Below are 56977 nucleotides of genomic sequence, written 5' to 3'. Positions count from 1 at the left end.
AACTACTGGATATGCGTAAACATACGCTTATCTGCACTATGCACGGAAGTGGTCTTGTCCACTCTTTCTTCAGATTTCAGTGCTTTAACAGCTATTCCAGGTTCTATTTCCATTATATATTCTTTATTCAATATAGCAAACTTTCTTGAATTCGCATCCTCTTTCGCTTATTATTAAGCATAGCACACAAAACATTTACTGTTGAACTGTCGCCTTTTCAGCAGAGTATCTCTTTTACCTCCTGCTCGTACACATGCACCTCTGTTCCAGGAGCGAAATCAGCCACATAAGCACATAAACAACCATAAATTCAGAGCCATCTCAGTCCAATACCACCAGTACGGGCTAACCGTAGATATCCGCTTATATCTGAATAACTACGGCTGCAGATTATTCAGAGCAACATCTGTAGCACCTACATTGGGAATCAGTAATGTCATAAGACGTTGGTTTAAGTTTCTTACCTATATAAAATGAGTGCAAAAGAGCAGCAAAAAATCAAGTGGAGTGGAATTATAACTCAGCACCCAAGAATTTTATATATTAAAAATTATTAATATATTTATAAAACTATACAGCAAAAGGCTTCTCCAACTATTCTATCAACATCAACCTTCTAATCTAAGAATGCAGCAATACCTCTACATCATCATCCTGTTGATACTGCCGTACCTTCACCAGCAATCCGCAACTGAAATCATGAAATGGTCAGCGGAAGAGGTAGCAGCCGCCAACACTGGAAAAGATGCAATCTATCTCAATGATGTGGAGAAGGAAACACTTCTATACCTGAACCTGGCACGGCTCTACCCAAAAAAGTACGTAAGATTGGAGGTGCCCAAGGATATTTTTATGGTAAGGAATGAAAAGGCTAAGTGGTTTTCCTACAGAAACTCACTTGTAAAAGAGCTGAACAGCATACAGCCATTAGAACCGTATTATCCAAATGAATACATGACACTGAACGCCAAATGCTTTGCCAAGGAGTCAGCCGAGTTGGGCATTGTAGGACATCAAAGGGTGAAATGCGAGAAGGAAAATTACGCTGAGTGCTGTGCCTACGGCAAGAAAACAGGAAGGGAGATAGCATTACAGTTGTTGATCGATTACGATGTGCCTTCCCTGGGTCATAGGAATGACTGCCTTGCGCATGTGTATTCTAAGGTTGGTCTGGGCTATGAGGAAGCCCATCCAAGATATGGTTCAACGCTGGTAATGGTGCTGGATTAAATTCAGAGGAAGAACATATGGGTAACATCATAAAAGCTATATGCCAGTGCGGACTGGAAGCAGACGAAACCGACCAGGGCATCGGTTTACACAAGCGGCTAATGGTGGAGCATTACAATTACGCCACCTTGCATGACAGCTTCGTTTGTGCTTCGCTTGATGTGCCAATATTTAGTTTTATCTCTTGGTCTGCCAGTGCCAATCGTTGAGGAAAGGAAGAACCTGTCTTACTACACTAATATTGATGGCTGAAGACCTGCTGTGTTCTGGCACCTTTTTTTGCTTCTACTTCCACGCTTCTATACAACATCAATTGCGCAACTTAAAGCTTCACCTCATATTTATCTGATATAGCACGATTGCCTTGATCTATTTTCTTGTTATGAAAACGGCTTATGTAAGACTGTGTCGTCTTAACATCGCTGTGCCCTAATGATTTTGATATCATGTAAATGTCAGCACCCTCTGTATTTAATAGTTGCGATGTATATGAATGCCTTGCCAAATGACTTTTCAAGTCAGTGGAAAGTCCTGCGAGCTTCTGGATTTTCTTTAAACCTCTATCTATAACGATATTATTGTTCCTTATTGTTTTGTATTGCTTCTCTGTCATTTTCGAGAAGTCATTATCTTCTCCTATGTTTTTAAAATCTGAATCAGCTAAAAACTGGAAGATAAATCTACGTTTATAATTTTCATCAACTGAGAAAAATCTGGCAAACGCATTTACATAAAAGTTGTTTGTGTTGAATCTAAGATGTTCGATCTCCGTTTTCAGTTTTAGTGTCTGCGTGTCATTTTCATCTAACGGGACTAAACCATCCAAATAAAGGTGATAGCCATTGTCCACTCTATAAATTTCCTCAATACGCTTCTTAAATTTATACAGGGTGGCTACTAATTGCTCTTCAAATCCAAAAAGCTGAGCAAATAGGGGATCTCCATCATTGATATGGTATTTTCGTACCACCACTTTAAGTATTTCTATCAGGTTCTTATTCATGTGAACCAACATCGGTGATGCAGTTTTGCGCATGTTATACACTATATACTCTGTTTTGAGCATATTAAATCGTAGCTGCTGCACATCACTTATTCGCATTCCTTGTGCGAAAAACTGGAATAGAAAAGTCAGTTTATATTTATACAGAAAGTGGTCTGATGATATTGGAGTGCTTATAATCTTTTCGATATCTTCCTGTGTTAGCGAATCAGGCACCACCTCTTCCTTTTTGTATGTTACAGATGCGAAAGGATGCCTGAAAAAGACATACACATCCTCTTTGATAGCAGCACTGATAAATGAGTTGATGATCTTTAAGTAGCTGTTGATTGTGTTGTTAGACATTCCGCTGTCATGCATATACTTTCTGATGTCAGCGACCACATCTGAGTTCAGCTCAGCAAATAACAAATCATCTTTCCCTCTTTTAAGAAGGTATTTTCGAAGCTTGTTCATCACGGTTTCATACTTGATTCGGGTGCCGTGACTGATAATTCTCTTTATATACCTGTTGCTAAACTCTATGAAGGAGGCAGAGTTGCTCCTTACCGCCTTTACGCTATTATTGGAGATACCTAAAAGTTCTAACTTCTCAACTATCTCATTATTTATTTTATCTGAATCAACTTCCTCTGACTTGCGTACCCTACACGTGTTATTATTCCAAAGCTTTTCAGGAATTATGTAGCCTAAATTTATATAAGTGCTTTTTTTGTAAGGGTATCTGTGATCCTTATTTTTACTGTGCCTCTTTTTTCTGTAGATTTGCGTTTGAATAGAACAGGTTTAACAGATTTCATGCGCTAATATGTATCGAGTCGATTACAGGCGTAAATATACAAATGTTAAAACTTGTTAAAACTTTTTTGCTTTTTTCACTGAAATAAAGCATCATATAATACACCTAACAGGTTGATTGCCAGCCTGAAAGGCTGGCCTTGTAGTTCAACGGATAGAATAGAAGTTTCCTAAACTTTAGATCCCAGTTCGATTCTGGGCAAGGCCACACAAAAGCCCCCATACATAGCGTATAGGGGCTTTTTTAATTAATTTGGACATATATCGGAAGGTAGCGGACAATTATCTACGTTCCCAAACACACTGAAAGTATGACTATAAAAAAAACAGGTGAAGCCTTATAATAGCTTCACCTGTTTAAGAAGATTCTTTGGTGATGCTTAATCACGCACCATGATAGGGAATGAAACTTGCTGGGTTTGCCCATTCTGCCTCAGTTCCACATGAACTGTCCCAGCTGAACCAGACGTTGCAGTCGTGGTCTCCACCTGAATTTCCTGTCCGTTCTTGCTGAAGGTCACGCTAGCGTTTGTCACGTGGAAAGACGCATCGTATTCTGTTGTCACGTTACTCACCGGAGTTTGATTTGCATCCTCTAGAATTAGCGTACCGGTGTAACTAGTGTTAGCGTCTAAGGTGATGGTGTTAGGCGACGTCTTGCCACTCAGGCCGTTCAGGTCGCTGAACTCCACGCTCACATCCTGCCTGCCCTTCTGGGCGGAGGTCAGCGCTATGCTGATGCCGGTCACCTTGGCCTGCTCTGCGGGAGAAGCCTTGTCATCCTTTTTGCAGGCGGCGTTCAGGAGTGTCATGCTGCACACTAGGCAAAGGGACAGGAACTGCTGTAATCTGTTTTTCATGCTTCAAGTTTTTTGATGTTCATATGTCGAGGCAGGGGAAGTTGTTCAGTACATGCACCGCACCTTAACGGCCTTGGCACACATTCCAGCATTTGACATTCCCCAACCTGCTTATTTTATAATAACAATTCTTCTAGTGTATATCTTTCCTTTAGAGGAAACCACGGCAATGTATACTCCCGGTGTAAGAGCCTCCGTATTGAGTTCGACCTGCTTAAAAAGCCCCTGCTTATTTAGTAAAATGCTGCCGGTGCCGTTCACCAGCTTGACAGATTCCATCATTCTGTCGAAGCTGATCACCAGAAAGCGGTTAGCCGGGTTAGGGTACATCTTCAGCATCATGTTCTCCTTCTCGGCTATGCCCGTTACTGCCTCCTGCACATCGTTGATGGCAATGGTGAAGGCTTTTTCATAAATGCCGTTGGCCTTCCCGTCATTGGTCGCTACCCGGATACTGTAAGTGTTGCCGGCCTCAAAATCTGGAGATTCCTTAATCACTAATGTGTTGCCGTTAATGATGAACCTGCTGTTATCAGCGTCCCCATCGCCAGCCACTAAGGTGTAAGAATGTGTATCGGAAGCATCGGCATCTGTTGTGGTAAAAGTGCCAACTACTGAATTAGCGGCAACATTCTCTTCAACTGTAGTGCTTGAAAGGGTGATGTCAGTCGGTCTCGCATTGAATCTGATGGTGAGCTTCACTGCCCAGTAGTCCGAACCTCCCTTTGAGGGTTCCGTTTTATTGCCGCTGACTCCTGACTCAGAGGTTCCTGCTAAGAGATAGCTGCCGTCTGGCATCGCGACCAATGAAGCTAAGTCATCATTATTATTTCCTCCGATAGTTGCGTCCCAGACCTTGCCGCCGTCCGAATCGAGATGCATAAGCCAATAATCAAAGCCACCCTTAGGTGCTGCTGTCTTGTCCCCGCCAGACTCTGAATCAGAAGGACCTCCTAGCAGATAGCCGCCGTCAGGTGTCATGGCCAAGGAATACACATTGTCATTGCCGCTTCCTCCGAGTGTTTTGTCCCAGGCTTTGGTGCCATCGGAGTTAAGTTTCACAACCCAACAGTCCAAGCCGCCTCTCATGGTTTCGGTCTTATCGCCGCCTATTCCTGATTGGGAGCTCCCGCCAAGTAAGTAGCCCCCGTCAGATGTTACTACAACGGATAACAAATAATCATTAATAGTTCCTCCAAGGGTTTTGTCCCAAGCCTTGCTGCCGTCGGCGTTGAGTTTCACAACCCAATAGTCCATATGGCCCTGAGAAGCTTCTGTTTTGTCACCTCCCGCTCCTGAAGAAGACCATCCGCCCAATATGTAACCTCCGTCAGGAGTATTGGCCAATGAAACTATCTCATCATGTTCACTTCCCCCAAATGTCTTGTCCCAGGCCTTGGTGCCATCGGCGTTGAGTTTCACAAGCCAGAAGTCTTGACGCCCTCTGGATGCCTCTGTCTTGTCGCCATCTGCCCATGAATCAGAACTTCCCCCTAAAAGATAGCCCCCATCTGAAGTCACAGTTACGGCCATTAATTTCTCAGCAAGACTTCCTCCAAGAGTCTTGTCCCAAGCCTTGGTGCCGTCAGAATTGAGCTTTACCACCCAAAAATCATAGATTCCCTTACGAGCTTCTGACTTATCTCCTCCAGCCTCTGAAATTGAGTGGCCTCCCAGAAGATAACCCCCGTCTGGGGCCAAGACTATAGATCTTAAATCATCATGTCCACCACCTCCAATTGTCTTGTCCCAGGCTTTGGTGCCATCGGCATGTAACTTCACTACCCAATAGTCAGTGGCTCCTTTAGAGTCTTCAGTTTTGTCACCACCGATACCAGCACCTGAAGTGCCACCTAATAAGTATCCACCATCAGGTGTTGGTATAGCGATATCCAACTGCTCACTACCACTACTCCCGAGCGTCTTGTCCCACACTTTAGTTATAGGTGCCTGCGCCCGTAAGGGCAGAGTAATTATGTAGAACAGCAATGTTAACAGGAGGAAATGTTTTAATTGCATTACTCCCATTCGATTTGTGAGATGTTTGATCATACCCATGGCTTAAGTTTGCTTAATTATTCGTTTGCTATTATGTCGTAGTCATTCCTGCATTCGTCCAGTTTAATCTGCTGCGGCAGGTATTTAAGAAATCAAATAGCTGCTCCGGCAACCTTTCGTTCAGATAAAAATCTCAAGCATGAGATTGCACCGGAGAGCTCAATGGATTTGATGTGAATATAGGGGCAATAAACATATAGCAATATGGTTATATGCTATTATATTTTGATATCCGGATTGTCGTTTCTTAGCTTCTGGTCTGCCAGGTCATACAAGTACTTCACGCCTTTCGCGCTGAGGTAACCCACCGCGGAACCTTTCATTACATCGGTAGCCCAATGCACATTGTCATTTACCCTGGACATGCCTTTAAGGGTGGCCAGCCCAAACACACCTGGTAGAATTCCTCATTTCCCTGATATAACCTTTCTGCATCTTCTATGTGCATGTCAGCGTAGTTTTGGTTAATAGCTGCTGTGACAGCATCCGGTAAGTTTTCAGCATTTGCAATCAGTCCGGGCAGAAGCTAAATAACAGAAGCTTGAGCTATGTACTTTTTCTTCTGATTCGCTTGATAACATACAACTTTATACTGGCTGTAAAGTATACATTAGTATAGTACTATATTCCACACGCACCTACATGGCATACCAACCAATAGAGAACTATGGGGTTATCGGAGACCTGAACACGGTGGCATTGGTGGGCCTGAACGGCTCCATCGACTTTATGTGTTTCCCGGACTTCGACTCTCCCTCTATCTTTGCCTCCTTGCTGGACGAACACAAAGGAGGAAGTTTCTCTATACAACCCACGGAAAATGGTGTAAAAAACCGGCAGCTTTACCTACCAGACACCAACGTGCTGCTCACCAGGTTTCTGTCAGATAGAGGAATTGGTGAAGTAACTGACTTTATGCCTGTGGAGGAACTGTACCAGGGCAAAGAACTGATAAGGCGAGTGACGTGTGTGCATGGGGACCTGGATTTCAGAATGCACTGTGGCCCGCGCTTCAACTACGCCCGCTCTCCGCATGTTACAGAGCAGCTGAACCCGAACGAAGTCATATTCCTGAGCGAAGGCCCGGATAGTACCTTAATCAGGCTCAAGAGCACCGTGCCTTTACACATGGAGGAGGGAGATGCTGTGGCAACCTTCTGCCTAAAGACAGGAGAAAAGGCTGACTTTATACTTGAATTTATTGACCACAGCACCCCGCCAGGCATCGACCTGGAGGAGTTTGTGACACAAAGCCTGTACGACACCATTAATTATTGGAAAGACTGGGTAGCACAGTCCAGTTACAAAGGCCGTTGGCTGGAAGTAGTAAACCGTTCTGCCCTGGTTTTAAAGCTCCTAACCTCGCACAGGTACGGCTCCATTGTAGCGGCTCCTACCTTTGGCTTACCGGAGGAGATAAGCGGCGTGCGCAACTGGGACTACCGCTATACCTGGATCAGGGATGCCTCCTTCACCGTTTATGCGCTGCTCAGGCTGGGCCACACAAAAGAAGCCAAAGCCTTTGTGGATTGGGTGGACAGGCAGTGCGACGATGTGGGAAGTGCCGGTTACCTCAGGCTCATGTACTCCCTTGATGGCAAGAAGGACCTGCAGGAAATAGAGTTAAACCACCTAGAAGGCTACCTGGGATCCAGGCCTGTCCGCATCGGGAACGGAGCGTATGACCAGATACAACTTGATATTTATGGAGAACTCCTGGACTCGGTTTACCTGTATGATAAATATGTAGATCGTATTTCTTTTGCTCTTTGGAATGACTTGAGGCAGCAGGTGGAGTGGGTTTGCGATAACTGGCACCGCGAAGATGAAGGCATATGGGAGGTGCGAGGTGGTAAAAAGCATTTCCTGTACTCCCGCATGATGTGCTGGGTAGCCATCGACAGGGCAATGAAAATAGCTGCCAACCACTCCTATCCTCTCCCACCCCGGTGGCAGGAAGAGCGGGACAAGATCTTCTTCTCTATACACAATGAGTTTTGGGATGAGCGGCTACAGTCTTTTGTGCAGTACAAAGGAGCTGACACCGTGGATGCCTCTATCCTGCTGATGCCCATTATCAGGTTTATCGGGCCCAAAGATCCGCGCTGGCTTTCTACGCTAAAGCGCATAGAAGACGAGCTGGTATCTGACGCGCTCGTGTTCCGCTATCGCATTGATGAGGCTTTTGATGGCTTATCCGGAGGGGAAGGGACTTTTTCGATGTGTACGTTCTGGTACGTGGAGTGCCTGGCAAAATCTGGCCAGGTCGACAAAGCGCGGCTGTACTTTGAGAAAATGCTGGGTTATGCTAACCACCTGGGGCTGTACGCGGAGCAGTTGGGCCTGAAAGGGGAGCACTTAGGGAATTTCCCACAGGCTTTTACTCACCTGGGCCTTATAAGTGCCGCACTGAGTATAAACGACATGCTGAACGAGGAGCCAAATAAACGCAACTTTTAATAGCGCAGCACCTCCTTCATGCAAATCAGAAACCTCCCACACCTGTCTCATACCGAGGCATAATAAAAGAACATGCTGCCATTAAAAAATAACGCGCTTAAAGAAACATTATCTCCTGAGATGCATATATAACAGGTTGTATACCTTCTCCCGATGAAATTAACTTTGCCGTTTATCTTTTTAGCCACTGTGCTTCTCGCCTGCAACGACAGTAACCGCCATGACCCGCAGGGTGGTGCTGAGGCTACAATTGCCAGTGAAGCAGGAGCGCCTGCACCTCTTCCCAGGGATGTCATATACGCCTCCAGTCCCCTTATCAGCGGAAATCTCTATGCCCGGCCTAGTTTCGGAGGCACCATTATCGCACACTTTGACACCTCACAGCGCCTGCACATTATTGATACCACAGACAATGTTTTCGTAAAGGTCCGTATGCAGCAGGATACATCCACACACACAGGATATATCTCTAAAATAATACTCCCGCAACAGAAGTAAATAGCATACCTACTCATTTGTGCCTCTATGGCAACAAAAAAGCAGCCCCCTTTACAGAGACTGCCGCCCAAAATTTAGGAACATACAAAGATTACTTCACCACTACCCGCCGCACTGTGCTATAGTTATCCGCTTCTATCTTTACATAATAAAGCCCTTTGGAAAAGCTGCTTAGATCCACTGTTCTTTTAAACTGGACATCATCGCTGGTCAACGTTTCGCGCAGGATTTCGTTACCGATAACGTTCATAATGCGGAGCTCCACCTTGCGGGTGTCGAGGTTGCTTAATTCTACAGTAAAAACACCGGTACTTGGGTTTGGATAAATAGCAACGTCCTCATTGCCCGATGCTAAATTAAGTGGGTTCTCTTTCTCTGCCTGCTGCGCTGCCTGCACCTGAGCAGGAGTGCGAACCTGGGCCTGCACCATAAGTACGGACATGCAAGTGAAGAGAGAAAGTATAAGTTGCTTCATATAGGTTATATTTTAAATCTTTATTCAATATTATCAAAAGTTGTTCCACTTATTTAGAACGGCAGGCACAATAATTTGTTCTTGTATTATACACCAAATAAACATGCTGTTCACTAAATTTTGACTTTTATTTTAGGATTAAACCCATACATGTAAATTAGGCACTTTGGAGGAGGATGTAATTATTATTGGCGGAGGCCTGGCCGGACTGGTTAGCGCGCTGAATTTGGCAAAGGCCGGACTGCAGGTAACACTCGTTGAGAAAAAGGCCTATCCCTTTCACAGGGTTTGCGGTGAGTATGTCTCCAACGAGGTGCTACCTTACCTGCGCATGCTGGGTGTGCAGCTCAGCTCCTTAAACCCTGCCCGCATCAGCCGCTTTATGCTCTCCTCCCCCACTGGCAAAACGCTAGAGGCAAAGCTGGACTTAGGCGGGTTTGGCCTTAGCCGGTTTACGTTCGACAATTACCTTTACCAACTGGCACAAGAGCAGGGGGCAACGTTCAGGCTGCATCAAACGGTGCAGGAGGTTACTTTTGCTGACGATGCTTTTACTGTCGCGCTCTCTAATGGCGAAAGTCTGCGCGCAAAGGTGGTACTGGGAGCATACGGCAAGCGAGCAAACCTCGACCGCCAGTTGAACCGCTCTTTCTTCCGGAAACACTCCCCCTACATCGGAATAAAATACCACCTCCGCTACGATTTCCCTAAAGACCTGATTGCGCTGCACAACTTCAGGAATGGCTATGCCGGCATCTCGGCCATAGAAGATAACCGCTACTGCTTCTGCTACCTGACTACCCGCCAGAACCTGAAGCAGCACGGCAGCATTCCTGCCATGGAACAGACCGTTCTTTACCGTAACCCGCACCTGCACCGGATTTTTGAAGAAGCAGAGTTTCTGTATGAGCAACCGGAGGTCATCAACGAAATCTCCTTTGCCACCAAAACCTGCATCGAAAACCACATGCTCATGTGCGGCGACGCGGCAGGCATGATTACGCCACTCTGCGGCAACGGCATGGCCATGGCCATCCATTCCGGCAAAATAGCGACAGAGCAGGTGCTGCATTTTTTCAACAATGGCCACGACAGGAAACAACTGGAGGAAGGCTACAGCCACTCCTGGAAAAAGAGGTTCGCCAATCGCCTGACGGTGGGGCGCACCGTACAGCAGCTTTTCGGAAGCCCTGTGTTATCAGAAGTGGCAGTGGGCATGCTAAAGCATTTGCCTCCTGCCATTAGGCTTGTCATGCGCCAGACACACGGGCAACCTTTTTAACACTGCCTTTTCTTCTATTTACATCTTATCTGCAGGCGCTTGCGTAGTTAAGAGCGTTACTCGTAATGCGTATAGCATAGTTGGGATTCCGGCAGATGCTATAACTATCCCTCGAGTTTTCTGTTCAGTAGTAGCCAATCTCATGGCGCAGCTAACGATTAACAGTAAACGAACGAAAAATACATGAAGAGCTACATATGCGCCATTGGTACCGCTAACCCACCCAACAAAATACCGCAGATGCAAATTGCGGATTTCATGGCGACAGCGCTGCAGTTTGATGAGCAAAACACGCGAAAACTGAAGGCTCTTTACCGTGTGTCGGGCATTGGGCAGCGCTATAGTGTGCTGGAAGATTACACTCGCCAAAATGGAGACTTTACCTTTTACCCCAACACCCCAACGCTGGAGCCATTCCCGACGGTGCAGCAACGCATGGATGAATACCGCAAGTATGCCGTTGACTTGTCAGAAGAGGCTATCCGCAACTGCCTGAGCCATACTTCAGCGGCATCTCTACCAGAAATTACCCATCTCATCACGGTCAGCTGCACCGGCATGTATGCGCCGGGCCTGGATATTGAACTGGTAGAGCGATTGAAGCTGTCGCCCTGCGTGCAGCGTACCGCCGTGAATTTTATGGGTTGCTACGCCGCCTTCAACGCCATTAAACTGGCAGACGCTATCTGCAAAGCCGACCCAAAGGCCAGAGTTATTCTGGTCTGCACGGAGATATGCACAATACATTTTCAAAAACACGCTGAGCAGGACCACCTGGTATCTAACGCTTTGTTCGGGGATGGCGCCGCAGCCGTACTCATGCAGGGCCAGCCGAACGGAGAGGTTAGCCTGGAGTTACAATCCTTCCACTGCGACATAGCTCCGGCGGGTAAAAGTGATATGGCCTGGCACATCGGCGACACGGGTTTTGAGATGACCCTCTCCTCCTATGTGCCCGACCTCATCAAGAAGGGAATAAAGGAGCTAACAGACCGACTGCTGCAAGGCCTGAAAACAAAAGCATCAGAAATAAAGCTGTTTGCCATTCACCCGGGTGGCAGGCGGATACTGGAGGTAATTGAGCAGGAACTGGGTATGACGCGCGACGAGAATCGTTTTGCTTACCAGGTGTTGCGCGATTTTGGCAATATGTCGTCGGCCACCGTGCTGTTTGTGCTGAAGGCCCTGATGGATACCCTGACGACGGAAGAGCAGGACGAGCCGGTGCTGAGTTTCGCCTTCGGGCCGGGCCTTACCCTGGAGTCCATGTTACTGAAAGTACACTATGCGGATGCTAAAACAGCGGTCTAACGAACAGGAACTGATGGATGACCTGACGCTGTCCAGTGAGGATTTGCGCAGGAACCTGGATGAACTGGAGGTAATCAACCATTGGCTGGGAGGCCACAAAGTAGTGCTGGACGCGCTGGGCAAACTCGCGGCAAAACATAAAAGCCAGCCGCTGCGGATTGCAGACATTGGCTGCGGCGGTGGCGATACCCTGAAGAACATAGCCCGCTGGGCCAGGCGCAAAAACATACTCGTAGAACTTATCGGGATAGATGCGAACAACTTTATGGTGCAGTACGCCCGCCAACGCTGCGCAGAGTTTCAAGAGATTCGGGTAGAGCAGCACGATGTTTTCTCAGAAACATTCGCACAGCAACCGTATGATATCATTGTCTGCAGCCTCTTCTGCCATCACTTTACCAATACACAACTGGTGCAGATGTTCCGGCAGCTTTACCAGCAGGCACAGTTAGGCGTTATCATCAACGACCTGCACCGGCACTGGCTGGCTTACTACTCTATCAAGTATATTACAACCGCCTTCTCCCGGTCTTACCTCGTAAAGAACGACGCACCGCTTTCGGTATGGCGGGCGTTTAAGCGTGACGAACTACAACAACTGGTAGAGCAGGCAGGTGTACGAACTTATAAACTGCGTTGGATGTGGGCCTTCAGGTGGCAGCTCCTTTTGCAAAAGAGCTAAACCCTTTCTCCTGCAGGAGCACCCACTCATACTGAAATTTGTAACTTATGGATAAGAAAACCCTATACTTCTGGTTACTCTTCGTAGCCGCCATTATTATATCCGGGGTCATCATCTCTATTTTTGTAAAGGCACTGAAGGTGGTGCTGATGGTTATACTGACCCTTGCTCTTGCTCCCGTTATCTTCTTCATCCTAAAAAGGCTTCTGATGCCGGGGGGGCAAAGATAAAACTGATAAGCTGAAGAAAAGAGACTGAGATTAGACAAAGGACTCTTTGACAAAAGAAAAAAGACAATAAGCTCTCATTCTTCCGGACTTCCCAGTTCGGCAGCTAGCTGAAGGGGAGTTCCTAATCCCCGTTCTCAGGACCGCCAGTACGGGGATTAGAAAATCCCCTTCATGTTTTGTTCTGGATTAAGAAATCCAGAACAGCGCTATAGCAAGGCCCTTAACACATCTTGCGGAAACCCTGCATCTAAAAAAAGATATGCTGCGCCAGCCTGAAGGTGTTGGCGTGCGCCTCTACAATATGAGCAATCTGCTTTGAATAGCCGCCACCCATGCTTACCGTTACCGGCAGGTGGTGCCGGTAGCACAGCTCCAGCACCGTACGGTCGCGCTCCTTACAGCCTGCAATGCTCATCCCCAATTTGCCCAACTTATCCGTCGCCAGCACATCCACCCCCGACTGAAAAAAGACGAACTCCGGCTGCTCCTCATCCAGCAGGCGCGGCAAATGATGTTGTAATAGCTGCAGATACGTTTTATCGTCTGTGCCTTCCTCCAGCGGAACATCCAGGTCTGACTGCTCTTTATGGAACGGATAGTTATGGCCACAGTGCATGCTGAAGGTAAAAACGCGCGGCTCATGCTGGAAAATCTGTGCCGTTCCGTTTCCCTGGTGCACATCCAAGTCCACTACCAGAATCTTTTTAAAGCCCTTGTACCTGAGCAGGTAGTTCGCGGCAATGGCAATATCGTTGAGCAGGCAAAAGCCCTCGCCCCGGTCGGTAAAGGCGTGGTGGGTGCCCCCAGCAATGTTCATCCCAATGCCAAACTCCAGCGCAAACAGGGTTGCCTGCAGCGTGCCGTTCATAATCACCACCTCCCGCTGTATCAGTTCCTCCGACAGCGGAAAACCTGTTTTACGTATCTCTGATGGGCTAAGCTGCAGGTTACTGAGCCGCTTCCAGTAGGCGGCATCATGCGTATCGAGCACATACTGCTCCGGCAGTGGCTCTGGTGCAAAGAGGTTGCTTTCAGTTATAGTCCCCTCATATAGCAATTGCTCCGGCAGCAGGTCATACTTGGCCATCGGGAAGCGATGGCCCTCCGGTAAACTATGGGCGAAGATTTCTGTCCAGGCAATTTTTAACATAACACAAAGGAAACAATAATACCACACCACATGTTCACCGCTTCCCTTGTCATTCCCGGAAAGCGTGCTAAAGAAAGGTATCGCGAAACAGTCCAATAACTAAGGGCTTTAGCAGTGCAAAACGGGCGGTGGATAAGTGTGCATATTCTTCAAAAAGCAACCAGTTATACCCATTTTTGATGTGGATAATTGTGGATAACTTTGTTGATAGGCTATAGTTGTCCACCATTTGATGTTAGCTTAATGTAAAATCTGGTGTCCAATCTTTACAATTTCATATTATTGGCAGTAAAGTTAAATATTTAGCGAAGCATAAGAACCTTTACGGGAAGAGCTGCATCAGAAATTTAGCATTATTAGAATTATCCTATCACAAATAAAGACAAGCTACTGATGTACAATCACTTTCATAATTCTGAACCTCCCCTACACCTTACTATATATATACATTTTATAATATACCGGCAGTGCGCAGCATCGAGGCATACCATTGATTTTAATCGGAGGCATATGCGCTGTAGCAGTGCAACATTATACTCCCAAACAACAGTATAAAAGACCTCAGGAGGCTAACTCCTAAGGCTGCATAACGCAGACAACGTTTACGAAAATGCATTAACACAGCACTATTAACACAGCATACTATGAGAAAAATACTTTTACTTCCAATGTTCTTATTTTTCAGCTTTACCGGCTTTGCCCAGATAGAGGGCCCTACCACCGTACAGCAAAACCACAACCTGCTCAGCGGGCTCGATGCGCCCAATGAGGGTGTTGGTATAAAAGGAGGTGTAAACTTCTCCCGCGTGCATGGCAGCGACAAAGACAACCTCGGCGATGTAAGCGGCCATACCAATTTTCATGCAGGGGTGTTTGCTCAATTTGCCCTCACTGAGTTCTTCTCCATACAGCCTGAGGTGCTCTACTCCCGCACAGGCTATGAGCGCAATGACTCCACTTTCCGCTTTAACTATTTTGATGTTCCGGTACTGGCCGTGTTCAACATCTCCGACAACTTCAGTGTGCACCTGGGCCCACAGGTGGGACTCATGATAGCGTCAAAGGAAGACGGCAGCGAAATTGATCTCGGGCCTTATAACACCTTCAGCTATGGTGCTGCAGCCGGACTTGAAGGCCGTATCAACCGCTTTAGACTGGGTGCGCGTTACGTGCATGGCCTCGCAGACCTGCGCAAAGAGGACGATGCAGGCAATAGCATTGACCAGGACATCAAGAATGGTGTGATTCAGGTTTACATCGGCATCGGCTTCTAATTTTATTCCGGTAGAAGTAAACTGACTTCAGGAGCCAGGTCAAAAGCATGGCTCCTGTCTTTTTGGGGCTAGCAGAAAACAGTCCTATATCGTTTTCTTCTTCTGCAGCGTATTTTACAGATAGGCTAACTTTTATAGCTGCTGTTTCACTATTCACAAAGACTATGGCCAAACTTCACCTACCCCCACTCTACCTGCTTTTAACGGGGGTTTTGCTGCTCGCTATTTCCGCCTGCGATACAACTATCAAAACAGATGAGGCCGTTATTTCAGAGGCCGTGGAGAAGAAAAGCAATACAAGGCCGGCAAATATATTTGTGGTTGATACTGCCAAAAGTGAGGTAACCTGGATAGGAGCTAAAATGACAGGGCGCCACAATGGTATATTCCGGATACAAAATGGAGAACTGCACATGCAGGAGGGGCTCCTGGTTGGTGGCGACATTGTGATGGACGTGGCTAACAGCCGCTCCGAAGATAAGACAATAGACGAGGCGAGTAATAAAAAGCTGACGACACACCTGCGTTCCGCCGACTTTTTTGACGTGAAGAAACATCCAACGGCAGCATTTGAAGTAACAAGTGTTTCCCGTATCGACAGCACCCGGGAAAAAAAAGAGGCACCAGATTCCAAAATCACCTACAGCGAACTGCGCATTAAAGACCCCACACACCACATAACCGGTAACCTGACCATCAAAGGAGAGACAAAAAGTGTTACCTTTCCTGCCCGGGTAACGCTGGATAGTTTACTTCGCGCGAAAGCCAACTTCAATATAGACCGCACCGAATGGGGACTGGTCTACCGCTCGGATAAATCGTTGGGAGACAAAACTATTTACCCGGAAGTTAATATCGGGATTGACCTTGTTGCGAAGCCTGTAAAAAACTAAGCGCTACCGCCTTACACTTAAAAACCTGATAAGACCTATACCGGGCACTAATATAGCCGGAAATCCGCTGTATGCTAAGCGCCGGTTTTATGCGTTCCTACTCAAACACATGAAGTATAGTATGAGAAAATTATGGTGCCTGCTACCGCTGCTACTCATAGGCTTTACCGCCAATGCCCAGTCTGACACCCTTCAGGCTTTTAATCAGCAGCAGGCAGATACACTAAAAACGGGGATGTTAATTTTGGGTGGCTGGGCTATCCTCAACATACTGGTAGGAGGTTTTAAACTAACTAAGGCTACACGCAGCAGAAAGTTTTTTTTCCAGATGAACCTGTACTGGAACATCGTGAACCTGATTATTGCCGGCGCAGCGCTCTATCACATTATCTCCGGCGACCCGGCGACACAACCGCTGCTGGAAAGCCTGAAGCAGCATATTTGGTACAAAAAGGTTCTGTACCTGAATGTGGGCCTTGATGTAGCCTATCTAGCGATGGGTGCTTACCTGCAGGAGCGGTCCCGCAACTCGCCTAAAACAGAGCAAATGCAGGGCTGGGGACAGGCCGTAGTGCTGCAGGGGCTCTTCCTGTTCCTACTAGACCTGGTACTGGTCGTGCTACTGGAGTTTTCCGCCGACAGGCTGTTCAGCCTCATCCCACAAACCTAAGCCACAAGCTCAGACATCAGACGTAAAAAAGCCGCAGCCGGAAAATCCGGCTGCGGCTTTTTACTTTTCAGGTAATTATTATGAGCGGTCGTGCTTGCCTTCAGCAAACTCCTCAATCATCTTTTTGTTGAATGCCGGAATATCATCCGGGTTACGGCTGGTTACCAGTCCCTGGTCTACCACTACTTCCTGATCTACCCACTCCGCTCCTGCATTTTTAAGGTCAGTTTTCAGGGTATGGTAGCTGGTCATTTTCTTGCCTTTTAATTTACCTGTTTCAATCAGCGTCCAGGGGGCATGGCAGATGGCTGCCACCGGCTTGCCTGATTCCATAAACTTGTTCACAAAGCTTACTGCCTCTTTGTTGGCACGCAGGTTGTCAGGGTTCATCACACCACCTGGCAGCAGCAGGCCATTGTAGTCTTCGGCCTTCACATCACTCAGCTTTTTATCAACAGTAAATTTGTCGCCCCACTCGGTATGGTTCCAGGCTTTAATCTCGCTGTTTTTGTTTGGCGAGATGATGTGTGCTTCGGCACCTTCGTCTTTAAGTGCCTGCAGTGGCTTTGTAAGTTCCACTTGCTCAAATCCTTCTTCTACTAAAATTGCTATCTTTTTTCCTTCTAATTTATTCGCCATTATTAAATTCGTTTTCGTGTTATATAAATAGTTCGCGTTAAAGCATGTGTATAAAATGTAAACATGCTCTTATTAGTAACGACGGAGCAGACAAATTGTTAATGCAGGCAGATACAACACACAGCCAAATTTAACGTTCTATTGCCATGACGAAAACCATTTATAAATGCTTCGCTGCTGCCTTTGCCTTCATGCTGTTTACTGTAACATCTGCCGCTGCCCAGGACGTGAAGGTGGTAAAGTTCGATGAACTGCAACAGCTGCGCCAATCGCCGGGTGACACCCTGTATGTGGTGAACTTCTGGGCCACCTGGTGCAAGCCCTGCATCAAAGAACTGCCTTATTTCGAAGCGGCCAGCGCGGCCTACAAAGACCAGCCGGTGAAAGTAGTTTTAGTGAGTATGGATGCAGCCGAAGACCTGGAGAAACGCGTAAAACCATTCGTGCAAAAGCGTGACTTAAAGGCAAATTTGTTGCTGCTGGATGAGGCAGACGGAAACACCTGGATAGATAAATTGGAGCCGAAATGGTCTGGTGCCATACCGGCCACTTTCCTGTTTAATAACAAGCGCGGGCATTATGAATTTGTAGAGCGCGAAATGACACAGGAAGAGCTTCAGGGACTGATTGAAAAGTATAAACCATAATTCATATTCCTATGAAAAATTTAAAACTTCCTTTCGTGTACATGGTATGCCTGCTGTTTGCAGGGCTGTTGCTATCGGCTGTGCCTGCCGCCGATAACGGCTACCAGGTGGGTGATACTGCCCGCGATTTTAAACTGAAGAATGTGGATGGCAGCATGCACTCCATGGCTGATTACAAAGATGCCAAAGGCTTCATCGTCACCTTTACGTGCAACACCTGCCCTTACGCCATTGCCTACGAAGATCGCCTAATTGAGCTGCATCAGAAGTATGCCCCCAAAGGATACCCTGTTGTTGCCATTAATCCGAACGATGCGAAAGTTTCTCCGGATGACTCTTATGAGCAGATGCAGCAGCGTGCCAAAGAGAAAAACTTTCCGTTCGCTTACCTGCACGACGAAACGCAGGAGATTACAAAAGCCTACGGCGCCACCCGCACACCACACCTTTACATTGTGCAGAAGCAAGCGGATGGCAGCATGAAAGTAGCCTACATCGGCACGATAGACGACAATTCCCGGGACGCCAGCAAAGTGCAGAAAAAGTATGCCGAAGCCGCTTTAGATGAACTGGTGGAAAATAAGCAGGTAAGCCAGCCCAACACCAAAGCCATCGGCTGCACCATCAAGTGGCGCGCAGCTTAAGCAAAGCTTCGACATTTGGACAAAGGACTTCTGGACATAGGACGTTCGGACAAAAGAGAAGAGACTCCCAGAGGTCTTTCTCTTTTGTCCTTTGTCTTTCATCTATCAGTCCTTCGTCCTTTGTCCAGAAGTCCTTTGTCCAAATGTTTTTCGTCAGAGCTCCGCTTTGTATCTGCAGGCAGAGGCACATCTTTGGGCTCAATAGCACTGGCGGCACGCAAAGCAGGGCTCATGTGCCGCCGGTGTTTCATGCCCTCCAGGCGGGCCTCCACTTCATACTTGTTGTTATAGTATCCTACCCGCATCGACTCGAGCAGGTACAGCCACAGAAACCGCAGGTAGCCATGCTCCCGGAACTGCCGGATATGACATAGTTCGTGCGCCACCCAACCCTCATCCTGCAGGAAGACGTCGCGGGACACACCGCTCAGGTGTATGCTTTTCCCGAGCACCATGGCCACATTTTTACTTTTGAGCACGATGCGTGCAATCCTGGCGAAAGGAGAACGTTCTACAACATTAAAGTCCATTGGTCAAATGCTTAAGATTGTACACTTGCTTATACGCAGGCAAGACTTAAATTATACTTTGCAGGCAAACACACAGCAACAATCAGCAGAAGCATCACATTTACAGACACATAACTAAATTTTTATTTTGGTGCTTTGAGCAGTAGTACTTACATTTGCCAGCTATAAAAGGTGCAATAGCATCTGATACAGTGCAGGTTGGCCTAAATTAAACTGTTTTACTCCGCCAGTCTGTTCGCCAAAAGGTGAAACTGTTTAGCCGCTCCGGTGGCTGCAAACGAGCCAAACCCTATGACAAAACCTATTATCCTGAGCGTTCTGGCGGCTTTTTCGCTGGCACTCTCTTACTTCTACGAAATCACTCCGGCCAGCCCGGCCACAGCAGAAGCAGCCTCCGTCGCACCTCTTATAACTCCTTATGCAATAAATTCCGGGGAAGACATGGTGCGGGTCCTTGAGATAAATGTGCTGGAAGAACTGAAGGAAAAAGAAGTCGTTACAGAAGAATACTACATTAAAAAGCTAGGCCTCCGCTTTAAAAATCCCGACTATAAGCTATTAGTAGAAACAGCCTCTAAATGGATCGGCACCCCCTACCGCTACGGCAGCAGTTCCCGTAAAGGAACCGACTGCTCTGGCTTCGTCTCCAGTGTTTACAGCGAAGTATACAATATCGACCTCAGCCGCAGTTCCCGCTCCATGTTTCAGGACGTGAAGCGTGTTAAGAAAGACAATCTGCGCACCGGCGACCTTGTCTTTTTCCGCCGCAGCGCGAAAGGACCTATCTTCCATGTAGGCATCTACCTTAAAAATAACAAGTTTATACACTCTGCCAGCAGTGGTGGCGTTATGGTCAGCTCTCTTCAGGAGTCATACTATCGCAACTATTTTTATGCAGCTGGTCGTGTAAATTAAATTCCGCGCCAGGCGCACAAAGCTATCAGCGCCCTGCAGCTTTTTGCTGCAGGGCCTTTTTATTTCATAACTAAACAAATTTAGAGAGAGCAAGTATAGAAAGGTTATTGTATGTTTAAGCAAATTGCACTCAAATACAGGCGTGGCAGGTGCATACGGCCCCGGCCACAGTTAAAACATGCAGCACAAACACAGAAATTCTAAGCACATACACAATTATGGAGAATCAGAGACCGGAAGGTAAAAAAATAGCACAAAGCCCCTTCTTCAAAAAGATGCTTGAAAAAGCAGAAGCTTACCTGGAGCACCCGTCCAAAGTAGCGCAACTCGTATCAGACGCTTTAAAGAAAGCATCTGCCAACAAGGGAGTCAGTGCTTTGGCAGGGGAAGTGTGGGAAAATCTACAACTGCTGACGCGCATGATAAAGGCGGCCATGGCAGGTGAATACAAAGGCATTCCGTCCTCTACAGTGGTTGCCGGCATTGCTGTTCTTATTTATTTCATTTCGCCAATTGACCTTATCCCGGATATGATTCCGGTGATTGGTTTATTAGACGATGCCACGCTGCTAGCCTGGTTCATCGCCAGTATCAAAACAGAGCTGGACAAGTATAAAGAATGGGAAGCAAGCAGACCTGTAAAAGTAGAGCCTGCAGCGCCCATAGCGCCGCAACGTGCTGATGAGCCGCACAATGCAGATACATCCTGGGGCACGCCTAAGTACAGCGACAGAACAGGCGGCGATGTTGAGACACAAGCAACCCGAACAGACATTTAAATAAACCGATACAACTATGGAAACAAACGACAAAGAGCAGGAGCAAAACAAGCCCGACAGCAATCATTCGTCGCAGGGGCACAAGACTGACGCAAAGGGCACTGTTACTAATACACGGGAATCAACTTTGCGCTCTGCCACGACAGATAGCACCCGTGCACCTAAAAAAAGTACCGACGAAGGTCCTACTGGTGGCAATGTGAGATAGCATTATATAATTATTCAATTACGGCGGCGGCAGGTTTTAATCGAACCTGCCGCCGCTTTTTTGTACTTCTTAATTGCACCCTTACCCTCATCAGACAGGCTATGATATACTTACAGAATATCAAGCGTATTTAGATATAGCACAATACAAATACATTAATTTAATTAAAAAGATACAAATCATTTACTCTCAGACTTTTTTTAAGGAAATTATTCTATATATTTGGTCGTAAGATTTTGTACTTTAACTCTTAGCCTAGTGTCATCATCATTCCTTCGTCTTAGTTCAGTAAATTTGCACATTGATGGAATCGGGAAAGTCCTGTTTGAACGGAGCGACAAAGCGAAACGCCTGAGCATTAGTGTGCGCCCCCTGAAGGGAGTACGGGTTGCCGTGCCGCCGCACATCAGTTTCGAGAAAGCGGAGCAGCTTATCTACACCAAAGCCGACTGGATTAAGGAGCACCAGTCCCGCATGCAGCAACAGGAGGAAAAGGTAACGGTATATACACAGGACTCTGATTTCAGAACAAGGTTTCACGCTCTGCGCCTGCTCACCCACGCCCGCTACGACATGCGCTGTGTAGTAGAGCAAGACTACGTTAACGTGTTTTACCCAGCCTTCAAGGATGTACGCGACCCGGATGTGCAGAAATTTATCCGCAAGTCGATTGAAGAGGCTTACCGCAAAGAAGCGAAACAATACCTGCCACAGCGGGTGGCTTATTTTGCTGAAAAGTTCGGGTTTCAGTACCAGAGCGTTTTCATAAAGAACGCAAAATCAAGGTGGGGCAGTTGCTCGCACAACAACAACATTAACCTGAACCTGCACCTGATGCGCCTCCCCGATGCACTCTGCGATTACGTGATTCTGCACGAGTTGGCGCACACGGTAGAGAAAAACCACGGTCCGCATTTCTGGGCACTGCTGGACCGTGTTTGTGGTGACTCCAAAAAACTAGACAACAAGTTAAAAGCCTACCGTATCTCCATTTTCTAAACAATACCTTATCGATTAAACTCTACTAAACCCCTCCCAGGCAAGCAGCTTCTGCTACCTGAGCACCATATAAGCAAGGCATTACAGGTAATAAGACAATAACTTTATATGTCTTTTGGCGGCTGATGCACCGGTAACTGCATTTAAACTGTTTCTATTCTTTCAGGAGAAAGTATGGGCCAGCGTATTTCTGCTATCCTGAAAACAACCGCTCCACAAGCTATGTCTGTGGCACAAAATACTTACGCTCCCAATACACGAGAGCAATAAAAAAGCGGGGAACGTTAATTCCCCGCTTTCTCTTATACATCAAAAAAGTGCTTCCGCTGTTTAGCTGGCCTGCCGCATGGCATGCGCCGACACATAATCAACAAAATCGCCTACTGTGTTAATGGGCACCTCATCTGGTATCACAATATGGAAGTTCTTCTCCACCTCCAGGATAATGTCCACCAGGTCTACTGTGTCAAATCCAAAGTCCTGAGACAAGCGCTTGTCTACCTGCAAGCGTTCAGGTTTTATTTTTTTTGTCTTGCTAATGATACGGAATACCTCCTTCTCAATAGCGCTGTTTGTTACTAACATAGCAAAGTTGGTTAAACTGTATATTCTCTAACTCTTCCATTCACTGGCACTCCATCTTCTGCCTGTTTTAGAGCACCGGCAGCTGCTCTTTTATTTTTACCTACTATTTTGTCTTTCAGTCGCTCGTTGAGCAGGTACATGACCGGCACCACCAGCAAGGTGACCAGCGTCGCGAATCCAAGGCCAAAGATGATAGTCCAAGCCAATGGGCCCCAGAAAGCAACACTGTCGCCACCCAGGAAAAAGCCTGCTTCAAACTCTGTGAACAGGGTATAAAAGTTGAGGTTCAGGCCAATTGCCAGCGGAATCAGGCCCAGTATGGTGGCCGTGGCCGTGAGCAACACCGGGTTCAGGCGCGTTTTACCCGCTTCTACAATTGCCTCTTTCAACTCCTTGCCCTCGTCCAGCAGGATATCTGTGAATTCCACAATAAGGATGCCGTTTTTCACCACAATACCTGCCAGCGCTACGATACCCACACCCGTCATCACAACAGACATGTCCATACCGAAAATTGTAAAGCCTAACAACACGCCGATGATACTGAAAAGCACCTCCGACAGAATGATAAACGGCTTCGACACCGAGTTAAACTGCGTCACCAGAATCAGGAAGATGATACAGAAGGCGGCTACCAGCGCAAGCATCAGGAACTCCATGGTCTCCTGCTGCTCCTCCTGCTGCCCCCCCATACCGATTTCATAGCCTTCCGGCGCTTCAAAATCCTGCAGCGACTCTTCTATCTGCTGCACCACCTCGTTGGCATTGTACCCGGCCAGCACGTTAGACTCCAGCGTTACCACACGCTTCAGGTCCTTGCGCTTCACGCCTCCGTACGTGGTCGTATAATCTATCGTAGCCACCGACGACAATGGAATCTGGCGGATTAAGCCTGAGTTCATGTCACGGTACGTGATGCGCATGTCCATCAGCGCATCAATGTTATCACGGTATGGCGCTGCATAACGAACCTGAATCGGATACTCCTCCTCGTCCAGTTTGAACTTAGATGCCTCTGTTCCGAAAATGGCTGTACGCACCTCCTGCCCAATCTGCGCCGTAGAGATACCCTCCCGGTTTGCCCGCTCACGGTTGATGTTAATCACAATCTCCGGCTTGCTGTCTTCCAGGTCGGAGCGCAACTCCTCTATACCTTCAATGTTCTGCTGATCGATGTACTGCTCCACCTGCTTCGACAGGGCAATCAGGCCCTGGAAATCCTCTCCGGCTATTTCCACCGAAACAGGCTTGCCCACCGGCGGGCCGCTTTGCTCTTTGTCCACGGTAATATCTGCTCCGGGTATACCTTTTACAGATTCCCGTATTCCGGTCAGGTATTCGCTGGTCGATTGCTCGCCCTCACGGTCTTTATACTCTACAAAGGCAACGGTAACCTTCCCCTTATGAGATTGCGGTGTAGTAGAGCGATCATTCACGTCTCCGGCACCGATGGCTACATTGGAGATAACGGATTCTACATCCGGATTATTCTCTCCGATCACGTTGTAAATGCGCCGCTCCACCACCTTCGTCACGGAGTCCGTCACGGCCTGGTCCGTACCAATCGGCATGTTGATGTAGGTATAAACAAAGTTAGGCTGGCCCTGCGGGAAAAACTCCACCTTAGGCGGAAACAGGTAAGCTACTCCAAAAGAAACTAGCAGCAAGGCTATTGTACCGGCAAGAACACCAATCGGGCGCCAGCCCACCAGCATCCAGCGCAGCAGCCTTTCGTAGCCGGACATAAAGCGCGGTAGCACACGGTTCTGGAATTTATCGATCAGCCCTGTGAGCACATACCTGTTCAGCAGCACGAGGAACACGACAAGCAGGGCCAGGTTAGCTACACCGTACCAACCTGTCAGGTAACCTATTACTGTAATGGCAAAGCCTATTCCCATCAGAATCCAGAAAGTTCTGCTAGCGCGTGGTGATGCCGGGTGCTCGCTGTGCTTTTTCATAAAAGAAGCCGCAAACACCGGGTTGATAATAAAGGCCACCAACAGCGATGACACCAGCGTTACAATTAAAGTAATCGGCAGGAACTGCATGAACTTACCTACCACGCCCGGCCAGAAAAGCAGCGGAAAGAACGGCGCGATGGTGGTAAGAGTACCAGCCAACACAGGCACGAACACCTCTCCTGCAGCTACCTTCGCCGCTTTTACAATGCTTAAGTTGGAGGTTTGGTAAATACGGTGCGTGTTCTCGATAACCACAATCGCATCGTCTACCACAATACCCAGGGCCAGCAGGAAAGCAAACAGCACAATCATGTTCAGCGAGATACCGAAGAAGTAGAAGGTGAGGAATGCCACGAACATAGAGATTGGCACCGACAGACCGACAAAGAGCGCGTTGGTAGTACCCATAAAGAACATCAGCACCAGCGTTACCAGCACAAACCCAATGATAATGGTGTTTATCAGGTCATTCAGCGTATGGCGCGTCATTTTTGACTGGTCACCGGTAACGGTGATGACCAGGTCGTCAGGCAGGGAAGCACCCTCCATCTCATCAATCGTTTCGCGGATCTTGTTTGAGGCCTCAATCAGGTTCTCGCCGCTGCGCTTGATCACGTTCAAGGTGATAACCGGCTGGTTGCCCAGGCGCGCATAACTCTCCTGCTCCTCAAAACCTTCTCTCACCTCTGCAATATCCCCGAGTCTAATGTTGGCTCCGGCCACAGACCTGAGCACAATGTCACCTATCCTGTTCGGATCTGTATACTGGCCTACCACGCGCACTGAGCGCTTGGCTTCGCCAACCGTTACGTTACCGCCTGAGATGGTCATGTTCTCTCTTGCGATGGCGTTCGAGATATCCGTGAACGTTACCTGCGCAGCCTGCATTTTGTATAGGTCCACGTTTACCTGCACCTCCTTATCCAGTGCACCCACCATGTCTACACGCGTAATCTCCGGAAAGCCCTCAAAGCGGTCCTGCAAGTCCTCGGCATACTGCTTCAACTGGTCCAGGCTGTAGTTACCTGCCACGTTCACATACATAATCGGAATCTCGGAGAAGTTCACCTCCTGCACGTTTGGCTCCTGGTCCAGGTCAGTCGGCAGATCGGTACGGGCTTTGTCCACGGCGTCTTTCACCTGCTGCTTTGCCACCGGCACATCCACATCCGTTTCAAACTCCACCGTAATAATAGAGAAGTCCTGCAGGGAATTAGAAGTCACTGCTTTTACCCCGTTTATTGCCTTTATCTCTTTCTCGATGGGGCGTGTTACCAAGTTCTCCATATCGGAAGGGGAGGTACCCGGGTATACTGTCGCCACCATCACAGTCGGTATCACAACGTCAGGGAAATTCTCTTTTTGCAGGTTAATGTAAGAGAATATACCTACCAGCGTAATGATGATGGTAACAATATAGACACTGGTTCTATTATCGATGGACCAACTGGTTGGTTTGAACTGTTTCATAGTTTTTACTTTAAAGTCTTATTTCCGGGTCAGGCTGTTTTCTGTAAACACAACCGGCTGCCCTTCGTTTACATTCTGGTAACCTGCCGTAATCACTCTGTCGTTAGCAGAAAGGCCACTCAGCACCTCCACGTTTCCGCCATAGTTCATACCCGTCGTAATTTCTTTGCGCGTGGCTACGTATTGGTCGCCTTCCTGCTGGGCCACGTACACATATTCGGCCCTTTCGTCTCTCTGCACCAGGTTTACCGGCAGCACAATCGTGTCTTCATTCTTATAATCCTGGATGCGCACCACGGCCACCATGTTCGGGCGCAGCGTAATGTCCTGCGTGCTTTTCGGACGTAGCTCCACTGTAAAGGTGCGGCTGGTCGGGTTAATAAACTGGCTCACCACATCTACCATCGTCTCTACCTCCTTCTCCAGGTCCGGGAAGTAAACGACCGCCTGATCACCTTTATTAATTTTGGCCTGGTAGGCCTCTGACACCTCTGCCACTATTTTACTACCCTGCAGGTTCACCACCCGGATAATGCCTATGCCTGGCGCTACAGCTTCTCCGGCATTTGGTATTACCTCATCCACTACCCCACTTACCGGGGCTTTTATGTTGAACTGGTCGCGCTGCTGTTGCAGTGTTGCCAGGCTGCGCTCTAAGGCTTCCTTGTTGTTTTTGGCCGTGAGGTACTGCATTTCTGTGCCGATCTGCTGGTCCCAAAGGTTCTTCTGCTTCTCATAAGCTATATCGGCCAGCTCCTTGCGCGTTCTTACCTCTGCTATGTTCTGTTCCAGCACCTGCGCATCAATCGTAGCCATCGTCTGCCCTTTCGACACACGGTCGCCGGTCTGTACCCGCACGCTTGTCAGCACGCCCGGCACTTTTGCGCTCACCAGCACATTCTGGTCAAAATCAACTCTGCCCTGCACCTCCAGGTAGTGGCGGAAAGTATCCTGCTCCAGCGAAGAAACCGATACCGGCACTGTTTTCTTCTGTGCTGCCACGGTTGTACCCTCTGTTCTAAGTTCGGCCTCCAGTGCCGCAATCTGTTCCTGCAGGGTTGCCTCCTGGGCTTTCAGTTCCTTCAGTTGCGCCTCTTTATCGTTGCCACTGTTGCATGCCGCCAGGCCAAGCGCAAGGGCCATGGCATATATTCCTATGATTCGTTTCATGTTCTTTTTAAGCAAGTGATTTTTCAGTTGTTTTATTTTGTAAACAAGGTGCCTGTGGCTCTGTCCAAGTTTACTTTTGCAATTAGGGCATCATACATGGCGGCATAATAATTTGTCTGCGCCTCCCGCAGGTCCGTTTCAGCATTCACTACCTCCAGGTTGGTGCCTACTCCTTCCTGGAACTTGATTTTGGCCACGCGGGCAATCTCCTCCGCCAAGGCCATGTTCTCCCGCTGCGACTCCAGCACATCCAGCGAATTGGTGAGTTCTACAGAAGCCTGCTCCAGTTCCAGGTCAATGCTCTGTGCGAGTGTCTGGAAGCCCAGCTTCGTGTTCTCCAGCGCTATTTTGCCTTGCTGAATCTGGTAGTGCTTGCGCAGGCCATCGAAGATGGGCAGCTGTAATTGCCCTCCTACATAGCCAAACTCCAGCCAGTTGCGGGTTTTGGTAATATTGCTGAACTCGTTGCTGGCAGTTATGTACCCGTAGCGGGCATTCAGGTACAGCTTTGGCAGGTAGCCTGATTTACGGTTGCGCAGATCCAGCTCTGCCAGGTCGCGCTGTGTTTCCAGTATAGAATATTCAATGCGGTTGGTGTAGTCAAAGTTTTGCGGCCTGACCTTGCTCACATCCACCTCCACTTCCGCCAATTCGTCTGTCAGCAGGATAACTTGCTTCTGGTCAATGCCCATCTGGAACTTCAACAGGTTTTCGCTGATGGCCATCAGGCGCTCTGTCTTCTGCTGCTCTACCTTCAGATTGTTCAGTTGTACCCGCAGGCGGTCCACATCCAGCTTCTCGGCCACTCCATTCTCAAACATAATCCTGGTCTGATATAGCAGTGTGTCGAGCCGCACCAGGTTCTGATTCAGTAATTCAAAGCGTTCGCGGTTTACCAGCACGCCATAGTAGGCTTTTGATACCTGCTCGGCCACGTCAATCTCACTCTGTATCGTGGTTTTGCGCGACAGCTCTGTATAGGTTTTCGCCGCTTTCAGGCCAATCAGGTAAGTACCATCAAATAGCAACTGGCTGCCTGTTACGGTTGCATTACCGGTGTAGGCAGGCGTAAAAGTCACGGGAACGAATGTACCCGGCTCAGGCGCGTTAGGGTTGTCAGGATCCTGGAAGAACTCTGCAGGCAGGAAGCTCTGCTGCTGAACAAAGTTATCTCCGACATCCAGGGAGCCGTTTATCTGTGGCAGGCCCATCGCCCGGATCTCTCCGACCTGGGCTTTTGCGATCCGCTGCTCATTTCGGGTAGCCTGCAGGCTTGGGCGGTTCTGCAGTGCATAGTTGATGCTTTGCTGCAGGCTAAAAGACGGTGGTGTTCCCTGCCCGCTGGCACAGAATGTTCCCCAAAACAACAGAAAGGTTGCCAGCAGGCTTATTTTGTTTTTCATGGTCTGTTTTGCTAGTAGGTAATGTTATTCTTCTTCAATGATGTGCTTGTACTGGTTGATTAACTTATGCCCTTTCAGGGTAGCTATTCCCAACATATAATGCTCCAGGCTATCCTTCTGCACTTTTGCTATGTTAAATTCATAAGGGGGGAAAAGCTTCGCATCAAACGGCATCTCGATCATCACCAGCCGCAGGCGCGCAATTGTTTCCACATCCAGATCCTGCCGGAACAACCCCTCTTGCATGCCACGATGAAGGTTCTCCTTTATCATCTCTAGTATAAAGTTTACCTTGTGCTGTTGCCATAAAACCCAGCTGTCGCGGTGATACTTCTGCAGGTCATGAAAAATGGAAGGATGTATACTGGTGAAGATTTTCTTCGTCATCTCCATAGCATGGAATAGTTCTTCAATCGCGTTGCCGGCGTTTTCAACATCCGATTGGCAGTCCTGCTGCACAAAGGAGAGAAAGTTGGCCAGCGCCTCATACACCACCTGGTCCTTGTTCTTAAACCATTTGTATAGCGTCTTCTTCGACATGGCCAGGTGCTGGGCAATGTCATCCATCGACACACTCTTAATGCCCCGCTGGCAGAACATACCAAAGGCGGCGTCTAAAATTTTACTTCTGATATCGGTGTTTTCTACTGTCTCCATATACTAAATCAGCGCAATACTATGGAAACGTTTTTAATACCCAAAGTTTCCTGCGTTAATTTTTCATTAACAACCCAATTCACAGAATGTTTATTTCCCCTTAAAACACAGCTATTTACTAAACAGAACAGGTGTGCCGGCTGCTTAGAAACAGAGGCAAAAAAAAGACTAGCGACCGATAACATCAGGCGAGCAGCCCAATTCTTTAGAGAAACCAAAGCCAATCTGACAGGTAGGTTGATTCAAAAAAATCAGAAGATTTACATAAAAAAAAATTTCGTCAGATGCCCAGCACTGTACGCAATTTACTGTAGCCGCTCCGGCTCAGGGGTACACGCACGCCGTTTTTCAGCAGCGCCACGTGGCTGTCTTTTTCCAGGGGTTCTATGCGGGTGAGTTGGGTGAGGGGAATGATGTATGAGCGGTGCACGCGCACGAACTGCTTCGTGTCCAGCACACGCTCATAGTAGTTCATGGTTTTCTTCTTCAGGAAGAGGCCGTCCGGCGTGTGTACTTTCACGTAATCGTCGTAGGCTTCTAAATACAGCACATCCTTCACTGGTATAATGCGGATGTCGTTGGCAGCTTTTACCACAATGCGCAGCTGCTCCTCCGGCTGCTTGGCAGGTACTTCGTTCAGGTCCGGAGCCTTGCTTTCGGCGGCGTTTATGCCTTTCTGTTCCTGCCACTTCTTCAGGGCAGCATCAAAGCGCTCCTGGCTGAAGGGCTTGAGCAGGTAATCGACGGCACTGGCCTCAAAGGCTTTCAGGGCATACTCATCAAAAGCCGTGGTAAAGATAACGCCTGGGGCCTGCTCTACCAGTTCCAGCATCTCGAACCCGTTGATTTTAGGCATCTGGATGTCCAGGAAAATCAGGTCGGGCTGGTGTTGCATGATGGCTTTCACGCCTGCAAAGCCGTCGCCACACTCCTGCACCACCTCTATACCTGCGTGGTGCTGCAGGTACTCTACTACAATGCTGCGTGCGAGCGGCTCATCATCTATTACTAAACATTTGATCATAGCTTTTGCGGAATTTTAATGCTGGTGATAAACTGGTTCTCCTGCTGCTGGGTCTGGAGCAGGTCGTGGCGGGCATAGAGCAGGTACAGGCGGCGCTGCACGGAACTCAGGCCGAAGCCGGTGCCCTGTGGTGGCCGTGCGGTGGCAGGGTCATAAGGGTTTTGTATCTGTAGTTGCAGGTGGTGGTCCTGGGCGGTGGCTTTTACTTGTATCACGGTGTCGCCGATGGTATCGTACAGGCCGAACTTGATGGCGTTCTCTACCACGGGCTGCAGTAAAAGGGCCGGCAGGCGCATGTCCATGGTTTCATTTTGTACTTCAATGGCCGTTTGCAGGCGGTGCCCGAAGCGCACTTTTTCAATTTCCAGGTACAGCTCCAGGTGCTTCAGCTCGTCGGCCAGGCTTACCTGTTGCTGGTTGTCTTTGCGCAGGGTGCCACGCATGAAGTCGGAGAGCTGTTGTATCATTGTACGCGCCTGCTCCGGCCTAGCCCCAATCAGGGCACTAATAGAATTGAGGCTGTTGAACAGGAAGTGTGGCTGTAGCTGCTGCCGCAGTGTGTGCAGCTCTGCCTCACGGGCCAGCTTTTCGGCAGTGGTTTTCCTCTCCTCGCCCTGCTGCCGCTCCCGGGTATAGAACCACATCCAGTTTAACAGCAGCATGAGCAGTATTATTAACCAACCGAATACTATCCGCACCGGCAGCGTGACCTCCACAAAGGCAAGGTAGCTAGCATCTCCATTGAAAGCCTTGCCTGCTATAAAGTTAAACAGCAGCATGCTTATACCCGCTAAACCCAAACTCCACCCCAGCAGGTAGGCGCCTTGTTTTACGCTTGGCTGGTAAAACTGCAGACCTGTACCCATGGCATACCCCCCACATACCAGCAGCGTGTTTGTGAGCAGGGCATCAGCAATAGCTGTGTTTATGGGCAACCCCACCGACCATAGCAGCGTTGTCTGCACCACAATCCAGAGCAAAGCCCAGCCCAGGTAAACCAATATAACGCGTAATGGATACATGTGCCAGACAGGTTAAAAACTCTTAATCTGAAGCCCGCCAAAAAGCGTGGTGCCTTTCAGAATGAGGACCTTGTTTGGGTCATAGCCGCCGGGCATTACCGGCCGTTTGTCGTCTATGCCACCCAGTATGGCTACCATCTCCGACTTTATCTGCCAGTGCGGCGGGATAATAAGTGTGGTGCCGCCAAAAATCTGCGTGGCCTCCAGCATGACCGGGTGCTGTATATCGGCCTGGCTGAGGTTTAGCTCAGTGCCACCGAACACGCTCACGACCTCGCCCCCCAGAAAATTTTTGGAGATGATGTTCTTTTTAATGCCTCCAAATATGGCGGTGGCATCTACGATGTCTTCAGTAGAGTAGGTACTGTTTGTAGCGTATTCTGCGTTGAAGCGGTGATGCTGCGCCTGGTCTGGATCCGCCTCTCCCTCTCTTACATCTCTTTTCCGATCGAATTGCCTGGGGTAGTCCCGACGGGGCTTTAATATCATCCATACCCCGAGACCTATAAGCATAATGGGCCAGAAATAGATGTGCAGGTCGAATCCATCTACCACATCCTCTATCAGAAAAACAGTACCAATGAGCACCAGAATGAGCCAGCCCGGCTTCTGGAAATTGTGACGGAAGCCAAGGAACAGGCCCACCACAATCAGAATCATTTCCCATTTAAACAGCCAGTAAGGCAAAAAGAACAGATCAAGCTTGGCCACCAGCACCACAACGCCTACTGTCACTAAAAGCAAGCCTGCCAGCACCTTTCCGCCGCCAGCCTGCTGCGGCTTTCCCCAGTTACCGCCGTAGTTGCTCTCCGGGTTTTGTTCTTTATTTTCCATAGTCCTTTTGATTAAGTTGATGCTCAAATGTACTCTAAACATACCCGTTGGTCTATAACAGATAGGCGGGCCGGGGGGAGAAGTCGGTAAGCTGTAGGTTTGCGTCGGTAAACTACGAAGTATAACACGCTTCTGCAATCGCTATCGCCTCCAATCACCTCTTACCTAAGCGGTTCTGCTTCAACTGCCGTACGTCCGGAATTACCTGCTTTTGCCCTACTCCGGGCGCTGGCATGCGTACCAACTGAGCAGAACCTAAGTAGAATCAGAAGCGCCAAATTATTACCTTTGCATACTATGGTGGAGAACATACAACAAATAGCACAAGAGATAGAGGCAGCGCCGCTGACGAACCCTGCCGAGCTGGAGCAATTCCGCATTGCCTACATTGGTCGCAAGGGCCGCATTGCAGCCCTTTTTGATAACCTGAAGCAGGTGGCACCGGAGCTGCGCCGTGAGGTGGGCCAGCACCTGAACAGCCTGAAGAACCGCGCCCAGGAGCGTTTCGACCAGGCGCAGGAGCAACTGGCCAGTGCCGCAGACCAAAACGCGGATACCGGCTTTGACTTTAGTTTGCCAACCGTACCAAACACGCTCGGCACGCGCCATCCGCTCTCGCTGGTGCGCCAGGAGATTGTGCGCATTTTTGAGCGCATTGGCTTTAATGTGGCTGAGGGCCCGGAGATGGAGGATGACTGGCATAACTTCTCTGCGCTGAACTTCCCAGAGAACCACCCGGCGCGCGAGATGCAGGACACCTTCTTTTTAAGTGAGAACAAAGAAAAGTTACTCCGTACCCATACCTCTACTGTGCAGGTGCGCCTGATGGAAAACAACCAGCCGCCGCTTCGCAGCATCATGCCGGGCCGAGTGTACCGCAACGAAGCTATTTCTGCGCGTGCGCACATGGTGTTCCACCAGGTAGAGGGCCTGTACGTGAACAAAGGCGTGAGTTTTAAAGACCTGAAAGAGACTTTGTATTACTTCGCTAAGGAGATGTTCGGGCAAGACACACAGATTCGTTTCCGCCCGTCGTTCTTCCCGTTCACCGAGCCAAGTGCTGAGATTGACATTACGTGCTTCATCTGCAAGGGCGAAGGTTGTAACATCTGCAAAGGCAGCGGCTGGGTAGAAATCGGTGGCTCTGGTATGGTAGACCCTGCCGTGCTCCACAGCTCCGGCATTGACCCGGAAGTGTACTCCGGCTTTGCCTTCGGCATGGGCATCGAGCGAATAACGATGCTCCGCTACCAGATAAAAGACCTTCGCCTCTTCACTGAAAACGATGTGCGCTTCCTGCGCCAGTTTGAAGGGGTTGTTTAATTGTTAAATGGCTGGATTATTAAATTGTTGGGTTCGCAGGTAAAGGACGGCATGCATATTCAGCCTTATTTGTCGTTTATCAGACTGAAGGGTTTTGGTGGCAGGGAAATGAACTGTTGATTTGCACGCAAATCTTATGCGGGAGAATTTATTTTCAACCATTCAACAGTTAAACAATTTAACCATTTAAAAGATGAAACTGGAGGAAATTAAAACGATAGGTGTGGTGGGTGCCGGCACAATGGGCCAGGGCATTGCGCAGATTTGTGCACAGGCTGGTTTTAAGACCATTCTGTTTGACATCAATGCGCAGGTACTGGAAAAAGCAAAGTCTACGACCACCCAAAACATTGATAAAGGCATTGAACGCGGGAAGCTGACAGAAGAGGACAAGACAATAGCCCTGGACAATCTCTCCTTTACAGGCGACACACTGCAGCTTAGCTGCCACCTTATTATCGAAGCGGTAGTAGAGCGCCTGGAAGTGAAGCAAAGTATATTCAAGGAGCTGGCGAGCATGAACCCCGCAGAGACAATCCTTGCTTCCAACACCTCGTCTATTCCCATCACACAAATAGCAGCCGCTATACCACACCCGGAGCGGGTGGTGGGCATGCACTTCTTTAACCCGGCCCACATCATGAAGCTGGTAGAGGTGATATCCGGCGCCGCTACTGCCCCGGAAACAGCCGAAACTATAAAAGCACTGGCGCTGAAGCTGGGCAAAACACCCGTGATGGCCAAAGACTCCCCGGGCTTTATCGTGAACCGCGTGGCACGCCATTTTTATGTAGAAGCGCTGAAGCTGCTGGAAGAAGGCGTAGCCGACGTAGAAACGATTGACAAACTCATGCAGGCCAGTGGCTTTAAGATGGGTCCGTTTGAACTAATGGATTTGATAGGTGTTGATACTAATTATTCAGTAACTACCTCCATGTTCGAGGCTTTTCATTATGATTCGAAGTTCAGACCAAGCCGCATCCAGCAGCAGAAAGTGGATGCCGGGCACCACGGCCGCAAGTCGGGCAAAGGCTTTTATACCTATGCGTAAACTTTGGGCGCTGTGTGCGCTCCTGCTTCTGTTCACCACCGCCTGCAACAACAACAATGTTGTAGGGCCAAGGATACCGGAAGTGTTCGTGGACGAGCAGATAAACGTTAACAGCCAGCTACACCCGGGTTTGCGCCGGGACGGCGGCTACTCCTACATAAACGGCGGCTACAAAGGGATACTAATCGTGCGTCAGAACGCTAGCCAGTACTTAGCCTTCGAACGTGCATGCCCTTACGACCCAACAGCCTCCTGCTCCCAGGTAGAGGTAGACCCTTCTAACCTGTTTATTGTAGATGACTGCTGCGGTTCTCAGTTTAACATGCAGGGCAATGTAACAGGCGGGCCATCCGTATATGGCCTCCAACAGTACCGAACAGCCCTTTCCGGCTCCCTGCTGTATATTTCGAACTAATTTTTTTCTGTTGATTTACAGGGAATTACCCAAGTTCGAAAAAGTTTTTTTCGGCGTGCACTTGCGTGCTAAGTAAAACCACCGTAATATTGCACCATCAATCAGCGGGAAAGCTGCTGAAAACAAATAAGATTCCTCCTTAGCTCAGTTGGTTAGAGCACATGACTGTTAATCATGGGGTCCCTGGTTCGAGCCCAGGAGGGGGAGCTTGAAAATTAGCCACTTACAGGTAAAACTGCTAAGTGGCTTTTTTTATGTGCACAAAATAGTTATTAGCGTGTCTTATAAGTTTTTTGTTCTTTTTGCGGCCAAACTTCCCTGCCATAGATAGTTTACGACAAGACAGTGACAGAACCTGACATTAAGATGATGTCGGCATCACCTTCTTCTTGCCAAGTTTCCCTTCACGCTTGATTGCTCATCCCGTAGCGATGCATCAGGATTCCTATAACGGCTCTACGACACTCTGCCGACACTCCCTCATGCTCCTGCCCTGCTTGCAGCCTCTCTTCCTGTTCACCTCATAAATGGCCTGCAATGCATGAGATGAATAAATTTACCAACAATCAGTATATTGCTGCTATAACCTCTAATCCGCTTTTATAATGATAGACTTCCGTCGGCTGTTTTCTGTTTTATTTTTGGCGTTTATTTCTACCAATATTTTTGCCCAGAGTACCGTCACCACAAAGTTAAAACCGCAGCAATACCAGGATAGCCTTTACTTGGCACAGAATTATGAGCATCGCAAAGTAATGGTTCCGATGCGCGACGGGGTAAAGCTATACACCGAAGTTTTTGTGCCCAAAGATGCTTCCAGTTCAAAAAAGTATCCTTTCCTGATGACTCGCACACCTTACAATGCTACCCGAGTTCATGGTCGGTTGTATAGTAGCGGCTCTTTTGCCAAACTAGCCCGGGAAGGGTGCATTTTTATAGAACAGGATGTGCGTGGACGCTGGCGTTCGGAAGGCGAGTTCTCCCATGAAAGGCCGCTGGTAAACAACTCCAACAAGAAAAAACAAAGACAACCAGACGAAGCCACAGATACCTACGACGCCATTGACTGGTTATTGAAAAACGTAAAAGGCAACAATGGCAATGTTGGGGTGCATGGTGTATCGTACCCGGGCTTCTATAGCACTGCTGCTGCTATTAGCAACCATCCGGCTTTGAAAGCAGTTTCGCCGCAAGCCCCTGTTACCGATTGGTTTATAGGCGATGATGTGCACCACAAAGGCGCTTTTTTCTGGATGGACTTTTTCGATTTTCTACCCCGTTTTGATCAGGACGAGCCCGATAAACCTGCCACGCGTACATTTGGTGTAACTGATAGTAAGAACCGCGATAACTACGATTATTTTCTGAATACAGTAATAACTCCTAAGCGCGCAAACACCGAGTTCTTTAAAGACAGTATTCCGTTTTGGAATGATATATTGACCCATCCCGACAACGATTCCTACTGGAGCAGCCGTAACCCTCTGTCGCATGCAAACAAGCTAAAGCCAGCTATCTTAACAGTTGGTGGTTGGTATGATGCCGAAGATCTATTCGGTGCCCTGGAGACCTACCAGAAAATTGAAGAGCAAAATCCGAAAGCCACAAACAAGCTGGTGATGGGTCCCTGGTGCCATGGGTGCTGGTGGTCTGATGCAAAATCGTTGGGCGATATCAGTTTTGAACAATCCACCGGCCAGTATTACCTCGACAGCCTGTTCCTTCCTTTCATGAATTATCACCTGAAAGGCCAGGGCAACGCTCCCAAACTAGCCGAAGCTACTGTATTTGAAACTGGCTCCAACGAGTGGCGCTCGTTCGCAACCTGGCCACCAAAAGCGGTTGAGGACAGAAATTTGTACCTGCTTCCGAATGGTAAACTTGGGTTCTCAGCGCCAACTGTAACTGGTTCTTTTGATGAGTACCTTTCCGATCCGGCCAACCCGGTTCCGTACCAGGGGCAAGTCCACCGCAAGCGTACACGTGAATACATGCTCGACGACCAGCGCTTCGCCTCCCGAAGGCCGGATGTACTAACGTATACAACCGACCTTTTAATCGAAGACTTAACCCTGGCTGGCCCGGTTATAGCTGACCTGATTGCCAGCATCAGCACTACTGATGCCGACTTTGTAGTAAAACTGATTGATGTATACCCGGAAGACACACCAGACACTGTAGCCGCCGAAGGTAGTGACGCGGTGATGGGCGGTTACCAGCAATTGGTACGTGCCGAAATATTGCGTGGCCGCTACCGAAACAGCTTTGAGAAACCAGAGGCGTTCACACCCAATGAGCCAACCCCGGTTAAATTTGAGGTGCCCGACTTGCTGCATACCTTTAAGAAAGGCCATAAGCTGATGGTGCAGATTCAAAGCTCCTGGTTTCCGCTCGCGGATCGCAACCCACAGCAGTTCATCAACATTTATGAGGCAGACCCGGAAGATTATATTAAATCGACCATTCATATTTACCATGATGCCCAGCGGCCTTCGCACTTACAGGTAAAAGTGCTGCCCCAGTAAACATAGTTTCTCAGCTCGGCCTGATGCAGCTGTTTGAAACCCGCTACTACTCTTAAAAGCACTTTCAAGAGTAGTAGCGGGTTTTATATTATGTCCAGTATAAGATAGGCGCATTGGGAAAGCGCCTTTTTAGCTCGCGCTGAAAAAAGCTGCGCAGCAAATTCATAGTGACTGCCGGATATACATACTTCTTGCCACCAAACTTGTTGTACTTCACTGAGCGGTTGCTTTCGTCAAAGTCCAGAATTGTGTTCGGGTACCACTCCTGCAGAATAGCTTTGGAACCTGACGTAAACCGGTGGCTGATAAGCTCAAAAGTTATTTCACAGGGGAAATCCAGTGTCTGCTCCAGCCTGTCAAGCAAATATGTGTACTGCTCCTCCCAATCCGGAACAGGCATGATGGGCGCAATAACCAAACCCACTTTATAACCGCCTCCGCCTTCTGCCCTTGGCAACGCCAGTTTACGGATAGCCGCCAACCGGGCTTCTATAGAGGCCGTGCCTCCTTCCATCCTCCTGGCGATAAAGTCTGAATTGATACTGATTCTGGGCTGCGTGTTGTCGTTGTGCGGTAAAGCCAGCAGTCCGTCCACCTGGTCGAACTTAGAGACCCAGCGCAGGTGCATGTTTTCCTGCTCACCAAAGAAGCGCATAGTTTCTGCCAGGCTGCCGGTCAGGTGCTCAATGCCCAAGGGGTCGGTATAGCAGCTAGCCTCAAACGTGGTCACCTGGTTTGGCTTTTTATAATGCAGCAGGTTCTCCAGGATGGCCGGTAAATTGGCAAAGGTTCTGATAACGGGCGGACCCTGCAAGCTACCTGCCAGGTAGCAATACTGGCAATGGGCCGGACAACCTTCGGCCAGGTGAAACTGCCAGTCGGCGGAGGGCGGAACAGGTTGTAGTTTGAGAGCACTGGGCGGTGCTGTTACAATAGCCAGGGTGCTTTTGGCCTTCCGGTATGTTTCCCGCTCATCCTCGCCGCGCAGTCCTGTAAGTCGGTTCTGCTTCAGCTCCTGTACAGGCAAGCCTAAACCCTTTACGCGCTCATAAATCTGTCTTCCCCAGGGTTCCTCCATAGCAGCTGGCGTAATAAGCACCTGCTTGGGCATCCATAGCTTTCCGGAACGCTGGCTTGTTTTTATAATTGCTTTCTCCTGAACTGCTTCCATTAAATAAATCTCTCTTTTAGGTATGGTTTCAGCACAACAAATAACCTTAAGGCTGGTATATCTGGTGCTATAAAAGAAACATATTCACCCCCTGTTTGATTCAGAAAAAGTCTTTTATATTACTGCACAACATCTTGATTATCAACAACTTTAATATTTATTTTACATGAACATAATAGCCGGTGAAGCTGTTATAAAAACGTATGCAGAAACTAAATCCATCCACTGTTCTTTACACACCTGACGCTCTGAATGAGCGCGGGGCTAAGGCCTTACTCGCTTATCCTGAGGCAGTACATCAGGAAATAAAACAACATAACAGGCTGCCTGAAGTAGAGGGCAATCATTACCAGGTAAAGTCGAATGTGCTGGTGCTGGGGCGCTTAAAAACACTAGTCTGCCGTGAAAGCGGCCGCAGCTCAGATTTCATATCGCCTAGCCTTGCCAACGGTTGCTTGGGGGCCTGCGCCTATTGTTATGTAGACCGTAACAAGCCTGTGAACCCCATCACGCTTTTCACGAACACCGAGGAAATATTGGCGGCGGTAAACAAGCACGTGCAGAAGCAGCCTTGGCCAAAAGTGCCAAACCAAACGCATGCCCAGTATTATACCTATGACATTGGCTGTAACTCTGATGTGTCGGTGGATGCCGCTTTATCAGACAGCGTAGCGGCAACGGTGGCTTTTTTTAGGCAGCACCCGAAAGCGTTTGCCACCTTTGCCACTAAGTTCGTGAATGAGGAGATGCTGACGTATGACCCGCAAGGTAAAACCCGTGTTCGTTTTAGCCTGCTGCCTCATAAAGTAAGCAAGCTGGTAGATGTACGAACGGATACGCTGGAGAAGCGTCTGGCTGCCATCAACGACTTTTACCAGGCAGGCTATGACGTGCATGTTAACTTCTCGCCGGTGATTGTGTATGAGGGATGGCTGGACGATTACAGGGAACTGTTTGAACAACTGAACCAGGTAGTACCTCCTGCACTGAAGAAACAGATGAACTGCGAGGTCATTTTCCTTACGCACAACCAATGGCAGCACGAGGCTAATCTGGCTATCAACCCGAAGGCGGAGGAGTTAATCTGGACACCAGCTATACAGGAAACGAAGCAAAGCCAGTTCGGCGGCATCAATGTTCGGTACCGCTACCAGCTTAAGGCGAGATGGATTAGTGAGTTTAAACAGTTGCAACAGGAGGTTATACCCTGGTGTGATATACGTTACATCTTCTAGATAAGCTGCTTTAACCAGTCAGCCTCTGCCTGCAGCAATGCTCGCAGAGGCTTTTCTTTTTGCCCGGCTATAGTATATCGTTACACAAAACAAATGGCCCGCCTGCGGGAGCGAAGGTATATTATGCGCTCCCGCAGGCAGGCCATAGCTACAAAGCTGCTGCTTACTTCTGCACCTGCTTCATGTTTTTCAGTCCCAGCACTTCGCTGGTATGCTCTCTTACCTCCTCTAACAGCTGGCCATTTTCTCCAAGCGACTCTCCGTAAGATGGTATCATCTGCTTTAGTTTAGTCTGCCATTCCTTAGAGTTAATTTCATCTTTGAAGCAGCGCCCCAGGAGCGTAAGCATAATAGAAACAGCCGTAGAAGCACCTGGCGAAGCACCAAGCAGTGCGGCAATAGATCCATCGGCTGCACTTACTACCTCTGTTCCAAATTCAAGCACACCGCCATGTTTCGGGTCTTTTTTGATTACCTGAACGCGCTGTCCAGCCTTTTCCAACTCCCAGTCTTCGCTTCTGGCATTCGGATAGTACTCCCGAAGTGCCGCCAGGCGATCTTCCGGCGACTGGCGCACCTGGTTGATGAGGTACTTGGTAAGCGGGATATTTTTAATGCCTGCTGCCATCATGGGGCGCAGGTTACCGATTTTAATAGAGCTAGGCAGGTCAAAGTAAGAGCCCTTCTTCAGGAATTTAGTTGAAAAACCAGCATAAGGCCCGAAAAGCAATTCTCTTTTCCCGTTGATCATCCTCGTGTCAAGGTGTGGCACAGACATAGGAGGTGAACCTACTGCAGCCTTGCCGTATACTTTTGCCTGGTGCTGCTGAATCACATCCGGGTTCGTGCACTTCAGCCACTGCCCGCTTACAGGAAAGCCGCCATAGCCTTTGCCTTCCGGAATGTCTGATTTTTCGAGCAGCGCCAGAGAACCGCCTCCTGCGCCTATAAAAACAAAACTGGTATATACTTTACGCTTGTTTCCAGATGATAAGTCCTTTACCTTGAGTCGCCAGGAATTATCCGGCTGCCGTTTCAACTTACGGACTTCATGATTAAAATGCAGTGTAACGCCATCCATCTCCTTTAAATGGTTGAACATGCAGCGTGTCAGTTCCCCGAAGTTTACATCGGTGCCAATATCCATGCGGGTAGCAGCCACTTTCTGAGATTTATCACGGCCATCCATAATGAGCGGCATCCAATCTTCCAGTTGCTCTGGATTCTCAGAATACTCCATGCCTTTAAAGAGGTGACAGTTTGTAAGAGCAGCATAGCGCTTGTTGAGGAAGTCAACGTTCTTTTCGCCCCAGACGAAGCTCATGTGAGAAGTACTTCTGATAAAGGATTCCGGAATCTCAATAAGGTTATTCTCTATCAGGTAAGCCCAAAACTGCTTTGATATTTCAAAAGACTCCGCAATGCTAACGGCCTTAGAGGTCTCAATAGAGCCATCAGGGAGTTCAGGTGTGTAATTTAGTTCGCAGAAGGCAGAGTGGCCTGTGCCGGCATTGTTCCATGCGTCAGAGCTTTCTGCTGCCGCCACATCCAACCTCTCAAAAATTTCTATGGTTATATCAGGTTGCAGTTCCTTAAGCAGCACGCCCAGTGTGGCACTCATAATACCAGCACCAATCAGCACTACATCAGGACCTGTTCCTGAAGAATTTTTACGCTTCATCATAATGTATATGTAGGTTACAAGAGAATATTCTGTTTCTTAGACTTCATCTAAAGAATATTACGGGCTTTATCCAACTACGCACTAAAAACAGCTCTAAATACAGATAAATAACCGGAAAACAAGGCAGCAAAAAATGTGCACTTCTTTGCTAACCCCGCTATAGCAGCAGCAAAGTGACATAAAAGCATGCTTAAAAGCTCTTTTACCTGAGCTGCAAATACGCACATTCATAATTTGGTTGCAGCTTTCCGAGCGCGCCAAGCGCTGTTGTTCTACTTAAAAGTCTTCTTGCCAGAACCTGAAAGCACGTACAATTGCCATTAACAGGAAGGTAAATGTGCTCAAACAGCAAAAAAGAAGCAGATTTTTTGTTCGATCTACTAAATAAAGCCACAGCCCTGTACAGTTCCAGCACAAATCTCTCTGCTATAAAGCTACCTCACTTAGTATGAAATGGTTGTGTCATAAAAACAAAGCGGCTGTCATTTTTACATGCTTTTAATTAGCTCTGTTTTATCCAAAAAATAACCTTTTAGGCTTTGACTCAGTAAGATTAGCATGGCAAAACCATCATATAAGCGGCTGGCTATACTTTGCCATGATATAGTATAAAAAACAGCCCGGAACTTAAACTTATAAAAACAATGAAAAATATAAGAGTCTACCTTATGACCCTGCTCATATTACTGACCTTTACACTCAGTAGCTGTGACGTAATTGGCGATATTTTTGAAGCTGGTATGTGGACGGCGCTTATCATCATCATTATAATTGTGCTGATAGTCGTTTGGATTTTCCGAAAGTTCACGGGCAGATGACAGAAAAGTAAAACCATAAATTAATAAGAAACAGAAAAAGGAGCCTTGCCGGCTCCTTTTTCTGTTTTACCTTTCAGAGTTCTACACAGGAACATAAAAAACTAAAAAGGGAGCCGGCAAGGGCTCCCTTTTTACCTGTATCAGATTATATCAGATATGTTGCTCTATTTTGAACGCTTCGGCATTGTTCCTAAAACATAGTCCCAGAGCGGGGATGATACGCCATAGGCAACATTCGGATCTTTGTAATGGTGGATGCTGTGATGCACCCAAAGTGTTTTAAAGAAATTTTTAGGTGGTGCATAGGCATGCACAGCGTAATGCACAAACAGGTACATGGCGTAGCCAAACAGTAAGCCAGCCAATATACCGAACACAAACTGCCCGAAAATCAGCTTAAAAACAAAAAACAGTAAGGATGAAACAAGAACGCTCAGGATAGGCGGCATAGCCAGTCGCTCTTTGTCTTTCGGATACTCATGATGAACGCCATGGAAGGTATACTGTATGCGTGCTTTTGTAGGGGTGTCCGTATCCATATGGAAAAGGAAGCGGTGGGCAATATACTCGAGCAGCGAAAAAAGAAGCCACCCGGCAGTGAACAAGCCAATAGCTTCTACTACACCAATAAAGCTGTAGCTAATACCATAATATATCAATCCGATGGCAAAGACAACGAAGATAGAAATCGGAAGGGCAATATGTGTTCGGGTCAGTCGCTCAAGTAAGGGATTCTCAAAAATCTGAGCGCGTCCTTTGTGGTTAGGTCTCATAGTTAGATTTTGCTAAACTTATTTAACGTTGCAAAATTATTTAATTTTATATTAACAAAATGCCGTTAGCAACACCCTGTAAACAGTTTAACGGAACCCATTCAGTTATTGTTGAGCAAATGTTGCAACTGCTCTACCGAAATTGCCGGTCCTTGTAGTTGAATGCTGGCCTGTTGATAAAACTGCTTTCGGAGGCTTAATGTTTTAACTAAGAAAGAGTTAATTTCTTCTTCCGACTTGCCTGCCAGCAGTGGCCGCACCTGTAAATCGGAGGCCCGCAATCTTCTGGAAATTTCTTCTACAGGCACATCTAAAAAGCAACTTTTCCCGTGCCGGTTTATGTATTCTATGTTATCGAAAAAGCAGGGTGCACCGCCTCCTGTAGAAATAACGGCATCATTATAGTCCAGCACCACCGCCTCCAGCGCCTCCCGCTCCAACTCCCGAAACCGCTCCTGCCCTTCCTGTTCAAATACCTCTGCTATGCTGCGCTCAACTCTCTTCTCCAGGTACTCATCCAAATCCACAAAGGCGTAACCTAGCCGCTTCGCCAGTTGCCTGCCTAAAGTGGTTTTGCCACTACCCATCATACCTATCAAAAAAATTAGCACATTTTTTAAATTATGAATTATGAATAAGGCAGATCTGGGAAGCATACTGTGCTTGTTACGCGGTGATGCTGTACCCGAACAACGAATAATGAGCAACACGTAACGCTTCTACACCTCCTCTGCCAACTCGTCCTGTACTTCCTCTATATCGGGTGTATCATTGTGGTGCCATTTGCCTTTTACGGTGCCGTCCTGCAGGAGCAGAATACCAGGGTTAGAGCGGATGATGGTTTTGAGTACGGTGCCATCCCCATAAAAGTACGGAACGGCAAGGTTTACCTCGTGGCGGAAGGCTTCAAAGTCAGCGCTGCTGCTGCTCGTTATCGCCAGCGGTGTAATTCCCTGCTGCTCTGCCGCCTTCACCAGTTTGTTGATTTCTTTAAAATTTGTCTGGTCTGCCTTCGTAACATCCTGAACCAAAATAAGCAGCTTATTGCCAGATAATACTTCCTGCGTAAAGTCTCCCTCATCGTTCCACACATTGAAGTCCGTGATTTTAGGGCCATCCTCCGGGTTGATCGCCACCATCTGCTTAAAGGTATAGCTCTCATCAGTCGGATACTCCTCAAACTCCTGCTCCTGGCCATCTTTGGTCATGATATACTTATAGCGCAAGGGTGCTGACGGCTGCATGAGGGCAGGTATGTTGTTGCCCACTTTGTAGGCGCGGAAGTCGATGTAAGGTAGGTGCTCGTACGCATACCATCCTACCATAACAGAAATGGCTGCCGTTATAATGGTGATTACAGCCCCTGTTGCAGGCCGCACCAGAGGTGGGAGATACTTCTGCGTAAACAGCAGTATAATGATCATCACCAGCAACACCAGGTCTTTTGTGAATGACTCCCAGGGAGTAAGCACAATGGCATCGCCAAAGCAGCCGCAGTCAGTTACTTTATCATAAAAGGCAGAGTAGAACGTAAGGAAAGAGAAGAAGACAATCATTAGCAGCAAAAGCACGAGAATGGTCTTCCGTTTCCAGCGCACCAACAGAGCTACGCCTAACACAATCTCTGCCGCACTCAGGAAGATGGACAGAAACAGGGAATATGGTTCAAATGATTTAAAGATGGGCGATATGTCCGTAGCGAACACCTCAAAATACTCTTCTAATTTTATAGCGGTGCCTACCGGGTCGTTAATTTTAATCAGCCCTGAGAATATGAACAGCACTCCTACAAAAAGCCAGCAGAATTTGCTTATAAACTTCATTAGTTACTTTCGTGATACAATTTTAATGTATATGGTTCCGGGTCCACCCACTCCTAACCCCTATTTTACCTCTCCCCAACCCTCTCCTAAGAACAGGAGAGGGAGCTCCTTTTTTAATAATAGCTGCCCTTTTTTCAATTCGGATGCAGTAGTCTTATACTTAAACCATGAAACTTATTCTTTGCCAAAGCACGGGCAGTCTCCCCTCCTGTTCTTAGGAGGGGGCAGGGGGAGGTTACCCCGCAAAGCCAGACTTAATTAATGCAAACACAGCGTAATTTATCATGTCGCGGTAGTTGGCTTCCACTCCTTCAGAAATCAGCGTCTGCCCCTCGTTATCTTCTATTTGCTTGGTGCGGTACAGCTTCATCAGAATGATATCGGTAATGGAGCTCACACGCATATCGCGCCAGGCTTCGCCGTAGTCGTGGTTCTTGGCGTTCAGCAACTTGATGTTCTCTTCAATATGATGCGTGTACTGGCGCTCTACTTCCTCAGCAGGCAAATTCATATCGGCATCGGCCGGGAGGTGCAGTTGCATCAGCGCAATAATGCAATAATTAATGATGCCCACAAACTCACCGTTTATATCGTCCTCTACCAGTTGTTTCCCCTTCTCCTGAATAGAGCGGATGCGTTGCGCTTTAATAAAAATCTGATCAGTGATAGATGGCAGCCGCAATACGCGCCAGGCAGTACCGTAATCCCTCGTTTTCTTCACAAAGGTGTCTTTGCAGCGGCTTACTACCTGATCATATTCCTGAAGTGTTTGATTAATCAACTTTTTAGCTTTAATTTTAAAATCAACAGATTTACATGCCAACTTTGGAAGCGAAAGATACGCTTTTTAGCACAAAAACCACACTGAACTGCCGCGGAAAGCTCCTGCCCCTGGACACCCCGCAGGTAATGGGCATTCTGAATATTACACCCGATTCCTTTTACGCCGGCAGCCGCCTTGGCTCTTTAGAGAAAGTGATTCAGAAAGCGGAAAACATGGTAGCTGATGGCGCTGATATACTGGATGTTGGCGGATATTCCTCGCGCCCAGGCGCAACAGACATATCGGTGCAGGAAGAGCTGGACAGAGTTGTGCCGGCCATCGAAGCAATTCTAAATAAAGTTCCGGAAGCAGTCATTTCCGTAGACACGTTCAGAGCAGCAGTGGCCGAAGTGGCCGTAAGCGCGGGTGCTGCTATTATCAACGACATTTCAGGCGGCAAACTAGACGAGGCTATGTTCGAAACGGTGGCCAGATTGCAGGTGCCCTACATCCTGATGCACATGCGTGGAACGCCACAAACCATGACAACGTTGGCTAAGTATGAGGATGTGGTAGTGGAGGTAGTAGATGAATTGCAGGAACAAATCGTCAGGCTAAAGCAGTCTGGCGTAAAAGACATTATACTTGACCCCGGCTTTGGCTTTGCCAAAACAATAGCACATAACTTTGAATTACTGCGCCGCCTCGACGAGCTCCGTATAGTTGGGCTACCGATCCTGGCGGGGCTTTCGCGCAAATCGATGGTGTATAAAACACTTGGCATCGGGCAGGCTGATGCGCTAACCGGCACAATAGCTTTAAATACGATTGCGTTGATGAAGGGTGCAGCCATTTTGCGGGTGCACGACGTAAAAGAAATGAAGCAAACAATAGAACTTTTCAAGAAAACAATACTTTGATTTTTTTATTCAGCATAGGTTTTTTAGAGATTGAGCTGCTCGATATCATTGATATCCTGCTGGTGACAGTGCTGCTGTACCAGTTGTACAAGCTCCTGACAGGCAGCGTGGCCCTGAAAATTTTCCTGGGTCTGCTCTCTATCTACCTGCTCTACCTGGTGGTGCGTGCCGCTGGCATGGAACTGCTCAGCATTATATTGGGCCAGTTTATGGGCGTGGGCGTGCTGGCAGCCATTATTGTGTTTCAGCCTGAGATACGCCGCTTCCTGCTGATGATAGGCAAGACCACCGCCTTTAACAACGACCGCTTTTTCCGGGGCTTTCCGTGGCGCCGTGAGCAGAGCGAAAAGCTTAGCCTTACACCCTTTATTGAGGCCGCCAAAACCTTGGCCGGCAAAAATACGGGGGCTTTGATTGTCTTCTCAAAAAGCTCTGAACTGAAATACTATGCCGAGTCCGGCGACTTGATTGATGCTGTTATCTCGAAGCGCCTGCTCATGTCTATCTTCAACAAGAACAGCCCGCTGCACGATGGTGCCGTCATTATTTCCGGCAACCGCATAAAAGCCGCCCGCTGTATTCTGCCTGTTTCTGAGAACCAGGAGATCCCGGCATCTATGGGTTTGCGCCACCGTGCCGCCATCGGCTTAACGGAAATAACGGACAGTATTGTGTTGGTGGTATCGGAGGAGACAGGCCAGATAGCACTGGTGCGTAATGGCGAGGCATACCGCAACCTCTCCTCCGCTGACCTGCGCATCAAGCTCAACCAGTTCCTGTTCGATGCTGACCAGAAATCAGCTGCGGCAACCACCGAGAAATCTGTTAGTGCAGCTTAAGAGCCTGTTCTCTCTTGCTGCCCTGAAATTACAATAAGCAAGCTTCAGCCCCTCCGGAGCCTGAAGAGCCAATAGCCAACCGGCCCCAGCACAGGTACCAACCACAGGACAATCATCCAGACCAGCCGCTGATTTACGGTGTAGTGAGACCTGAAAATCAGGTGCACCAGCGAGACAACGACCAAGGCATAGTTGAGTGCTACAAGTAAAAAGATGAAGGGGTAACGCGCAAATAGATCCATTCTTTATCAGGCTGTTTTTTCTCCGTTAAAACAGCATCTCACTAACGAACCATACCAGGTACATCAATGCGGGGGCGCAGAGCAGCAGGATCATACTAAAATTTACGCGCGTCCACTGTGCGTTAAACAGCATACTGATATAGGCCTCTGCCGATAATAGAATGGAGAAGTAAAAGGTAATCTGCAGCAAAGTGTCTGCCACATTTGCCTCATCGCCGCGTATTCCTGCCGTAGAGTAGGCCAAAAACGACACCACCAGCCATGAGAGTACTGTGCCTAACAGCATTTGCCCCGGCTTTATCTTTATATTGTTCATTTCCTCTTCCTTACCTTTTATCAGATGAAGATATAAAAAATAAAAGCCACTCCCGCATCCGGAGTGGCTTTTCTATATTTGTTATGCGCTGAGTCTATTGGATGATGCCCAACTCCTTGCCAACCTCGGTGAAGGCAGCGATGCATTTATCAAGATGGACTCTGTCGTGCACAGCGGAGAGCTGCACCCGGATACGCGCCTGCCCTTTCGGCACTACCGGGTAGTAGAAGCCAATCACATAGATACCTTTGTCCAGCATGCGCGCCGCAAACTCCTGCGCCAGTGGGGCATCGTACAGCATCACCGGTACAATTGGGTGGTCGCCGGGCTTAATGTCAAAACCTGCCTTTGTGATTTGCTCGCGGAAATAACGTGTATTCCACTCCAGCTTATCGCGCAGTTCGGTAGTGGCGCTCAGCGTGTCTAGCACAGCGATAGAAGCACCTACAATGGCCGGAGCCAGTGAGTTGGAGAACAGGTATGGGCGCGAACGCTGCCGCAGCATATCAATAATCTCTTTGCGCCCGGACGTAAAACCACCCATCGCACCACCAAGTGCTTTACCCAGTGTACCTGTAATGATATCTACTTTGTCCATCACGTTGTGGTATTCGTGGGTGCCGCGGCCAGTCTTGCCCATAAATCCGGAAGCGTGACAATCATCCACCATCACCACCGCATTATACTTCTCTGCCAGTTCTGTGATAATGTTCAGCTGCGCTACAGTGCCATCCATAGAGAAAGCGCCATCGGTTACGATGATGCGGTGCTTGGCATCCTTCGCTTCCTGTAGCTTCGCCTCTAAATCGGCCATGTTGTTGTGCTCATAGCGAAAGCGCTGCGCCTTACACAAGCGGATACCGTCAATAATAGACGCATGGTTCAGGGCATCCGAAATAATGGCCGATTCTGCATCAAACAAAGGTTCAAATACACCGCCGTTTGCATCGAAAGCAGCAGCGTACAGAATGGTGTCTTCAGTGCCTAAAAACTCAGAAAGTTTCCGTTCCAACTCCTTGTGTATATCCTGTGTGCCGCAGATAAAGCGCACCGAGCTCATGCCATAGCCATGCGTGTCGATAGCCTCCTTCGCGGCTTCGATTACACGTGGGTGTGCCGATAGGCCCAGGTAGTTATTAGCGCAGAAGTTCAGCACATGCGGCTGCTGCGTGGTATCAATGTCAGCTCCCTGCGGCGTAGTAATAATACGCTCCTGCTTATATAAACCTGCCTCTTTAATTTCGGCAAGCTGCTGTTCTAAATCTGCTTTTAACGCTCCGTACATAGTTTCGTGGTTTGTTAGTTATATATGCTCCTCTCCGGAGACTGCATCTGTCTATACTTCAGATTTACGAAGGATTGGCTTGTTAAAGCCTTGAGTTCATAATAAAAGAACCCACTCCTGCCCCTCCGAGGAGGGGATTTCTGCATCAGTAAAATATTCCCCTCCTCGGAGGGGCAGGGGTAGGTAAAGGTTCTTATCCACTTATCCCCCCTTCTTACTCTTTCCCTTATACACCTGTTCCGTCGCCTTCGTCTGGTTTTGGTGGCGGTTTCCGCATAATGGGCCTCGGGCGCGTGGGCTTTGGTCTTGGCTGCTCTTGTTCTTGCGGCACTTCCGGTTTAGGTGGCTCCTGCTCAATTGGCCTGGCTTCCTCATCCGCTGGCGGAGTTGGTGGCGCAGGCCGCTTTATGACAGGCCGCGGCCTTGGCAGCTTCGGCTTTTGCTCCGCTGGCTCAGGCACAGTTGGTGCTTCAGGTGCGGACTCTGTCTTAGCTTCTGGTTCAGGTGCAGCAACAGGTGGCTTTTGCAGGGCTATGGGGCGCTTCATCACCGGCCGTGGGCGCGGTGGCTTCGGCGTCTCTTCCGGGGAAGATGCTTCTCTTGCTGCGGCGTTCTCCTGAGGAGCCTCCTTTTCAGTCTCAGAAGAAGGCTTTTGTAAAGCCGTTGGTCGCTTGATGACAGGGCGCGGCCGAGGTGGCTTTGGTTTCTCCTCCGTTGAAGGCGCCGCCAATACTTCTTCGGTTCCTGTTGTTTCCTCTGTTTCCTGCGGTGGTTTCTGCAAAGCCGCCGGACGTTTGATAACAGGCCTTGGACGCGGTGGTCTGGTAGCTGGCGCTTCTTCTGTGGCGGGTTGCTCCGAAGCGGGGGCTTTTATCTCTTCCGGGCTTTCGTCTGGCTTTGGCTGCTGCAACGCAGCAGGTCTTTTGATCACCGGTCTTGGGCGGGCAGGCTTGGCTCCCTCTGCAGCAGCCTTATTCGTGGTTCCTTCCCCCTTTGCTTCTTCTGCTGCTGGTTTTGAAATCACCGGCCGCTTTATAACTGGTCGCGGACGGGCGGCAGGACTTGCCTGCTCTTCCGCTGGCTTCTCTTTCGCCTCTCCTTCTGTAGCTGGCTTTTGCATCGCCGCTGGCCTCCGCACAACCGGCCTTGGCTTTGGTGCGGCTTCTGCTGCACTCTCTTCAGTTTTTTCCTGTGGAACGGCGGGCGTGGCCGGAGCACCTGTTGCAGCCGGAGCACTGGTAGTTGGTCGCGCTGGGGCAGCTCTTCGGGCAGCAGGGCGGGGCTTCTCAGCGGCCGTAGCCGGGGCAGGTTTCGGAATATCCTCCTCTGCCAGGTGGTACCGCAGGCGCACGTTGTTCACCTGCATCTTCACAGCAATGTAAAAGCTGTTCGGGTGCATTTGCGCGTACATTTCCTGCCATGCCACATAACGTGCCGGTTCGCCAGCCTCAAAGGCCGCTTTGTTTATCCGTTTCTTTATCAGGTATTCGTCAAACGTCATGCTGAAAAGGCTTTTGCCTACCCGCTCTTGCCTTGCAATTTACAGGCTTTGGGTTTAAATGTGGCGTTCTTCTAAAAAATACAGACACTCCTCTACAAAGATAAGAAAATCCGTTTGCTGCCACAGGTGTCTTGCCAGCCCTGGATGCATCCGCATTATCTCCACTAAACCAGCCTTCATTTTATCTTTTTTTCAAACTTAACACTCCTTTGCTGCACGGTTTGTAAAACTATGCCATATCAATTTAAAAGGCCGGTTTACCAGTTGCTGAATTCCTGTGCTTAACCAAAAGAATCATCCTGTCTGCCGCCTGCCTTTCTCAAAACACACACTTTCAGGTGTGCCCTGAATTAGGTTACTTTGTGCAATATTTACTCTTTAAGATGGCAAACACACCTGACACGATATTAGTAATTGGAGCCTGCGGGCAGCTAGGGTCAGAACTTACACTTGCACTTCGCGACATCTATGGTGGCGCCAATGTAGTGGCATCTGATGTCACTCCACCCAGGCATGCGGACTTGCGCGACTCCGGGCCTTTCGAGCATGTGGACGTGCTGGACACCAAAGTGCTGGGTGAACTGACCTCAAAGTACAAGTTCAGGCAGATTTACCACCTGGCCGCCGTCTTATCGGCTACCGGGGAGAAGAACCCGAAGTTTGCCTGGCGCCTGAACATGGAAGGCCTCTTTAACGTGCTGGACCTCGCGCTGGAAAAGCAGGTGGAGCGGGTTTATTGGCCAAGCTCTATCGCGGTTTTCGGCCCCGGCACTCCCCGCCATAACACGCCGCAGCAAACCATCATGGACCCAAACACGGTGTATGGCATCAGTAAGCAGGCAGGTGAGCGCTGGTGTGAATATTACTTTCAGAAGCATGGTCTGGATGTGCGCAGCCTCCGCTACCCTGGTTTGATTGGCTACAAAGCGCTGCCGGGTGGTGGCACCACAGACTATGCCGTGGATATTTACCACAAAGCCTTAGCGGGCGAAATCTTCGAGTGCTTCCTGAGCGAAAACACGCACCTGCCGATGATGTATATGCCCGATGCCCTGAAGGCTACGCTGGACCTGATGCACGCCCCGTCAGAAGATATAAAAGTGCGCGATTCTTATAACCTCAGTGCTATGAGTTTTTCGCCCGAAGAAATCACGGCCTCAATCCGGAAACACATTCCTGATTTCGACATTGTTTATAAACCAGATGCCCGCCAGAAAATTGCTGCGTCCTGGCCTCAGACCATAGACGACAGCGCTGCTCAACAGGATTGGGGCTGGAAACCAGCCTATGATTTAGATGCCATGACAGCAGACATGCTTCATAATTTAAAGAAGCTGAAGGCAGAGCAGGCGGTGTAGCTATAGGCTGAAGTGTAACTATCTATATAAATAAAGGAAGAGGCGATGCTGTGGTATCGCCTCTTTTTTGTCTGAATCAGGATTGACAGGATTAAAGGATGAACAGGATAGGCTTTGTATGAACTTCACCGCACGTTGAGCATGCACAGTTATTCAATTTATAAGAATGGTTATCCTGCCCATCCATAAATACCGTAATCCTGATCTATGATTGTAAACGCTATACCGGAAGGCTGGGAAGTCATTTATCAACAGGCGCATGGCGTGCTGGCGGCACAGCTGGCCTATCACCTGAAGCCAGAACTGCAGTGCCAGCACTGGGTGGAAACTATCATCGCCATTGCCAACCACGACAATCGGCAGAAAGCCTGGCGCGGGAAAGACGGACTCACACAGGCAGGTGCTCCCGCTGATTTCACACTGCAGCCTAACACCCTGGAGCAGGCGCGGGACCTGATGCATGCGGTGCGCTTCCAGAGCCGCTGGGTAACGCTGCTTACTTCCATGCACATGAGTTATCTCTATGAGAGTAGGCGCGGCCAGCAGAAAAGCATTGACAATTTTCTGGATGAACAGCTGGCACTGCAGAAAGTGTGCCGCCAAAGCATCGGCATCAGCCAGGAAGAAGCAGAGAAGGCTTATGCCATCATGCAGTGGTGCGACCGCCTCTCGCTCATCCTTTGCCGCAATGAACTACCTTCTGATGAGCGCGCACTCGAAATAACAAAAGGCCCTGACGGAGAAATGTATGTTGTGAGGCAGTTGAAGGACGCTAGCGTGCAGGTGGAACCATGGCCTTTTGTAGCAGCACAACTACAGGTGCAGGTAGAGTATCGGGTGCTCGAACAACTGCAGTATAAAGACGATGCCGGGCTGGCAAAGGCATTGCATGAGTCAGAAGTTAAGTACAAGAAAATAAAATTTATAAAACATTAGGTTGCATATTTCTTTTACATACATATTCATATATATTTAGCGTTCTAACTCAAACTTAAATGTATATGAAAAACAAACTCACGTTGCTTGCCCTTGCCTTTGGTTTTACATTTGCCGCTCACGCACAGTCTGCGGAAGATGATATGCTTAAGCCTATAGCAGGAAATAAAACCATAGAAGTTGGCCTAAGCCTGAACGGCGGCATCAATGGCCAGCAAGTAAGGCTCCGGAAATTCAAAAGCAATGAACTAGCTTATCGCTACGGAGCCAGCGTCTATTATGATTATGACAAAATAACAGAAGAGGCCAGCAGTTCCACATTTAGTTTAAGCTTTGCACCGGGAATGGAAAAACACTTTGCAGGCACAAAAAGACTTTCTCCCTATATTGGCTTCACGGTTCCCCTTGGGGTTGGCACAAGCCGTTTTGAGGATGCGACTGTAGAAGTGAAAGGCGCAACTTCAACTACTCCAGGCAATTGCAACAGAAACCACTTATCAGCCAGGCTGAATGGACTGGCAGGAGTAGATATTTATGTTATCAAAAACTTATATATTGGCTTTGAGGTTGGGCTTGGCCTTGGCTACACAAAGTACGGCGATGTGGAAGTGAACTATAAGCAAGACGACCTGAGTATTAATTCCCACACCATAGACGGATATCATGGCTTTAACTTCAACAACTTCGCACATAGTGATATAAGGATAGGATTTGCATTTTAATTGAACCCTAATATTGTTAATACAAAGGCCAGCTGACATGTGTCAGCTGGCCTTTGTATTAACAATATGTTGCCGCACCTCGTCTATACCTTTGCAAGGGCAGCATTAAAGAGAAGAAGGATCATGAAAATAATTGAGTGTAATGACGACCATCTGAGACTACTGATTTTTGAGAAAGAAAAAGTAATTGTAAAGTTTATAGACGAGGCTTGTGAAGTGTGCAAGCAACTAGCCCCCTCCTTCACCCGCTTCTCTTCCGACCATGCCTACAGCGATATTACGTTTGTACGCATGAGTGCCTCCGAAAACCCGGTATCGAGTAAGGAGGTAAGATTGACTGGAACGCCCTTCTTTGCTATCTATCGCAAAGGCACTTTAAGAGAATGTGGCGTAGTAGCCACAGAAGAGGAGATGAAAGTTCTTCTTAATAGCTTAAAGTAGCTGTTACTGAAAAATTTACGGCACGTCTCTTGCCACATATAGCTGAATACAAAAAAGGTGTTTAACTTGCGCCACTTTTTTAAAAATCAGCTAATTCTGTGAATAAATTACTTCTACAAGCCTTTACCCTCCTGCTCTTTACAGTTCTTACAGGCCTAGCCCTGCAAAGCTGTTCCAGCACAAATAAGCTGAATACCGCAGCACCTGCAGCCACTGCCACGGCAGCACCGGTATATAAGCCACAGTTGTCTTCTATCACAGTGCCTGTCTCTATCTCTATCGCCGCCATGGAAAACAGGCTGAACCAGGAAATAGCCGGTGTACTGTACAAGGATGACAATCTGAAAGATGATAATGTGGCCGTTACTGTATCTAAGAAAGGAAAGATGACGGTGCGGGCCGAGCAGGACAAGGTGTACTTCAGCATACCGCTGCACATCTATGCCAAAGGCCGCTGGAAATGGGACCCGTGTAAGTTCTGTCCCGCCATCGACAAGACAGAAGACACCAGCTTCGACATGGTGATTAAGACAGAAAGCCGCATCGGGTTGACAGAAGACTACCGCATCAATACCATTACGAGCGGCGACTTTGAGTGGGGAAACACAAAACCAACTATAGAACTGGGCCCGCTGAAGATTGGCCTGGCCCGCTTTGTTGAGCCTGCCCTGCGCCAGCAGATGAGCACCCTCTCTAAACAGCTGGACAAGGAGCTACAGAACCACCTAGACTTGAAAAAATATGTGACGGACGCCTGGCTCATGATACAGGAGCCCGTGAAGTTAGACGACGCAACCAACACATGGCTGACGGTAGTGCCGAAGGAAGTACGCATGGCACCGCTACAAGGCAAAAACGGCTCCCTCAACACCCGCCTTGGCATTACCTCTTACATCACGGTTACCACCGACGGTAAGCCCCAGCTGCAACTGAATAAAAACCTCCCAAAACTAATTGTCGACAGCCGGATGGGAGATGCCGTACAGATTGGCTTAACGGCAAATATTCCCTACACCCACGCCAGCAGAATGGTGCATGACCAGGTAGCAAACCAAACCTATACATTTGATGACGGCAAAAGCCAGATTACTGTAAAGGATGCCGCTATCACGCCTAACGGAGAGCAACTAGTGCTGATGCTGGATGTTGACGGAAAGACCAAAGCAGGCTTGTTCACCAAGAAAATTATAGGCAAAGTATACCTGCGCGGCACACCTTATTATGATGCGGCAACGGCTTCCATTAAGGTGCGTGACGTGGATTATGACCTCGACACCAAAGACAAACTACTGAACACAGCCAGCTGGCTTGCCAAAAACAAGTTTAAGGATATGATTGAGCAACAGGTGAACATACCAGTGCAGCGCCAGATAGACGATGCAAAGAAAATGCTACAGGCCACCCTGGATAAGCAGGGCAGGGTGCATGAGTCGTTGCTGCTTCGCGGCAACATTCAGCATGTCACTCCTGAAAACATATACCTGGCACCGGACGGCATAAAAGCAGTCGTGAACGCAAAGGGCACACTGACGGCTACAGTGGATAACCTTTAGACGCAGCGTCTGGACAAAAGACAAAGGATAGTAGAGTCTTCATAATTCGCGTCACTTCTAACCTATATGGAACAGCAGGGGCAGCTACTACATGGCTGCCCCTGCTGTTCTCTTAAAAAAATCTTTCATCTTTTGTCCTTTGTCCGAAAGTCCTTTGTCAAAACGTCCTGCGTCTACAGCTTTCCCACCGGCTCCGGGCTGTTGAACATCCTGTCCGGGACCGAGGATGGAGAGGAAATATGAAAAATTTCGAAGTCACTTTGCGGGTTGCTGCGGTCACTGGCCAGTTTAACTTTCCCGTAGTCCTTGTAGCCAGACCAGCGGCGGGTGAAGGTAGGTGCTTCATCAGTGTAGTTCCGGAAGAAAGCCCATTGTGTAACAAGCCCCTTTTCCTGATCCACCCAAACTCTGTACTTGTTTTGAGGCGTTAGTCCGACCTCATCAAAAGTCATCTCCAGCACGTCGGCGCTTGCACCGTCCATGGTGGTTTCCTCTCCAATGTATTTTAGCGAAACACCAGGGTCCTGCAATTTAAACGGCATCACGAGCCAATAAGAATTGTTAATATAGCGGGCATAAGTTTGCTCTAACAATTTCTGCTTCTCCTCTGGGTCCTGCAGTTCCTGCCCCTCCACATATACTTTGCCGTCCTTGGTCTTGGTATCTATTACGGCTACTATATTACCCATCTCCCAACGGAAACGGCCTTTTTTCTTATCCCAGATCTGGTACTGGTCGTTGAAAGTCCAGGCGAGGTAACGTGTGCTGTTCCAGGCATGTCGGCCGCCCATGTGTCAGCTCCCCTGCAAATAGAACTGTTTTGAAGTAGAGAAAAACCTTTAACTTTGAACAGTTACTTATGAAGAGAAAGACATTTACCCCACAGCAAATCGCCAAAATTCTGAAGGAGTTTGAGGAT

Annotated in this window: 57 protein-coding genes and 2 tRNA genes; 32 read left to right on the top strand and 27 right to left on the bottom strand. The window is 48.4% G+C overall.

Annotated elements, in window-relative coordinates; genetic code table 11:
• The first annotated feature begins 627 nt into the window (after positions 1-627).
• Both E1919_RS21765 and E1919_RS21760 read left to right on the top strand, forming a co-directional pair.
• Positions 628-1230: a CAP domain-containing protein gene (locus E1919_RS21765; protein WP_162055526.1), complete on the top strand. Its 603-nt coding sequence runs from the start codon at positions 628-630 to the stop codon at positions 1228-1230.
• A gap of 17 nt (positions 1231-1247) precedes the next feature.
• Positions 1248-1439: a hypothetical protein gene (locus E1919_RS21760; protein ID WP_162055525.1), complete on the top strand. Its 192-nt coding sequence runs from the start codon at positions 1248-1250 to the stop codon at positions 1437-1439.
• A 113-nt stretch (positions 1440-1552) separates the two neighbouring features.
• On the opposite strand, the gene E1919_RS21755 is transcribed toward E1919_RS21760, so the two are convergent.
• Positions 1553-2758 carry a tyrosine-type recombinase/integrase gene (locus E1919_RS21755; protein WP_262888747.1) on the bottom strand — a complete coding sequence of 402 codons (1206 nt, stop codon included), beginning with the start codon at positions 2756-2758 and terminating at the stop codon, positions 1553-1555.
• A 409-nt stretch (positions 2759-3167) separates the two neighbouring features.
• Here E1919_RS21755 and E1919_RS21750 point away from each other — a divergent pair.
• A tRNA-Arg gene (locus tag E1919_RS21750) sits at positions 3168-3239 on the top strand.
• A gap of 172 nt (positions 3240-3411) precedes the next feature.
• On the opposite strand, the gene E1919_RS21745 is transcribed toward E1919_RS21750, so the two are convergent.
• The 3 genes from E1919_RS21745 to E1919_RS21735 all read right to left on the bottom strand — a co-directional run bounded on the left by E1919_RS21745 (position 3412) and on the right by E1919_RS21735 (position 6341).
• Positions 3412-3891, bottom strand: coding sequence for a hypothetical protein (locus tag E1919_RS21745; protein ID WP_162055523.1), 480 nt, complete (start codon positions 3889-3891; stop codon positions 3412-3414).
• Positions 3892-4002: 111 nt separating this feature from the next.
• Positions 4003-5943 (bottom strand): T9SS type A sorting domain-containing protein, encoded by a 1941-nt coding sequence (locus tag E1919_RS21740; protein ID WP_162055522.1) that lies wholly within the window; start codon positions 5941-5943, stop codon positions 4003-4005.
• 224 nt (positions 5944-6167) lie between these two features.
• Positions 6168-6341 carry a phosphatase PAP2 family protein gene (locus E1919_RS21735; RefSeq protein WP_394351804.1) on the bottom strand — a complete coding sequence of 58 codons (174 nt, stop codon included), beginning with the start codon at positions 6339-6341 and terminating at the stop codon, positions 6168-6170.
• Between the two features lie 250 nt (positions 6342-6591).
• On the opposite strand from E1919_RS21735, the gene E1919_RS21730 reads away from it, so the two are divergent.
• Both E1919_RS21730 and E1919_RS21725 read left to right on the top strand, forming a co-directional pair.
• Entirely contained in the window at positions 6592-8409 is a 1818-nt protein-coding gene (locus tag E1919_RS21730; protein ID WP_162055520.1) for a glycoside hydrolase family 15 protein, read from the top strand.
• A 153-nt stretch (positions 8410-8562) separates the two neighbouring features.
• Complete coding sequence (locus E1919_RS21725) at positions 8563-8907, top strand: SH3 domain-containing protein (protein WP_237144746.1); 345 nt, start codon at positions 8563-8565, stop codon at positions 8905-8907.
• Positions 8908-8998: 91 nt separating this feature from the next.
• On the opposite strand, the gene E1919_RS21720 is transcribed toward E1919_RS21725, so the two are convergent.
• Positions 8999-9382 carry a T9SS type A sorting domain-containing protein gene (locus tag E1919_RS21720; protein ID WP_237144744.1) on the bottom strand — a complete coding sequence of 128 codons (384 nt, stop codon included), beginning with the start codon at positions 9380-9382 and terminating at the stop codon, positions 8999-9001.
• Between the two features lie 166 nt (positions 9383-9548).
• On the opposite strand from E1919_RS21720, the gene E1919_RS21715 reads away from it, so the two are divergent.
• The 4 genes from E1919_RS21715 to E1919_RS21700 all read left to right on the top strand — a co-directional run bounded on the left by E1919_RS21715 (position 9549) and on the right by E1919_RS21700 (position 12887).
• Positions 9549-10664 (top strand): NAD(P)/FAD-dependent oxidoreductase, encoded by a 1116-nt coding sequence (locus E1919_RS21715; RefSeq protein ID WP_162055519.1) that lies wholly within the window; start codon positions 9549-9551, stop codon positions 10662-10664.
• 183 nt (positions 10665-10847) lie between these two features.
• Positions 10848-11975: a type III polyketide synthase gene (locus E1919_RS21710; RefSeq protein ID WP_162055518.1), complete on the top strand. Its 1128-nt coding sequence runs from the start codon at positions 10848-10850 to the stop codon at positions 11973-11975.
• On the top strand, positions 11950-12657 hold the full coding sequence (locus E1919_RS21705; protein WP_317168257.1) for a methyltransferase domain-containing protein: 708 nt from the start codon (positions 11950-11952) through the stop codon (positions 12655-12657). The genes E1919_RS21710 and E1919_RS21705 overlap by 26 nt, the downstream gene beginning before the upstream one ends.
• 47 nt (positions 12658-12704) lie before the next feature.
• The gene (locus E1919_RS21700) at positions 12705-12887 is read left to right on the top strand and encodes a hypothetical protein (protein WP_162055517.1); all 183 of its coding nucleotides are present in this window, start codon (positions 12705-12707) and stop codon (positions 12885-12887) included.
• Between the two features lie 247 nt (positions 12888-13134).
• On the opposite strand, the gene E1919_RS21695 is transcribed toward E1919_RS21700, so the two are convergent.
• Entirely contained in the window at positions 13135-14037 is a 903-nt protein-coding gene (locus E1919_RS21695) for a histone deacetylase family protein (protein ID WP_162055516.1), read from the bottom strand.
• A gap of 644 nt (positions 14038-14681) precedes the next feature.
• Between E1919_RS21695 and E1919_RS21690 the strand changes: the two genes are divergently transcribed.
• The 3 genes from E1919_RS21690 (at position 14682) to E1919_RS21680 (ending at position 16874) form a co-directional block, all read left to right on the top strand.
• Positions 14682-15311 carry a porin family protein gene (locus E1919_RS21690; RefSeq protein ID WP_162055515.1) on the top strand — a complete coding sequence of 210 codons (630 nt, stop codon included), beginning with the start codon at positions 14682-14684 and terminating at the stop codon, positions 15309-15311.
• A gap of 164 nt (positions 15312-15475) precedes the next feature.
• Positions 15476-16204, top strand: coding sequence for a YceI family protein (locus E1919_RS21685; RefSeq protein ID WP_162055514.1), 729 nt, complete (start codon positions 15476-15478; stop codon positions 16202-16204).
• A 121-nt stretch (positions 16205-16325) separates the two neighbouring features.
• Positions 16326-16874: a DUF6992 family protein gene (locus tag E1919_RS21680; RefSeq protein WP_162055513.1), complete on the top strand. Its 549-nt coding sequence runs from the start codon at positions 16326-16328 to the stop codon at positions 16872-16874.
• A gap of 78 nt (positions 16875-16952) precedes the next feature.
• On the opposite strand, the gene E1919_RS21675 is transcribed toward E1919_RS21680, so the two are convergent.
• Positions 16953-17513, bottom strand: a complete 561-nt coding sequence (locus tag E1919_RS21675; RefSeq protein ID WP_162055512.1) for a type 1 glutamine amidotransferase domain-containing protein — start codon at positions 17511-17513, stop codon at positions 16953-16955.
• 146 nt (positions 17514-17659) lie between these two features.
• Between E1919_RS21675 and E1919_RS21670 the strand changes: the two genes are divergently transcribed.
• Together E1919_RS21670 and E1919_RS21665 are read left to right on the top strand one after the other, a co-directional pair.
• The gene (locus E1919_RS21670) at positions 17660-18160 is read left to right on the top strand and encodes a TlpA disulfide reductase family protein (protein ID WP_162055511.1); all 501 of its coding nucleotides are present in this window, start codon (positions 17660-17662) and stop codon (positions 18158-18160) included.
• An 11-nt stretch (positions 18161-18171) separates the two neighbouring features.
• The gene (locus tag E1919_RS21665; RefSeq protein ID WP_162055510.1) at positions 18172-18804 is read left to right on the top strand and encodes a thioredoxin family protein; all 633 of its coding nucleotides are present in this window, start codon (positions 18172-18174) and stop codon (positions 18802-18804) included.
• Positions 18805-18902: 98 nt separating this feature from the next.
• On the opposite strand, the gene E1919_RS21660 is transcribed toward E1919_RS21665, so the two are convergent.
• On the bottom strand, positions 18903-19334 hold the full coding sequence (locus E1919_RS21660) for a hypothetical protein (RefSeq protein ID WP_162055509.1): 432 nt from the start codon (positions 19332-19334) through the stop codon (positions 18903-18905).
• Between the two features lie 291 nt (positions 19335-19625).
• Here E1919_RS21660 and E1919_RS21655 point away from each other — a divergent pair, with 291 nt between their 5' ends.
• From E1919_RS21655 to E1919_RS21640, 4 genes are all read left to right on the top strand, one after another.
• Entirely contained in the window at positions 19626-20249 is a 624-nt protein-coding gene (locus tag E1919_RS21655) for a C40 family peptidase (RefSeq protein ID WP_162055508.1), read from the top strand.
• Positions 20250-20467: 218 nt separating this feature from the next.
• Entirely contained in the window at positions 20468-21028 is a 561-nt protein-coding gene (locus E1919_RS21650; RefSeq protein ID WP_162055507.1) for a YkvA family protein, read from the top strand.
• Positions 21029-21044: 16 nt separating this feature from the next.
• A complete protein-coding gene (locus tag E1919_RS21645; protein WP_162055506.1) occupies positions 21045-21236 on the top strand; it encodes a hypothetical protein in 192 nt (63 codons plus the stop codon).
• Between the two features lie 294 nt (positions 21237-21530).
• Positions 21531-22235 carry a M48 family metallopeptidase gene (locus E1919_RS21640; RefSeq protein WP_237144742.1) on the top strand — a complete coding sequence of 235 codons (705 nt, stop codon included), beginning with the start codon at positions 21531-21533 and terminating at the stop codon, positions 22233-22235.
• Positions 22236-22565: 330 nt separating this feature from the next.
• Here E1919_RS21640 and E1919_RS21635 read toward each other — a convergent pair whose 3' ends face one another.
• From E1919_RS21635 to E1919_RS21600, 8 genes are all read right to left on the bottom strand, one after another.
• Positions 22566-22820 carry an acyl carrier protein gene (locus E1919_RS21635; RefSeq protein WP_162055504.1) on the bottom strand — a complete coding sequence of 85 codons (255 nt, stop codon included), beginning with the start codon at positions 22818-22820 and terminating at the stop codon, positions 22566-22568.
• A gap of 11 nt (positions 22821-22831) precedes the next feature.
• Positions 22832-26254, bottom strand: a complete 3423-nt coding sequence (locus E1919_RS21630; protein ID WP_162055503.1) for an efflux RND transporter permease subunit — start codon at positions 26252-26254, stop codon at positions 22832-22834.
• A gap of 18 nt (positions 26255-26272) precedes the next feature.
• Positions 26273-27424 carry an efflux RND transporter periplasmic adaptor subunit gene (locus tag E1919_RS21625; protein ID WP_162055502.1) on the bottom strand — a complete coding sequence of 384 codons (1152 nt, stop codon included), beginning with the start codon at positions 27422-27424 and terminating at the stop codon, positions 26273-26275.
• Between the two features lie 32 nt (positions 27425-27456).
• Positions 27457-28827, bottom strand: a complete 1371-nt coding sequence (locus tag E1919_RS21620; protein WP_162055501.1) for a TolC family protein — start codon at positions 28825-28827, stop codon at positions 27457-27459.
• A gap of 24 nt (positions 28828-28851) precedes the next feature.
• Positions 28852-29484 (bottom strand): TetR/AcrR family transcriptional regulator, encoded by a 633-nt coding sequence (locus tag E1919_RS21615; protein ID WP_162055500.1) that lies wholly within the window; start codon positions 29482-29484, stop codon positions 28852-28854.
• 280 nt (positions 29485-29764) lie between these two features.
• Complete coding sequence (locus E1919_RS21610) at positions 29765-30508, bottom strand: LytR/AlgR family response regulator transcription factor (protein WP_162055499.1); 744 nt, start codon at positions 30506-30508, stop codon at positions 29765-29767.
• Positions 30505-31530, bottom strand: a complete 1026-nt coding sequence (locus tag E1919_RS21605) for a sensor histidine kinase (RefSeq protein ID WP_162055498.1) — start codon at positions 31528-31530, stop codon at positions 30505-30507. The genes E1919_RS21610 and E1919_RS21605 overlap by 4 nt, the downstream gene beginning before the upstream one ends.
• 12 nt (positions 31531-31542) lie before the next feature.
• On the bottom strand, positions 31543-32364 hold the full coding sequence (locus E1919_RS21600; RefSeq protein WP_162055497.1) for a cell wall-active antibiotics response protein: 822 nt from the start codon (positions 32362-32364) through the stop codon (positions 31543-31545).
• 297 nt (positions 32365-32661) lie between these two features.
• On the opposite strand from E1919_RS21600, the gene pheS reads away from it, so the two are divergent.
• The 5 genes from pheS to E1919_RS21575 all read left to right on the top strand — a co-directional run bounded on the left by pheS (position 32662) and on the right by E1919_RS21575 (position 37678).
• On the top strand, positions 32662-33687 hold the full coding sequence (gene pheS / locus E1919_RS21595; protein WP_162055496.1) for a phenylalanine--tRNA ligase subunit alpha: 1026 nt from the start codon (positions 32662-32664) through the stop codon (positions 33685-33687).
• Between the two features lie 193 nt (positions 33688-33880).
• Positions 33881-34738 carry a 3-hydroxyacyl-CoA dehydrogenase NAD-binding domain-containing protein gene (locus E1919_RS21590; RefSeq protein ID WP_162055495.1) on the top strand — a complete coding sequence of 286 codons (858 nt, stop codon included), beginning with the start codon at positions 33881-33883 and terminating at the stop codon, positions 34736-34738.
• Positions 34731-35153 (top strand): hypothetical protein, encoded by a 423-nt coding sequence (locus E1919_RS21585; RefSeq protein WP_162055494.1) that lies wholly within the window; start codon positions 34731-34733, stop codon positions 35151-35153. The genes E1919_RS21590 and E1919_RS21585 overlap by 8 nt, the downstream gene beginning before the upstream one ends.
• A 133-nt stretch (positions 35154-35286) precedes the next feature.
• A tRNA-Asn gene (locus E1919_RS21580) sits at positions 35287-35360 on the top strand.
• 398 nt (positions 35361-35758) lie between these two features.
• A complete protein-coding gene (locus E1919_RS21575) occupies positions 35759-37678 on the top strand; it encodes a CocE/NonD family hydrolase (protein ID WP_162055493.1) in 1920 nt (639 codons plus the stop codon).
• 88 nt (positions 37679-37766) lie between these two features.
• Here E1919_RS21575 and E1919_RS21570 read toward each other — a convergent pair whose 3' ends face one another.
• Positions 37767-38849: a spore photoproduct lyase family protein gene (locus E1919_RS21570; protein ID WP_162055492.1), complete on the bottom strand. Its 1083-nt coding sequence runs from the start codon at positions 38847-38849 to the stop codon at positions 37767-37769.
• Positions 38850-39052: 203 nt separating this feature from the next.
• On the opposite strand from E1919_RS21570, the gene E1919_RS21565 reads away from it, so the two are divergent.
• A complete protein-coding gene (locus E1919_RS21565) occupies positions 39053-40084 on the top strand; it encodes a spore photoproduct lyase family protein (RefSeq protein ID WP_162055491.1) in 1032 nt (343 codons plus the stop codon).
• A 163-nt stretch (positions 40085-40247) separates the two neighbouring features.
• Here the strand turns inward: E1919_RS21565 and E1919_RS21560 are convergent, their stop codons facing one another.
• Positions 40248-41768, bottom strand: a complete 1521-nt coding sequence (locus E1919_RS21560) for a malate:quinone oxidoreductase (RefSeq protein WP_202915971.1) — start codon at positions 41766-41768, stop codon at positions 40248-40250.
• Positions 41769-42412: 644 nt separating this feature from the next.
• On the opposite strand from E1919_RS21560, the gene E1919_RS27390 reads away from it, so the two are divergent.
• Positions 42413-42586: a hypothetical protein gene (locus E1919_RS27390; protein WP_202915970.1), complete on the top strand. Its 174-nt coding sequence runs from the start codon at positions 42413-42415 to the stop codon at positions 42584-42586.
• A 164-nt stretch (positions 42587-42750) separates the two neighbouring features.
• Here E1919_RS27390 and E1919_RS21555 read toward each other — a convergent pair whose 3' ends face one another.
• From E1919_RS21555 to E1919_RS21540, 4 genes are all read right to left on the bottom strand, one after another.
• A complete protein-coding gene (locus tag E1919_RS21555) occupies positions 42751-43359 on the bottom strand; it encodes a sterol desaturase family protein (RefSeq protein WP_162055490.1) in 609 nt (202 codons plus the stop codon).
• A 101-nt stretch (positions 43360-43460) separates the two neighbouring features.
• Positions 43461-43970, bottom strand: coding sequence for a shikimate kinase (locus E1919_RS21550; RefSeq protein ID WP_237144740.1), 510 nt, complete (start codon positions 43968-43970; stop codon positions 43461-43463).
• 108 nt (positions 43971-44078) lie between these two features.
• Positions 44079-45182, bottom strand: coding sequence for a BT_3928 family protein (locus E1919_RS21545; protein WP_162055488.1), 1104 nt, complete (start codon positions 45180-45182; stop codon positions 44079-44081).
• Positions 45183-45417: 235 nt separating this feature from the next.
• Entirely contained in the window at positions 45418-45963 is a 546-nt protein-coding gene (locus E1919_RS21540; protein WP_115568558.1) for a DUF1599 domain-containing protein, read from the bottom strand.
• A 35-nt stretch (positions 45964-45998) separates the two neighbouring features.
• Here E1919_RS21540 and folP point away from each other — a divergent pair, with 35 nt between their 5' ends.
• Both folP and cdaA read left to right on the top strand, forming a co-directional pair.
• Positions 45999-46865: a dihydropteroate synthase gene (gene folP, locus E1919_RS21535; RefSeq protein ID WP_202915969.1), complete on the top strand. Its 867-nt coding sequence runs from the start codon at positions 45999-46001 to the stop codon at positions 46863-46865.
• The gene (gene cdaA, locus E1919_RS21530) at positions 46862-47704 is read left to right on the top strand and encodes a diadenylate cyclase CdaA (protein WP_115568556.1); all 843 of its coding nucleotides are present in this window, start codon (positions 46862-46864) and stop codon (positions 47702-47704) included. The genes folP and cdaA overlap by 4 nt, the downstream gene beginning before the upstream one ends.
• A 44-nt stretch (positions 47705-47748) precedes the next feature.
• Here the strand turns inward: cdaA and E1919_RS21525 are convergent, their stop codons facing one another.
• From E1919_RS21525 to E1919_RS21510, 4 genes are all read right to left on the bottom strand, one after another.
• A complete protein-coding gene (locus E1919_RS21525) occupies positions 47749-47946 on the bottom strand; it encodes a PLDc N-terminal domain-containing protein (protein WP_162055487.1) in 198 nt (65 codons plus the stop codon).
• Positions 47947-47971: 25 nt separating this feature from the next.
• Entirely contained in the window at positions 47972-48262 is a 291-nt protein-coding gene (locus E1919_RS21520; RefSeq protein ID WP_162055486.1) for a hypothetical protein, read from the bottom strand.
• 94 nt (positions 48263-48356) lie between these two features.
• Positions 48357-49547: a glycine C-acetyltransferase gene (gene kbl, locus E1919_RS21515; RefSeq protein ID WP_162055485.1), complete on the bottom strand. Its 1191-nt coding sequence runs from the start codon at positions 49545-49547 to the stop codon at positions 48357-48359.
• 226 nt (positions 49548-49773) lie between these two features.
• Positions 49774-51048, bottom strand: coding sequence for a hypothetical protein (locus tag E1919_RS21510; protein ID WP_162055484.1), 1275 nt, complete (start codon positions 51046-51048; stop codon positions 49774-49776).
• A 383-nt stretch (positions 51049-51431) separates the two neighbouring features.
• Between E1919_RS21510 and E1919_RS21505 the strand changes: the two genes are divergently transcribed.
• The 5 genes from E1919_RS21505 (at position 51432) to E1919_RS21485 (ending at position 56058) form a co-directional block, all read left to right on the top strand.
• The gene (locus tag E1919_RS21505) at positions 51432-52406 is read left to right on the top strand and encodes an NAD-dependent epimerase/dehydratase family protein (RefSeq protein WP_162055483.1); all 975 of its coding nucleotides are present in this window, start codon (positions 51432-51434) and stop codon (positions 52404-52406) included.
• 207 nt (positions 52407-52613) lie between these two features.
• Positions 52614-53342: a DUF3891 family protein gene (locus tag E1919_RS21500; protein WP_162055482.1), complete on the top strand. Its 729-nt coding sequence runs from the start codon at positions 52614-52616 to the stop codon at positions 53340-53342.
• A gap of 65 nt (positions 53343-53407) precedes the next feature.
• Positions 53408-54064: a hypothetical protein gene (locus tag E1919_RS21495; protein WP_162055481.1), complete on the top strand. Its 657-nt coding sequence runs from the start codon at positions 53408-53410 to the stop codon at positions 54062-54064.
• 123 nt (positions 54065-54187) lie between these two features.
• A complete protein-coding gene (locus E1919_RS21490) occupies positions 54188-54505 on the top strand; it encodes a thioredoxin family protein (protein ID WP_162055480.1) in 318 nt (105 codons plus the stop codon).
• Between the two features lie 98 nt (positions 54506-54603).
• Positions 54604-56058, top strand: a complete 1455-nt coding sequence (locus E1919_RS21485; RefSeq protein WP_162055479.1) for a DUF4403 family protein — start codon at positions 54604-54606, stop codon at positions 56056-56058.
• A 173-nt stretch (positions 56059-56231) separates the two neighbouring features.
• On the opposite strand, the gene E1919_RS21480 is transcribed toward E1919_RS21485, so the two are convergent.
• On the bottom strand, positions 56232-56849 hold the full coding sequence (locus tag E1919_RS21480) for a DUF6503 family protein (protein WP_162055478.1): 618 nt from the start codon (positions 56847-56849) through the stop codon (positions 56232-56234).
• Between the last annotated feature and the right edge of the window lie 128 nt (positions 56850-56977).

This window comes from Pontibacter pamirensis, from assembly GCF_010015475.1.
Lineage (GTDB): Bacteria > Bacteroidota > Bacteroidia > Cytophagales > Hymenobacteraceae > Pontibacter > Pontibacter pamirensis.
Note: the sequence above shows the minus strand (reverse complement) of the source record. Positions and strands in the feature narration are given on the sequence as shown.

Excerpts from the sequence above, each read along its gene's own strand:
- E1919_RS21765 (WP_162055526.1), top strand. The coding sequence starts at position 628 with ATGCAGCAATACCTCTACATCATCATCCTGTTGATACTGCCGTACCTT.
- E1919_RS21760 (WP_162055525.1), top strand. The coding sequence starts at position 1,248 with ATGGGTAACATCATAAAAGCTATATGCCAGTGCGGACTGGAAGCAGAC.
- E1919_RS21745 (WP_162055523.1), bottom strand. The coding sequence starts at position 3,891 with ATGAAAAACAGATTACAGCAGTTCCTGTCCCTTTGCCTAGTGTGCAGC.
- E1919_RS21740 (WP_162055522.1), bottom strand. The coding sequence starts at position 5,943 with ATGATCAAACATCTCACAAATCGAATGGGAGTAATGCAATTAAAACAT.
- E1919_RS21730 (WP_162055520.1), top strand. The coding sequence starts at position 6,592 with ATGGCATACCAACCAATAGAGAACTATGGGGTTATCGGAGACCTGAAC.
- E1919_RS21725 (WP_237144746.1), top strand. The coding sequence starts at position 8,563 with ATGAAATTAACTTTGCCGTTTATCTTTTTAGCCACTGTGCTTCTCGCC.
- E1919_RS21720 (WP_237144744.1), bottom strand. The coding sequence starts at position 9,382 with ATGAAGCAACTTATACTTTCTCTCTTCACTTGCATGTCCGTACTTATG.
- E1919_RS21710 (WP_162055518.1), top strand. The coding sequence starts at position 10,848 with ATGAAGAGCTACATATGCGCCATTGGTACCGCTAACCCACCCAACAAA.
- E1919_RS21705 (WP_317168257.1), top strand. The coding sequence starts at position 11,950 with ATGCGGATGCTAAAACAGCGGTCTAACGAACAGGAACTGATGGATGAC.
- E1919_RS21700 (WP_162055517.1), top strand. The coding sequence starts at position 12,705 with ATGGATAAGAAAACCCTATACTTCTGGTTACTCTTCGTAGCCGCCATT.
- E1919_RS21695 (WP_162055516.1), bottom strand. The coding sequence starts at position 14,037 with ATGTTAAAAATTGCCTGGACAGAAATCTTCGCCCATAGTTTACCGGAG.
- E1919_RS21690 (WP_162055515.1), top strand. The coding sequence starts at position 14,682 with ATGAGAAAAATACTTTTACTTCCAATGTTCTTATTTTTCAGCTTTACC.
- E1919_RS21685 (WP_162055514.1), top strand. The coding sequence starts at position 15,476 with ATGGCCAAACTTCACCTACCCCCACTCTACCTGCTTTTAACGGGGGTT.
- E1919_RS21680 (WP_162055513.1), top strand. The coding sequence starts at position 16,326 with ATGAGAAAATTATGGTGCCTGCTACCGCTGCTACTCATAGGCTTTACC.
- E1919_RS21675 (WP_162055512.1), bottom strand. The coding sequence starts at position 17,513 with ATGGCGAATAAATTAGAAGGAAAAAAGATAGCAATTTTAGTAGAAGAA.
- E1919_RS21670 (WP_162055511.1), top strand. The coding sequence starts at position 17,660 with ATGACGAAAACCATTTATAAATGCTTCGCTGCTGCCTTTGCCTTCATG.
- E1919_RS21665 (WP_162055510.1), top strand. The coding sequence starts at position 18,172 with ATGAAAAATTTAAAACTTCCTTTCGTGTACATGGTATGCCTGCTGTTT.
- E1919_RS21660 (WP_162055509.1), bottom strand. The coding sequence starts at position 19,334 with ATGGACTTTAATGTTGTAGAACGTTCTCCTTTCGCCAGGATTGCACGC.
- E1919_RS21655 (WP_162055508.1), top strand. The coding sequence starts at position 19,626 with ATGACAAAACCTATTATCCTGAGCGTTCTGGCGGCTTTTTCGCTGGCA.
- E1919_RS21650 (WP_162055507.1), top strand. The coding sequence starts at position 20,468 with ATGGAGAATCAGAGACCGGAAGGTAAAAAAATAGCACAAAGCCCCTTC.
- E1919_RS21645 (WP_162055506.1), top strand. The coding sequence starts at position 21,045 with ATGGAAACAAACGACAAAGAGCAGGAGCAAAACAAGCCCGACAGCAAT.
- E1919_RS21635 (WP_162055504.1), bottom strand. The coding sequence starts at position 22,820 with ATGTTAGTAACAAACAGCGCTATTGAGAAGGAGGTATTCCGTATCATT.
- E1919_RS21630 (WP_162055503.1), bottom strand. The coding sequence starts at position 26,254 with ATGAAACAGTTCAAACCAACCAGTTGGTCCATCGATAATAGAACCAGT.
- E1919_RS21625 (WP_162055502.1), bottom strand. The coding sequence starts at position 27,424 with ATGAAACGAATCATAGGAATATATGCCATGGCCCTTGCGCTTGGCCTG.
- E1919_RS21620 (WP_162055501.1), bottom strand. The coding sequence starts at position 28,827 with ATGAAAAACAAAATAAGCCTGCTGGCAACCTTTCTGTTGTTTTGGGGA.
- E1919_RS21615 (WP_162055500.1), bottom strand. The coding sequence starts at position 29,484 with ATGGAGACAGTAGAAAACACCGATATCAGAAGTAAAATTTTAGACGCC.
- E1919_RS21610 (WP_162055499.1), bottom strand. The coding sequence starts at position 30,508 with ATGATCAAATGTTTAGTAATAGATGATGAGCCGCTCGCACGCAGCATT.
- E1919_RS21605 (WP_162055498.1), bottom strand. The coding sequence starts at position 31,530 with ATGTATCCATTACGCGTTATATTGGTTTACCTGGGCTGGGCTTTGCTC.
- E1919_RS21600 (WP_162055497.1), bottom strand. The coding sequence starts at position 32,364 with ATGGAAAATAAAGAACAAAACCCGGAGAGCAACTACGGCGGTAACTGG.
- pheS (WP_162055496.1), top strand. The coding sequence starts at position 32,662 with ATGGTGGAGAACATACAACAAATAGCACAAGAGATAGAGGCAGCGCCG.
- E1919_RS21590 (WP_162055495.1), top strand. The coding sequence starts at position 33,881 with ATGAAACTGGAGGAAATTAAAACGATAGGTGTGGTGGGTGCCGGCACA.
- E1919_RS21585 (WP_162055494.1), top strand. The coding sequence starts at position 34,731 with ATGCGTAAACTTTGGGCGCTGTGTGCGCTCCTGCTTCTGTTCACCACC.
- E1919_RS21575 (WP_162055493.1), top strand. The coding sequence starts at position 35,759 with ATGATAGACTTCCGTCGGCTGTTTTCTGTTTTATTTTTGGCGTTTATT.
- E1919_RS21570 (WP_162055492.1), bottom strand. The coding sequence starts at position 38,849 with ATGGAAGCAGTTCAGGAGAAAGCAATTATAAAAACAAGCCAGCGTTCC.
- E1919_RS21565 (WP_162055491.1), top strand. The coding sequence starts at position 39,053 with ATGCAGAAACTAAATCCATCCACTGTTCTTTACACACCTGACGCTCTG.
- E1919_RS21560 (WP_202915971.1), bottom strand. The coding sequence starts at position 41,768 with ATGATGAAGCGTAAAAATTCTTCAGGAACAGGTCCTGATGTAGTGCTG.
- E1919_RS27390 (WP_202915970.1), top strand. The coding sequence starts at position 42,413 with ATGAAAAATATAAGAGTCTACCTTATGACCCTGCTCATATTACTGACC.
- E1919_RS21555 (WP_162055490.1), bottom strand. The coding sequence starts at position 43,359 with ATGAGACCTAACCACAAAGGACGCGCTCAGATTTTTGAGAATCCCTTA.
- E1919_RS21545 (WP_162055488.1), bottom strand. The coding sequence starts at position 45,182 with ATGAAGTTTATAAGCAAATTCTGCTGGCTTTTTGTAGGAGTGCTGTTC.
- folP (WP_202915969.1), top strand. The coding sequence starts at position 45,999 with ATGCCAACTTTGGAAGCGAAAGATACGCTTTTTAGCACAAAAACCACA.
- E1919_RS21525 (WP_162055487.1), bottom strand. The coding sequence starts at position 47,946 with ATGGATCTATTTGCGCGTTACCCCTTCATCTTTTTACTTGTAGCACTC.
- E1919_RS21520 (WP_162055486.1), bottom strand. The coding sequence starts at position 48,262 with ATGAACAATATAAAGATAAAGCCGGGGCAAATGCTGTTAGGCACAGTA.
- kbl (WP_162055485.1), bottom strand. The coding sequence starts at position 49,547 with ATGTACGGAGCGTTAAAAGCAGATTTAGAACAGCAGCTTGCCGAAATT.
- E1919_RS21510 (WP_162055484.1), bottom strand. The coding sequence starts at position 51,048 with ATGACGTTTGACGAATACCTGATAAAGAAACGGATAAACAAAGCGGCC.
- E1919_RS21505 (WP_162055483.1), top strand. The coding sequence starts at position 51,432 with ATGGCAAACACACCTGACACGATATTAGTAATTGGAGCCTGCGGGCAG.
- E1919_RS21500 (WP_162055482.1), top strand. The coding sequence starts at position 52,614 with ATGATTGTAAACGCTATACCGGAAGGCTGGGAAGTCATTTATCAACAG.
- E1919_RS21495 (WP_162055481.1), top strand. The coding sequence starts at position 53,408 with ATGAAAAACAAACTCACGTTGCTTGCCCTTGCCTTTGGTTTTACATTT.
- E1919_RS21490 (WP_162055480.1), top strand. The coding sequence starts at position 54,188 with ATGAAAATAATTGAGTGTAATGACGACCATCTGAGACTACTGATTTTT.
- E1919_RS21480 (WP_162055478.1), bottom strand. The coding sequence starts at position 56,849 with ATGGGCGGCCGACATGCCTGGAACAGCACACGTTACCTCGCCTGGACT.